Here is a 57131-nt window from a genome sequence, read left to right as displayed (position 1 = left end):
ACGATTGATGTGCCGGGCATTGGTGATGTCACATACTCCATCGCCTACAGCGGTGGTTTTTATGCGTTAGTGGATGCCACTGAATTGGGCTTTAAACTGACGCGTGATGAAGAGCGTGCGCTATCCGAGTGTGCCTATAAAATCGTCGAAGCGATTAAAGCGCAGCGAGGCTTTTCCCACTACACGCTGGGTGACGTAGGGCCACTGCCGTTTTTGCACTTTATGGGACCTGAAGAGAAGGTAACGGAAGGTTATATACGTTCACGCTCAACCACCTATGTTCATCCTGGCGTTATTTGCCGTAGTACAACGGGTACTGGTACCTCGGCACGCCTGGCATTGATGAACTATGAAGGGCGTTTGAGTATAGGCGACAAACTAGAGACGGTTTCACTGCGTGAAACGGGGTTTATCGGCACCTTCATTGGCACGCATCAGGAAGGCGCTTACCAAGTGGTGGAAAATACCATTACCGGCCGCAGTTACGTGTTGTCGCGCTCGGATATTGTGATCAACTGTGATGACCCGATGGTGGCGTGCGGTGAGTTGCATCATATCTTGAGTGACCGTCATCAGCCTGCGGCATTGTCTTTAGAGACTTAGTCTGTGAAAACTTAGTCTTTAGAGTCGTAGTCTGTGAAAACTTAGTCTTTGGAAACGTGGTCTTTAGAAACATGGCCATCAGAGACATAGCCTTTGCTTTCCAAGCGTTCCCATACCGGGGCTTTTTCGGCCTCGGTCATGGCACCCCAGACAGCGATTTCATCTAGCGTACGGCCGCAGCCATTGCACAATGAAGTGGATGGCTCGATCTGGCAGATCTGCACGCACGGCGAGAGTGGGCGAACGGTAGAAGATGTGCTCATTAAGATAGGCTCTGAAGAACTGGCTGGCGCATTATGACGCCGACACTTTACCGCGCAATGACTTAATTTTTCCCTTACGGGTTTTGTGATCAACACGACGGCGCTGCGAGCCTTTGGTGGGCTTGGTGGGGCGGCGTACTTTTTGCTGCTTGGTGGCACTCTGAATCAGCTCTTTTAAACGTGCCAGCGCATCCTCTTTGTTGAGTTCAAGCTTTCGATGGCTCTGGGCTTTAATAATTACCACGCCCTCTTTGCTAATGCGCTGATCCGATAACGCCATTAAGCGCTCTTTATACAGAGGCGGCAGCGTAGAGCTCAGAATATCAAAGCGTAAATGTACTGCTGAAGCGACTTTATTGACGTTCTGGCCGCCAGCACCCTGGGCGCGAATTTGGCTGATATCAATCTCCCAATCAGCCAGGGTAACGTTATTAGAAATGGTGAGCATTAATGGCCCCTGTGTTACTTGTGAACCCATAAGGCTAGCACAATTGGCACAGAGACGGGGATGGTTAGCCTACTTAGCGCGCTCCGTTAGCCCGCTAAATTGTTAATCGGTTGACCATCCATGTAAGCCAGCAGGTTGCTAAAGGCATCGCCAAAATAGAGCTCATAGCTATCTTTTTCTACATAGCCAAGGTGAGGCGTGGCGACTAAATTAGGCAATGCCAGCAACGAGTTTTCAATGACCGGTTCCGCATCGAAGACATCCACCGCTGCCTGACCAGGGCGCCCAGCTATAAGCGCCTGCTCAAGCGCACCGGGCACCACTAACTGTGAACGACTAGTATTTACCAGCAGAGATGTAGGTTTCATCTGGGCGAGTGATTCATCAGTGACGATACCGCGGGTTTCGTCGTTTAAGCGAAGGTGCAGGCTTAGCACATCTGAGCGCTGAAACAACGCAGCTTGGCTTTCGGCTACTTCTAACCCGGCTTCAGCGGCGCGTTGGCGGGTGCCTTCCCGACCCCACACCAACACGTTCATTTCAAACGCCTGACCATAGCGTGCCACTAGGCTGCCGATTTTTCCGTAGCCAAAAATGCCTAGTGTGCGTCCTTTAAGGCCGGTACCTAACGTGCACTGCCAGCGGCCCGCTTTCAGGTTCTCAACTTCTGCCGGTATATGACGCATTGCCGCCAGGACTAAACCCCAGGTTAATTCTGCCGCTGCATAAGGCGATCCAGTGCCCGCCATGACAGTGACGCCATGGCGGCGACAAGCCGCCATATTCACATGCGCTGCACCGCCACCCGTTTGGCTAATGACTTTCAGGTTGGGCAAGCGCGCCAGTAGGGCTGCCGTGATAGGCGTGCGTTCACGAATCAGCACTAACGCCTCGGCGTCCTGGAACCGTTCACTCAGCCCGTCTAGGTCGGTTAATGTGTCGTGATACACCGTCACATCGTGGCCTTCTAGCTGCTTGAAGGCATCTAAACGGCGCACGCAGTCCTGGTGTCATCGGGGATAACAATCTTCATGGAGTCGGTTCCTTGCTAGGCAGAGAGGCGCCTGAATCAGTAGTACGATTCAAGCGATATTGCCATGCAAACAGTCCCGCGATAAGAGCAATGCCTACTACATCGGTTATCACCATGCCGTTAATCAGCATCAGCGCTGCCGCAAGTAACAGTCCACGCTCCAGCCAACTGCACGGACGTAAGAAGAAGCCGATTGTCGATGCTGCGAGTGCCACTATGCCTACCACACCAGAGGCCACGGCAAGCGCAATTTCAAGCGGAGTACCATTGCCTAACAGTGGAGGGTGGTAGATAAACATAAAGGGGATCAAGAACCCGCCAAGCGAGATTTTCGTCGCCGTAAGGGCGGTTTTGAACCAGTGCGAGCCAGCAATGGCACCACCGATATAGGCTGCTAACGCAACGGGTGGTGTCACCCCTGAAAGAATCGCAAAGTAGAGAATAAACAGGTGCGCTGAAAGGCTAGGTAATCCGGCTTCAATAAACGCAGCGGCCACCACAGACGCCGCTAGCATATAGGCCGCTACTGTCGGCAGGCCCATGCCTAGAATAATCGCGACGATCATGGCCAGCAGGAGGGTAACCAGTACATCACCGCCACTGACGACAAGAATCACCGATGAGACTTTCAGGCCTAAACCGGTGAGGCTAATGACCGAGGCAATAATCGCAACGCTACCGATGATAACGGCGATCATTGCTGCGGTCATGGCACCTGCTTCTAAGGCAGCAGGAATCGACTTCAAACGATCCATAAAGCTACCTGGGCTACGCCAGGAGAAGAGGTAGATCAGCAGCGCGGTGAAATAAGCGGCCACGGCAGCAGTGGTTGGTGTGTAACGCAGCACCAGCATGGTGATAAGTACGATAATTGGTAGCAGCAGCGTTTCAATATTGAACAGGCCCTCGCGTAACGTCGGGCGCTGATCTTTAGGTATCGGGTTGAGCCCCAGACGCTTCGCTTCAAAGTGAACGCTCATCCAGATAGCGAGATAGAAAAGCAGCGCAGGAATAAGGGCAGCACCAATGATTTCCAGATAGCTCACGGAAATAACGTCGGCCATCACAAACGCGGCTGCGCCCATAATAGGCGGCAAAATTTGTCCACCGGTCGAAGCTGAGGCTTCCGTGGCTGCCGCAAAGCGAGGGCTATAACCGCTTTTTTTCATCAATGGAATGGTGAACACGCCCGTCGTGGCCACATTGGCGGCGGTACTGCCGCTGATGCTGCCAAAAAGCGCGCTACATAGTGTGGCGGCTTTAGCAGGACCACCCGCCATACCGCCCGTCACAGAATTAGATAAGCGCATAAACGTATCGCCACCGCCCGTGGTTACCAGTAGCGCGCCAAACATAATGAACACCACAATCACCGTCGAGGAGGTACGCATCAAGCTGCCGTAGATACCTGTCGGACTCATATAGAATGTGGCCACCAGGTCTGCCCAGCCAAATCCCCCATGACCCCAAACACCAGGCAGGTGATTACCAAAATAGGCGTAGGAGAGGGCGATAAGTACCAAAATAGGGAACGCTAGACCAATGGCGCGGCGGCAGGCTTCAAGGAGAAGCAGAATTGCCAATAAGCCAAATACCAGGTCATAGGTGGTTGGCATTAGATAACCAAGCCCATAAATGATGCGGTCAAACTGCATGATGTAGTAGCCACTCACCGCAACTGCTAGCACCACTGGAATGACATCAAACCAGGGTAAGCGCTGGTTGTCTTTTGCCCGGCAGGAGTAGCCCAAGAAAATCAAGGGAAGAGCAAACAGCAGGTGAATGGCGTTTTGGGTATTTACTGCCCCTGTGATAGCGGCGTAAAGATGGAACACCGCCATCGCTACCGCGATTAGCCGCATCACTAAAAACCAGAAACCCGTAAGCTGACGCTTACCCGAGTCTTCTGAATATTTTTCAACAATTTTATTGCTTTCTGGGGTGTCCATCGGATGGCTCCCACGCCATTTTGCTGTGTAGCAACAATTACAGGCGCGTCTAAAAAGAGGTGTTAGAGAGGCATGCAGTGAAACACCCGCAGACGTTTAAGCGTCTGCGGGTGCAAGCAGGTATTAGCGTGCTTCGGGAGGAATAACGTCTTCAGGAATTTCAAGACCCAACTCTTGGTAATAGCGCAACGCACCCGCGTGGATCGGGAAGGTGGCATTATCAATGACGTCTTGTGGGGTCATGCCTTTAGCAGGCGCAAAAGAAGCCGAGACCTGATCATGATTTTCCCAATAGGCTTGGGTGATGTCATAAACAATATCGTCATCTAGCGTGCTATTGGCTGACACGCCCATATAGATACCTAATGACGTTGCTTCATCCATACCGCGGTAAGTGTCCGCGGGGATGATGGATGGTGATAAGAAGGGAAGTTCTGCGGTGACAGTATCAAGCTGCTCTTCTGAAAGTGACAGAAGCTGCAGAGGGCGAGATGAGTGAACTTCAGTGAACGCAGGAATAGGCGGTATGCCATTATAGCTGAAGCCGACTAAACGACCGTCAATCACGCCTTCTGCCGCATCATCGATGCGCATGCGCTGAAAGTCGGGCTCAACCCCTAGAATATCAAACACTAGTTCGGTGATGTACTCACCGCCGCCGCCAATGCTGCTGGGATTAAAGCGCTCACCAGCTAGTTCTTCAAAGTTACTGATCTCAGCATCTTGACGTACTGCCCAGTGCATTGTGGAAGGCGCAATCCAGTACACTAAGCGTACGTTTTCGTTAGGCGTGTCTTCAAAGCGGCCTATACCGTTGTACTGCTCATATCCCACTAGAGCTTCAGTGAAGGCAAGATCCAGTTCGTCTCGCCCTAAACGAATAGCATTTTCACGGGTGCCACCAGTCTCGCGTACGGTAATTTCGTAAGGTGTGTTAGCGCTAATAACCCGCGCACCTTCTGAAATACCAAAGAACCAACCAGTACCTGTCGGTACGGCGCCAATATTCAAAGCATCTTCCTGGGCATGCACAACGGCGCTGGTAAGCGTACCGAATGCCAGAATGGAAGCAGGGATAAGCAGACGTGATTTTTGAACAAGGGATTTCATTATTATTACCTCAAGCATTGGGATGCTTTAATTGCCATGATTTTCATGGACGGTTTGTTTTTGTGTTTAACCGGTGTGTCACATAACCACCTCCATACTATTGATACCCTTTGTTACCGAGTTTGGGTATTGGTGATTGATGAGCCTGCTTTCGTGAATCGAGAAGGCAGGCATGAGATGAGCGCTAAATTAATAAAGGTTTTAAGGCCTTTTCGCTTTTTTCTACCGCTGGCTGATGCTTGGAATTATTTGAAGATTCAATAAGATGATCTACAAAAAGCCTGGCTGCCATTGAGATTCGGTCAATATTGTTTACGTAAATACACAGTGGGCGTTTTGCCCAGTCATCTCGAATAGGCAGCACTCTTACTTGCAACCCACCCACGTATTGACGGATAGCGCCTCTAGGAACCACCCCGATTCCTAATCCTGCCTGCACCATCAAACACAGCGCATCGTAGCTAGTAACCTGAATACGCAGTCTTAATGGCCTATTGGCTAAGCTGGCGGCCTTTAAGAGCTGAAGATTGATAGCGCTTGAAGAGTGCAGCCCGACATAGGCGTGTTCTAGGCTATCGCGAAAATCGATGGCGTCACGATTAGCGAGAGGATGGTTTAACGGCGTGACTAGCACCAGCTCATCGGTGTGATAAGGCAGCTCAGCTAAGTCATACCCATGAGGGAGCTTGGCGCATATACCAATATCTGCACCGTTCGCCATAATTTCCCTGGTAATCACTGGGCTAACTTTTTCTTCAAGCTGCACACCGATATCAGGGTGTTTTTCAAAGAATGCTTGCGTTTCACCGGGCAAGTATTGAGTGATGGCGGACATATTGGCAAAAATGCGAATAATGCCGCGCTCACCGCTAGTGTAATCGCGCATCTGTAGATCCAAGTCTTCCAGGTTATGCAGCACCCCTCGGGACAAGTGCAGCAACGCGTTACCTGCGGGTGTTAGCTCTACGCCTCGGTTATTGCGGTGTAACAGTGGCGTACTGAAATGCGCTTCAAGCTCACTTAAGCGCTTGCTAACCGCAGAAGTTGCAATGAACTCAGCATCAGCCGCACCGGTGATGGTGCCCATTTCTGCTACCCGCACAAATAGCCTTAAAGACGTGGGGTCGAGTTTCATTTTGGACTCCATTTGTATGACATGACTACTATTAGCGAAAAGCTTTATGAGAAAGTTGTATGCAACTATGCTCGATTTTTGATAAATGTAGGCTTATATTGGTCTTTGATGCAATAAATTGCACACAATTAGGTCTGCGACTTTAGTCGTGAATATAAATTTAAGCGCGCAAAATAACGGATTTAAAAGAAGTCGCTGAAACGTTTTGGAGTGTTGTTATGACCGCAGCCGACCGTGTTTACCACATCATCAAACAACGCATCCTAAATGGTGGCTATGCGGCGGGTAGCTATGTTCGTGAAGCGGCTATTAGTGAGGAGCTTGATTACAGCCGGACGCCCATTCGCGAAGCATTGCGTCGTTTGGTATCGGATGGCTGGGTTGAAGCCATTCCTCACCATGGTGCTCGTGTAGTGGGTTGGACACAGCATGATGTGGAAGAGGTGTTTGAGTTGAGAGTCTTGTTAGAACCTCAAGTGGTTAGGCGAGCCGCGAAACGTATTAGCCAGGCACAACTCTCCGCTTTGAGCCTTTTCGCCGAGCAAATGGAAATACTTTGTCAGCAGGATGATGAAAGTGCAGTGGATGAAATCGCTGTACTTAACAATCAGTTTCACGCCGAATTGGTGGCGGCGGCGGATAGCCCACGCCTCCAGCGCTTGTTAGAAACGATTGTGCAAATACCCGTTTCACGGCGTAGTTTCCACCACTATACCTATGAGGAATTGTTGACGAGTATGCAGCACCATCGAGAAATTATTCGTGCTTTGCAACATGGCGATGGTGAGTGGGCGGCTGCCATTATGCGTGCGCATATATTAGCGGCACGAACCGCACAAATGCGCCAAAAACAGCCCCTCACTAAAGCTGAAGTAGAGCATCAGTGTAGTAAGGAATTCTTAAATATTTAGTAATGTTAATAATTAAAAATAACTTTTAAAAACAATGCGGTTAGCCGCCTTTCTCTTTAATGATAATAAAAAACATTAGGATTTCATCTATGACTTCTCAAGCCTCCCCTGTAACACCCCTTAACTTAGCTCAAAAGTTGATCAGTGATCATCTGGTCAGCGGTGACATGCTTCCTGGCAGTGAAATTGCCCTGCGCATCGACCAAGCGTTGTTGCAGGACGTGCTTGGCACTTTAGTGATGCTTGAGCTTGAAGCCATGGGCATTGACAGGGTGCATACTCAGCCGAGCGTTCAATATATCGATCACGGTCTTGTCCAAGCCGATAACCTCAATGCCGAGACCTATCTATTTCTAAAGAGTGCCTGTGAACGTTTTGGTGTTTGGTACTCAGGCCCTGGTAATGGCATTAGCCACCCCGTGCATATGGAAAATTTTGGTGTGCCTGGTCAGTCGCTGGTAGGTTGCGACAGCCATACTACCTCGGCGGGTGCATTGGGAATGCTGGCCATCGGCGCAGGCGGTATTGAAGTCGCTATGGCAATGGCCGGAGAGCCTCTTTATATCACCATGCCGCGGATTTGGGGTGTTCGCCTAGAAGGGAGTTTGCCGGACTGGGTGTCGGCTAAAGATGTGGTTTTGGAGCTACTTCGTCGTCATGGCGTATCGGGTGGCAAAAATAGCATTCTTGAATTCTATGGCCCGGGGCTTGATGAGCTTTCGGCAATGGATCGACTAGTGATCGCTAATATGGGTACCGAAATGGGTGCCACGACAAGTGTTTTCCCTAGTGATGAAAGTACGCGACGCTTTATGTCAGCCCGGGGACGCGAAGGCGATTGGCAGCCGTTAGCAGCAGATCCTGGTTGCCATTACGATGTGGAAGAAGTGATTGATTTATCAATGTTGGTGCCGCTTATCGCCCTGCCTTCTAGCCCCGATAAGGTCGTGCCTGTGAGTGAAGTCGTCGGGCAGCCGTTGCACCAAGCCTATATTGGTTCGTCGGGTAATCCTGGTTATCGTGACTTTGCCATCGTGTCGAGCATGGTAAAAGGGCACTCAGTGGCAAATGGTATATCGCTGGACATTAACCCCTCGTCGCGCCAAGTGCTCTCCACCTTGATTCAAGAAGGCTATTTAGGTGAGTTAGTGGCTAGCGGTGCACGCTTACACCAAGCGGGCTGCAACGGCTGTATTGGAATGGGGCAGGCGCCTGCCGTAGGGCGAAATAGTTTACGTACTGTTCCACGTAACTTTCCTGGCCGGTCTGGCACGCGAGAAGACAGCGTATTTCTATGCAGTCCTGAAACGGCCGCAGCTTCGGCTTTGGCTGGAGTTATTAGTGACCCACGTAGCATGCAAATGGACTACCCGCGTATTAACGAACCTGAGGCCATGGTGGTTAATCGGGATGTCTTTGCAGCACCGCTACCGATTGATCAAGCGCGGTTAAAGCCCCTGCAGAAAACGGATAATACGCCTGCGTTACCGACACTAAAGCCGCTGCCTAATCGTTTGGAGATACCTGTATTATTAATCACGGGAGATAATATTTCCACCGATGACATTATGCCTGCGGGTCAGCGTGTGATGCCCTACTGGAGCAGCATATACGCTTCCGCTCCTTTCACCTTTGAAGCCGTTGATGCTGAATATGCACGTCGTGCTGATGCCTCGCGTAATTTAGGAGGGCATATTATTGTAGGTGGTCATAACTACGGCCAAGGTTCTAGCCGTGAAAACGCCGCCCTGGTGCCCCGTTACCTGGGGTTGCAGGTGGTGATAGCAAAAAGCTTTGCGCGAATCCATTGGCAAAACTTAATCTGCTTTGGCGCTTTACCACTAACGTTTATAGAGGACAGCGATGCGGATAAGTTTGCTCAAGGCGATACTATTATTATAGAAAACCTTCATGCCCAAGTGGCAACTAGCCCTACATTGGAAGCGGAAGTAGCAGGCAAAGGAACACTTCGTTTACATCATGGAGTGAGTGAGCGTCAGCGTGAATTGTTGCGGGTAGGTGGCGTGATCAATCACCTTAAAGCGCGTCAGGTATAAACCCGACTATTATGAATAAGCGGCAACATCTGGAGGCTTGCCGCTCTTTCAGCGACTTAAGAGCGAGCCAAAAATGAGTAACTATCTGTTAGATGATTCCCCCCTAAGCCCCGGTGTTATTTACCGTTTGTTATCCGGCGTTGTTTGCCCAAGGCCCATTGCCTGGGTGTCTACCCAGGATAAGCAGGGAAATACTAATTTAGCACCGTTTTCCTTCTTCAATGTCGCTAGTGTCAACCCGCCGGTGCTGGCGTTTTCACCACTGCTTAATGGCAGCGGTGAGCTTAAAGATACGGTGCGTAATTTAAATGACGTTGCAGAATGCGTTGTGCATGTGGGGAGTGAAGCGTTAATTGAAGCGCTCAATACCACTAGTGCCAGCCTGCCGCCAGGAGAGGATGAGTTTACCCTGGCCGGGCTTGAAAAGGCTGCTATGCCGGGTGTGAGCGTTCCGCGGATTGCTAATGCGCCTGTAGCGTTTGGCTGCAAACTGTTCGATATGATTCGGTTCGGTGACCAACCCTTAGCTGGTACGTTAGTACTGGCGCAAGTGGTTTCTATTCATATTGATGACGCGCTATGGGACGGTCGCCATGTGGATATGGACCTTCTCAAACCTGTAGGTCGCCTAGCGGGCAGCGATTACATCCGCATTAGCGATCGTTTTGCGATAGAGCGTCCTGATTAGCAGCTGCTTAATGTTTATAAGGTTTTGAATCATAAGCATATTTTCTACATACCTTCAATGTTTCAATTCAGTTACACAATAGACAATAATAATTACTTAGCGGTTAACGATAATTAATCTTTAGTCGTATATTCTTCTGCCGATAGTAATGGGTAACAGATCGGTAATGTAGGAGGCATGCGATGGTTCCCATTGTCTGTTTTTCAACTTGCCATTTATAAGGTAAAGAAGTGATCTAGCTAGCAAGGAGCAGATCAATGCGACGACTGGGAACGCTATTGTTAATAAAAAATGTTTTAAAAAACAAATGATTAAAACGAGGCTGTTGAGAATAACGTTATTCGCTGGGCTACTGGTTTCACCACTGGCTCAGGCAGAGCTGACGTTTGGGATTGTCGCCCCTTCCAGCGGTGGCGCTGCGCCTTTAGGGCTGGGTATGCAAAAAGGTATCGAGACCTATTTTGCCGAGGTTAATGCAGCAGGCGGGGTGAATGGCCAAACGCTAGCCTTGATTGCACGCGATGACCAATACCAACCACTTAAAGCTGCCAGCAATACCCGCCAGCTGATTCAAGAAGATGACGTGTTGGCGGCGATAGGCAACGTCGGTACGCCGACGGCCACCGTTACCATTCCCATCTATAACGAGTATGAAACGCTGCTTTATGGCGCGTTCACAGGCGCTGGCGTATTGCGCAAAACACCGCCCGACCGCTATGTGATCAATTACCGGGCCAGCTATGTGCAGGAAACCGCCGCGATGGTGGATGGGCTGCTGGAAGCGGGTATTTTACCCGAGGAAATTGCCTTTTTTACCCAAAACGATAGCTTCGGCGACGCTGGCTACAATGGTGCGACACAGGCGTTAACCTCTCATGGCGTTGAAAATACCGCAGCGCTGGCACATGGACGTTTTACCCGTGGTACGCGCAATATTCACCAAGGGTTGGCAACCATTCTGCAAGCGCCAGTCACACCACGTGCCATCATTATTGTGGGCACCTACGGGCCCGCGGCAGACTTTATCCGTGAAGCCCACAACGATCTACCCGATACAGTGTTTTTGAATGTCTCCTTTGTGGGCAGCCAAGCGCTAATGGATGAGCTTGGCGAGTTATCAGAAGGCGTCATCATTACTCAAGTCGTGCCGCCCCTGGATGCTGACCTACCTGCTGTTGAAGCTTACCGCCAGGCGCTTGAAACCCACGCCCGCGATAGCGAGCCTGATTTTATCTCCCTCGAAGGTTATCTCGCCGCGAAGGTGTTTGTAGAAGGTGTTAAAGCGGCTGGCGCCGATCCGGATCGTGATGCCATTGTGGATGGCTTGCTGGGCCTAGGCGCCATCGATATTGGCCTGGAGGAGCCGCTCAGCCTTGGGCGCAATGATCATCAGGCTAGCGATGCGGTATGGCCAACCATTATCACAAACGGCCGTTTCGAGTCGGTGGAGTGGGCGAGCCTGTTACCGTAACGGTTACGTTATCAAGGCTTAAGTTACCTGTAAGACCCCTGACACAAGTGAAAACAGATAATGAAAAAAACGTTAAGTATTAGAGCCATGTTGATCAGCCTGTTCTTAGCAGCGGTGCTGGGCGCCGTGGTGTTGGCGGCAACAGGTTGGACGACCAACCAACGGCTCATCGACTCGCAGCGCTATATCACCGGTGAGGTATTACCGCTTCAGGATGCCAGCCGGGGCATGGTGCTCACCATGGGCGCGTTTGGTCAACGCCATGCGGATCTGCTTGCTGCTGAGAACGCAGCAGGCCTTGATGAGATCACCACACAAACCGCGTTGGATGAACGCTTTCATAACGCCCGCCAAGGGCTGAGTGGGGTGGAACACGGTGAAAGCCTGAATGAATTGGATAGTCATTATCAGGCGTTACTGGCAGGCGATACGGCGCTTGAGGCGATTCGCCGTGAAGAACTGAGTTTGCAAACACAGATGGCGGAACGTATTAGTGCTATGCAAACGCTTGTCTCTCAAGTGATGCTTAGCGCTGAAGATATTGCTGGTCGTACCGCATTAGCCCAGGTGCGCAGTGACCGTGACCAGCTTGAGTTGGTGGAAGCTTGGCGTGAAGATGGTATGACTACGCTGCCTACCCAGCTACTTGACGATATGTTTACCGCGCAAGTGGATGTAGGACGCTTAAGCGGTAACGCGCGCATGGCATTAGCGCAGCTATCGGATCTTGGCCGCCAAATGATGCAATTGGAGAGCTCCGATGCGCTGGTCAATTTGCGTCACAATGAAATTGCCCAGCAGGTCGGGCTTGCCCGTCAGTCGTTGGCGGCAATCGCTAGTGCTCCGAGTACCGAAGTAGAGCAGCGCGCGCTAATCAATAACCTTGATGAGGTCATTGTCGAGCTGCAAGGGCTGATGGTGTCCGATGACAACGCTGTCTATACGCTTCGTTTGCAGCAGCTTGCACACCATGAACAAGTGCAAGCGGCGCTTAACAATGTTGCCCAAGCCATGGCGCAGATGCGTTCGGCTTTAAGCGACGTTGAAGCGTATACCGTGGCACAGGCAGACAGTGCCGCGACCCAGGCGGAAACGTTAGCCAATGCTGGCCGTTCATTACTGATTATGGTCACACTGATTGTGATTGCGCTGCTTGCTATCTTTGGCTGGCGCACGATGGTGCGTGTACTGGGCCCGCTCGTGGCAATGCGTCGCCAGATGGAAAGCATCAGTGGCGCTGCTGGCGAGAACGCTGATCTTTCCAAGCGTCTTGAGCTTAAACGCAACGATGAAGTGGGCCAGACGGCTCAAGCGTTTAATAGCATGATGGATACTTTTGAAGGCATGGTGGCGCAAATTCGTGAAAGCGCCGAAGCCATCGCGACCAGCAGCCGTCAAATTGCGGCAGGCAATGAAAACCTCTCACAGCGAACCGACCAGCAGGCAGCGTCGCTGGCTGAAACGGCCTCAAGTCTTGAGCAGATTACCGCTACGGTGAAGCAAACGGCTGAGTATGCTGACCAGGCAAACGACGCCAGTGGCAACGTTGATCAACGCGCACGAGCCGCTGGGGATGTGTCTACGCGTACCACGGCGGCAATGGGCGATATTCGTGAGGCGAGCGAAAAAATCACCTCTATTATTAAAGCCATCGACGATATTGCCTTTCAAACCAACTTGTTGGCGTTAAATGCCTCCGTGGAAGCCGCCCGGGCTGGCGAGCAGGGGCGCGGGTTTGCTGTGGTGGCTCAGGAAGTGCGTAAGTTAGCGGGACGCAGCGCTGAAGAGGCGGCCCAAATTCGTCATTTAGTAGATGATAGTGTCGCTAAGGTTAGCGAGGGCGAGCAACTCGTCAACGCATCCAGTAAGCACCTTCAGGAGATCATTGATAGCCTGGGTGAGGTGACGCGCTATGTTACCGAGATCGCTGGGGCGACCCACGAACAGTCGGCAGGCATTGACCAGATCAACCAAGCGATTTCGCAATTGGATCAGGTGACGCACCAAAATGCCCGCTTGGTACAAGAAGCCACGACAGCCAGTCATACACTGGATGATCGTGCCGGTGATATGCATTCACTGGTAGGGCGCTTTCGGGTAAGCGATACGGCAGGACAGCGTCATCTGTCACTCCCACAGAAGGAAGAAATTACAACGTAGTAAGCAATTACTACCTGCTGGTGGAAAGCGCTTGCTAGTCTCATCTCACACGCCTCGCGTGTGCTCACACACTCGATCAATAACCATAAGATAAATAGGTAAAAGGAGTACTGAGATGAGCAGCAAGCGTATTTTAATGATCACCGGCGATTTCACTGAAGACTATGAAACCATGGTGCCGTTTCAAGCACTTATGGCCGTCGGCCACCAGGTAGATGCTGTCTGCCCTGGTAAAGCCTCGGGCGATACTGTGGCAACCGCGATTCATGACTTTGAAGGTGATCAAACCTATTCTGAAAAGCCTGGGCACCGCTTCGCACTGAATGCTGATTTCGCCAGCACTAACCCTGCCGATTACGATGCCCTGGTTGTACCGGGTGGCCGCGCACCGGAATATCTTCGTCTCAACAAGGAAGTCCTGACGATGGTTCAGCACTTTTTTGAGACCAACAAGCCCGTGGCGGCCATCTGCCATGGTGCGCAGCTATTGGCTGCTGCAAAAGTGCTTGAGGGCCGGCAGTGCTCCGCTTACCCGGCCTGCCAGCCGGAGGTAGAACTTGCTGGTGGTCACTTCGCCAATTTGGAAGTGACGGATGCGGTGACCGATGGCAACCTGGTCACCGCTCCCGCGTGGCCTGCCCACCCGGCATGGCTGGCGCAATTTATGGCACTGTTAAATAAGTAAAGCTAGCCGCACTATCATAATTACCTTTGCGCCCAGCCCCGGCTGGGCGCGCTATGTTTTTCCCCGCTATGCTTGTAGTTTGAACACACGTTTGAACAGATTACGCTGAGAGGCAACACCCATGTGTAAACTCTTTATTCAAGCTAACCCCGAGCTGTGGCGCAGTGCGACGCACTCGCTGCGTATAGATGGCATGGTCACCAGTGTGCGGATGGAAAACTATTTCTGGCACATTCTCGAAGAGATCGCCCAGCGAGATGGAATGAATACCGCCCAAATGATTACTCGGCTGTATCATGAATCGATCGATGCTGGGCACGATTTGGGTAACTTCACCTCGTTTTTACGCGTTTGCGCCCTGCGTTACCAAGCGCTTCAATTGAGCGGCGATATTCCAATCCAGCACCAGGTACCCATCGCCACCCTGGACGCGGAGCAAATTTTAGCGCGTGAAACTTGCAACAGGCAGGACTCCTTACATTAAAAACGGCGGCTGATAAGGGGGCTGGAAAAGAAGTAGAGCCGTTATTCGAGCCGTGCTTCCAGCGCACTTAAAAATTCTTCAATACGTGCTGCATTGGTGCCCACATCGCTTGCGCCCAGGCGTGATGCCGAGCGCATATCGACCTGCACACCATTGTCCAGCTCGGTTAAGCGAATAACCACGTCATCCTCAAAGCCAAACCAGCGCGTGGTTGCAGTGGCCTCTATGTGATTGTTGGTAATTCGGGCGATGCGCCAGCCAGACTCTTCCGCCGCTGCTTGGGCAGCTGCCAGTACGGTTTGCGGAGATTCATCTACAATTATCGGCTTGATGTGAGGGTAGGCTGCTCGCTGTTGCAGGGCGGTTGTCTCACCAGGGTAATCGACCGCGTTAGGGGCAGCACGCCGCGCGTTGGCTAAGGCTTCAAAAGCAGGTGGGTTCTGGGTGTCGGTAGTGATGTCGTGAATGGCCGGTACCTCTTGAGCACGTTGCCAGTGCTGCCAAGGTACGAAAAGCAGCGCCGCCGCAGCGATAATGACCAGCGAGGCCATCAAGGCTGATGTGAAGCGACGAGCGAGCATGCTCAGCAGCAGCGTAATGATGCTGACTGCCACCGCACCACCTGCGGCATAGACGCCGTTACGTAGTAAGTTAAACGCCTCGCCCAGGCTGATAAGTTCGCCCCGATAAGCCGGGCCTGCGCCCGCCATCATCAGTACCGCCGCTACAAGCAGCAGAATGGCTAAACCTGCCAGTATGCCTGGCCAGCGGCCACCGCGCGGGTGTGACGCTTTCAGTTGCGTTGCCATGTTCCCTCCTTGTCACATCGTATTCAGCTATTCTTAGCACAAATACAACGCCAATTGGCAATCTGAACGTTTAATACCTGACGATAGGATATACATGACCGATCACGTAACCGCTTTACGTCAGTTGCTTCTCAGCGCACCGCAAGAAGCCCTGCCAATGACCTACCAGCAGGTGGCCACCGAGCTGGGGCTGACGCCGCCGCGCACCATTGGGCAAGTTACCCAAGCGCTTGAGCAGTTAATGCGTGAAGACGCCGCGCAACAAACACCTTTTATCGCCGCCTTAGTCGTCAGCCGCCGGGGCGATGGGGTACCCGCTACGGGCTTTTTTGAGTTAGCTGTCGCTTTAGGCCGTTTTCCCAAAGACCCGACCCTCCATGAGTCGGCTTACCGGGCTGAGTTTCAGAGCGCCCTCAACGAGCGCGAAGATTGCCAACGTTAAGTTTCGCCGCGCTGGCTGGGCGTTGTACGCAGCGGGTCAAGCAACGGGCCAAGCCCGTTGTGATCGATTTCATGCATTAGATGAAGCAGCTGGCCAATCTCGCCAGAAGGAAATCCTTCCCGGGCAAACCAGTTTAAATAGGGGCCGGGGAGGTCGGCGATCAGGCGGCCCTCATACTTGCCAAAGGGCATGGTACGGGTGACTAGCTTTTCCAGATCCTCTGGTTTCATGCATTAACTCCTGTGGCTTTGATTGCGTGCTAAACACAATTATCAGGTTGTTCTGCCGTTTCGCCAATCAATTGCGCAAGCGCTCGGGCGGGTTCGCTCAAATGACCACTGGTAGGATGAATCAGCCCTATATCACGATGAAAGGTACGCTCGCCTAAATCAATCGCACGCACGCCGGCTGGCCAACGTGAGTGGGCGATGGCCTCGGGCACCAGGGCCACGCCTACCCCCTTGGCGACCAGCTTAATGATCGCTTCCAGTTCGTCGACTTCGCACACCTCACGCACATTGCAGTGGTTATCACGTAGAAAGCGCTCTACCTGTCTGCCCCCAAAGGAGGCACGGTCGTAGCGGATAAACGGCTGGTTTGAGAGCAGTTCCCGCCACTGGTCGCCGTTGATATGCGGTGGCACGATTAACCGAAAAGGCTCGTGAGCTAGGGGTGTCCAGCGCAAATCACTGTGTAGCGAAAAGGGCGGGCGAATAATCACTGCCATATCCAGTTCGCCAGCGTCGACCTGATTTACCAGTTCCATGGAAAGCCCCGGTACCACGCGGGTACAGCAATCGTGATAAGCGTGATGAAAGCGCGCGAGCGCATCAGGCAGTAGCGAGCGCTGGATGGAGGCGATGGCGCCGATATTGATCCGTTGTGTGGCTGGCTGGCCTGACATGGACACGCCCAGCGTGCTATACAGCGTCAGCAGGGCGTGGGCTTGCTTCAACGTCTCTTGCCCTCGCTGGGTCAATATGGCGGCACGCCCTTTGCGTTCAAACAGGGCAATGCCTAGCTCTCCCTCAAGGCGTTTCATCTGCGCACTGACCGCTGCTTGAGTCAGGCCAATTTTGTTACCCGCTGCAGCAAAAGTGCCTTCCTGGGCAACCGCGATCAGCGTCTTTAGCTCACGGATCATTGATAAATCCTTTTTGTGAATCAGCCAAATAGTTATTGATTTTATTTTCCCATGCGTCGCCCTAGGATGAATACAGCGTGGCAGCACAAAGTGTCACTCAATCCCCATAAACCGACTTAAGCTGGAGATGACGATGAGCCTTTCACCCTTTCATTTGGCGATTCCTGTTTACGATGTTGCGCTGGCACGGGCATTCTATAATGACGTTTTTGGCCTGGAAGAGGGGCGTTCCAGTGAGCAGTGGGTTGACTTTAATTTCTTCGGCCATCAGTTGGTCATTCACGAGCAACCCAAAACGCCGGGGCAAGAGAGCGCTCACACCAACCCGGTGGATGGGCACAATGTACCGGTGCCGCACTTCGGGGTGATTCTAGAATGGGACGAATGGGAAGCGTTGGCCGAGCGCCTGAAAGCGCGGGATACACAATTTGTGATTGAGCCTTACGTACGTTTCAAAGGCGAAGTGGGTGAACAGGCCACGATGTTCCTGCTCGACCCTTGCGGAAACGCCCTGGAGTTCAAGGCGTTCAAAGATATGAGCCAGATCTTTGCAAAATAGACTTTGCCAAGTAATCAGTAATGACTGTAAAACGCTATGGAGCCCCGATGTCAGGCCTGTAACGCCTGTTCCTGTCGACGGTGTTGAAGCGGAGGCTCGCCAAAATAGCGCTTATAGTCGCGGCTAAACTGAGGCACGCTGCGGTAGCCAACCGCCGCAGCGGCCTGATTGACGTTGTGGTTGTCCTGCAAAAGTAACTGCTGGGCTTTGATTAAGCGCAGCCGCTTTAAGTACTGAGCCGGTGACGCACGGGTAATTTGCTTAAAGTGCTGGTGAAATGTCGACGGACTCATATTGGCCTGGGCTGCCAGCTGTTCAATGCTAAAGTCTTCAGCAAAATTGGCATGAAGCCTCGAAAGCACCTGCACGATGCGCGAATAGTTGCCATGCCCCAATACCAACGCCCTTAGCGCTTGGCCTTGCTCCCCCTTTAATGCCTCGAATACCACGTCACGAATACGCGCCGTGCCCATCGTTTTGCATTCAACAGGCGCATGCAGTGTGCGCGCCAAACGCTGTACGGCGTCTTGCATACCATCGTTCATGGCGACTGATGCCATTGGCAGTGGCGTTTGGTTCTGTTGTACCGCCTCGCCCATGGCGGTCACCATCTCACTCAACAGTGCCGGATCCAGGCGTACCGATATACCCAGCAACGGGGCTTCCGGTGAACCGTAAGTTTCGCACTCAAACGGCATGGGCAGCGTTTGAACTAAATAGTGGCCGGGGTCGTAGTGGATTTCACGATCGCCCAGATACCCCATTTTTTGCCCCTGGGCAATAATGGTCAGGCTTGGTTCATAGAGAAGCGGCGTACGCACTTGGTGGCGGCTTAAACAGAGTAACGATACGCCGGGCAGAGTCGTTTGACTGATACCGTCGCTTTTAATTAGTGGTGCAATAACAGCAGCCAGCGCATTGCCAGCCTGAGCGGTGGAGGCCATGGGGTTCTCTCTGGTTTCTGGTGGCTTTTGCATAATCATAGCGATTTTAAGCTATTTTTTGTTATTTTATTACGTGCTATCGGAGTAATTGGCAAAAATGGCGTAGCTTCGTTCATCGCTATCCTTACGGATTAGGCCAATACTGTCGGCATACCTCGCACGCGAGGAAATGTCTGCTGTTTTTGAAAGTTGGTTTTGAAAAAAAACAGTTTTTAAGTCTGGTTGTGAAGTCAAGATGGAGCCCCACCGATGAGCCAAGCCAAATCCTTTGCAGCATTTGCTGCGAACAAACCGTTAGCACCGTTCAACTTTGACCGTCGCCAACCGCGCCCGGACGATGTGGCGATTGAAATTCTCTACTGTGGCGTGTGCCACAGCGACCTGCACTTTGCCCGCAATGACTGGGGAATGAGCCAGTACCCTGTCGTCCCCGGCCATGAAATTGTCGGACGCGTGACCTCGGTCGGCGATAAAGTTTCACGTTTTAAAGCCGGTGATTTAGTCGGCGTTGGCTGCATGGTGGATTCATGCCGTACCTGTGCCGCCTGTAAAGATGGCGTAGAGCAGTACTGCCTGGAAGGCTTCACCATGACCTACGGTAGCGAAGACCGCCAAGACGGCACCATAACCCAGGGTGGCTACTCCGACGCCATCGTAGTGAGTGAGCACTTTGTACTGCAGATGCCTGATGGTATCGATCTAGCCTCAGCAGCGCCGATTCTTTGTGCCGGTGTGACGACCTATTCACCGCTCAAGCACCATGGCGTCGGTAAAGGCCATAAAGTTGGTGTGATTGGTATGGGTGGCTTAGGCCATATGGGCGTTAAACTGGCTAAGGCGTTGGGTGCGGAAGTCACCGTATTCACCCGCTCAGATGCCAAGGTTGAAGAAGCTAAGCGCAACGGTGCTGACCACGTGGTGGTTTCCAGCGACCAGGCGCAGATGGATGCCGTGGCTGAAAGCTTCGACTTTATGCTAGACACCGTACCCGTACAGCATGACCTTAACCCTTACCTGAAGTCGCTGAAGTACGACGGTACGCACATTATTGTCGGTTTGCTTGAACCTATTGAGCCAGCCATTGAAGCCTTTAACTTGGTCTTCAAACGTCGTGTAGTTGCCGGTTCGCTGATTGGCGGCATTGCAGAGACCGAAGAGCTGCTCAAGCTGTGTGCTGACCAAGGCATTACCTGTGATATCGAGATGTTGGATATCAACAACATCAACGAAGGCTTTGAGCGCATGGAAAAAGGCGATGTACGCTATCGCTTTGTGATTGATATGGCGACGTTGAAAAACAGCGCTGCCTAATCTATTGGCATTCACTTGCCCATAGCGCTAGCTTGAAACAACGAAATGGCCCGCGTCCTACAAAGGACGCGGGCCATTTTGCTACGGGCGAGTGCTATGTATCAGATTTTTTACGTATCAGCTTTTTACGTCACGTTTGCTGCCTCGCGCAGCAACGCCGGGTAAAAGCAACAAGCCTGCTAGCAGCCAAGCGGGCCAACTGCCTGTGCGGGTAAACGGTGTCAAACCTTCCATGGCGTAGAACTCACCGGTTATCAGTGTGGTTTCGAACTGCGGGGCGCGCTCCACGATATGGCCTTCGGGGTCGATAATCGCCGTAATACCGTTGCTGGTAGCGCGGACCACATAGCGGCCATTCTCTAGCGCTCGCAGACGGGCCATCTGCAAATGCTGGTGGGGGCCGATTGAGGCACCAAACCAGGTGTCGTTGGAGACCGTCATGATGACACCGCTGTCTTGCGCGCGGCGGGCAACTAACTGCGGGTAGATAATTTCATAGCAGATCGCATTGCCTATATTTATCCCCGCGGCCTGCATGGGTGTTTGCTCGTGCTCGCCTTTGGTAAAGGTCGACATTGGAAGGTCAAAGAAATCGATCGCCCCGCGGAGTACGCTTTCCAGCGGCAAGTACTCACCAAAAGGCACTAAGTGCTCTTTCTGGTAGCTGCCCTCTACATTGCCTACGCCAATGACGCTATTGAAATAGCGCTCTTGGTCGTCGCGCTGAACGATGCCGGTGAGCAGGGCGACATCGGGCGGTAGGTTAGATTGCACTCGTTCCAGCACTGGGCGGGCCTGGGTTTCCATCATCGGCAGAGCGGTTTCAGGCCAGATAATCAGGTCAACGTCGTCGGCAACTTCGCGAGTTAGTTCGCTGTAGGTGTTAGCGGCCTCCCGTTGCCCTTCAGGGGTCCACTTCAACAGCTGCGGCAGATTACCTTGTAACAGGGCGACACGAGTGGGCTCATCTACTGGCGTGGTCCACTGCTGAGGCAATGCCAACGGGACTAGCCAAATCGCTGCCAGTGGTGCGAGTGCCCACCACCGACGGCGCAGCAGTAGTTCAGCACCAAGCGCACCGCTAAGTGCTACTAATAGAGAAAGCAGATAGACGCCACCAACGGGTGCCCAGGCGGCTAGTGGCGAATCGACATAGCCAGAGCCCAGTAGCAGCCAGGGAAAGCCGGTAAACAGGTAGGTTCGTAGCACCTCGCCCAATACCCAGGCGCCCGCAAAGCTGATAAACGCGAGCCGAGCGGATGTGAAGCGGCGATAGAGCCAGAAGGTGCCGGCAAAAAACAGCGCCAAAATCGTCACGAACAGCACAGTTAGGAAAACGGCCAGTGGTACACCGGTATAGCCATAATCGTGAATAGAGACATACACCCACGAAGTGCCGCTGGCGAAGAGCGCCACGCCATATAGCCACCCCTTTAGAGCCGCCTGGGCGGGGGTTAACGTGTGCAGGCCCGTGTAAAGTAAACCAATCGCTACCGGGCCAAGCCACCACAGTTCAAACGGTGAGGCCGTTAGGGTGGTGAATCCACCAGCAACCAGGGCGGCAAGCAGCTGTAACAAAAACGCGGGGGGTAAACCCATAGCGATAACCTATCTACGGTAAAGTGCGAGAAAGCGGATAGAGAGCAGAGTGACGATCAGCGACTAGGCTGGCTTGTTCTCCTGGTCATCGTCTTCTTCGTCATCACGACGCGTGTCACGGTAGGCTTCGAGTAGACGAATGCGCCGGGTGTCAGCATTGAGGATCACAAATCGCCAGCCACCAAGAATGGTATGTTCTCCGCGCCGAGGCAGATGGCCGAACTGCTGCATTACCAGGCCGCCAACCGTATCGAACTCATCGTCGGAGAACTCAGTGTCAAAGCGTTCGTTGAAGTCTTCGATGGGGGTTAGCGCGCGAATGGCAAAACGGCCATTTTCGATCTCGCGGATATCATCCTCTTCGTCGGTATCGTGTTCATCTTCGATGTCGCCGACAATCTGCTCAAGGATATCCTCAATGGTGATAATGCCCGCAGTGCCGCCGTATTCGTCAACGACGATGGCCATGTGATTATGGGTATCACGAAACTCTTTGAGCAGGCTGTTAAGGCGTTTTGACTCAGGAATAAACATCGCCGGTCGCAAGATATCATCAAGCTTGAAAGCGTCACGCTGGGCCTGCGTTTGGGAGAGTAGCGGTAACAGATCCTTTACCAGCAGAATACCTTTCACATCATCCAGGTTTTCACCAATCACCGGGTAGCGGGAGTGGCCGGTTTCCTGAATGAGGGGTAGGTAGCCGTCGCTGGTTTGATCCAGCGCGATGGCGGACACCTGGGAACGCGGTATCAGCACTTCGCGTACTTGCTGGTCGCTGATTTCAAGCGCGCCTTCGATGATCATGATGGCGTCTTGATCCAGCTTTAGTTTTCCTGCGGTATGGCGTAAAAACGTCATCAGCTCATCGCGTGAGCTGGGTTCGTCATTGTCTCCGGAAAGGGCGCCAAAGATTTTCTCGAGCCAGGATTTTTGATTGGGGTTGCTCGATCGGTCTTCGCTCATGCGTCAATTCTCTCGTTTGCGGGCAGACAGTTGCTATCTTATTTACGGCGTTGTCAGGTAGCTGTTTTATCACCGATGCGGGGGATAGTACCAGATTCGTTGTTACCTGAATTAACGCACCCACTATCAAATAATAAAAACCCAAAGCGTTTAGCCATTAATGCCATCGGAGGTAGTGTCAGCATATGGGTCGGGAATGTGCAGCTCAGCCAATAGTTCGCGCTCGAACTGCTCCATTTCTTCTGCTTCCTGATCATCAATATGATCGTAGCCCATTAAATGCAAGATGCCATGCACGACCATATGAGCATAGTGATGCTCAAGCGGTTTACGCTGCTCGCGAGCTTCCTGAGCCACCACGGCGTGACAAATCACGAGATCACCCAGTAGCGGTAATTCAACCCCGGGCGGGCTCTCAAAGGGAAACGACAGCACGTTAGTGGTTTTGTCTTTGCCCCGGTAGTCGCGGTTAAGCGTCTGGCTCTCGCTCTCATCCACAAAGCGGATAGTCACTTCCCGACGCTGGTCATCCGGGTGGTGCGCAAAAACACAGCCCACCCAGTGGGTGAGCTGTGTCAGAGAGGGTAGCAGGGGTTCGTTGATCGCTGCCTGACGATCAATTATTAGCTCATCAATCGTAGGCTCGTTCATCGCGAACTATCCCAGGAGCCTTCTCGCGATTGCATGCGGGCATCACGTTCTTGCTGGCGCACTTCACGGCGAGCACGCTCTTCCACTTCTTGCTGAGACTCGAACATGTCGTAGGCTTCGATAATGCGCTGAACCAACGGGTGGCGAACCACATCCTTGGCGGCAAAGTGGGTAACGCCAATGCCTGGGGTGTCTTTCAATACGTCGAGCACCTGAATCAGCCCTGACCGCTGCCCCTTGGGTAAATCGACCTGGGTCACATCGCCGGTAATGACGGCGGTAGAACCAAAACCAATCCGGGTCAGGAACATTTTCATCTGTTCTGGCGTAGTGTTTTGGCTCTCATCCAGAATGATATAGGAATTATTAAGCGTGCGGCCACGCATGTAGGCCAGCGGGGCGATCTCAATTACCTGACGTTCAATCAGTTTGGCCACCTGTTCAAAACCGATCATCTCGTACAGAGCGTCATAAAGAGGACGCAAGTAGGGGTCGATTTTCTGGGCTAGGTCACCAGGTAGAAAGCCAAGTTTCTCACCCGCTTCGACGGCAGGGCGCACAAGCAGAATGCGGCGTACTTCCTGTTGATTGAGCGCTTCAACCGCCGCAGCGACCGCTAGATAAGTTTTGCCTGTGCCCGCAGGGCCAACACCAAAATTGATATCGTGTTCGCGGATGCTGGACACATAGCGCTGCTGATTAAGGCCACGCGGTTTGATCATGGTGCGCGGCGTGCGCATGATCACTTCGTCGCTGCTACCGCTACCATCTTCTTCATCTTCTATCGCTTCTAGCCCTGATTCCTGTAGGAAGAGGTGGACGGTATCGGCTTCAAGTTCGCTGGATGCCGTTTCGCGGTAGAGATGTTCCAGTACGTTTGCCGCTGCTTTAATGCGATTGGCGGGGCCCGCCAGTTGGAACACATTGCCTCGGTTGCGCAGCGTCACGTCCAGGCGGCTTTCAATCAGCTTCAAATGCTCGTCCTGCTGGCCGCAAAGGCTAGCAAGGCGCTGCGGATCATTGGGTTCAAGGCTTAAGGTGATGATGCGATTGGCCTGAGGTGTTGGCTGGCTCAAGAGTGGGGAACCCCTCGTTAGTGTGTGTATCGTTCAGCTTACTGCCCCGCCTGAAGCGGGGCAATGACCTGTGTTAATGGCGGTGCTAAGTGAACGTTTAATAGCGCTCGGGTGAGGCCAGTTCGCCGCGCAGCGAATTGGGGAAGGCCTCGGTGATCTCCACATCGACAAAGTAGCCGATTAGCTCGGTAGGGTTGGCGGCACGGAAGTTCACCACGCGGTTGTTCTCGGTACGCCCTGAAAGTTGGCCAGGGTCACGGGGCGAAAAGCCGTTAACCAGTACACGCTGCGTACTACCCACCATACGGCGGCTGATCTGGGCCGTTTGTTGGATGATCCGCTCCTGCAGAATTGCCAGGCGCTGCTTTTTGACACTTTCCGGTGTTTCATCCGGCAGGCCGGAAGCAGGTGTGCCGGGGCGTGCGGAGTAAACGAAGCTAAACGAGTGGTCGAAGCCAATCTGGTGAATCAGGTTCATCGTCGCTTCAAAATCTTCTTCCGTTTCGCCGGGGAAACCGATGATGAAGTCTGAAGAGAAGCTGATATCCGGACGGTTGGCGCGGATACGCTCCATCTTTTCGATGTATTCCGCCGCCGTATGTCCGCGCTTCATGGCGGTAAGAATACGGTCTGAACCCGACTGTACCGGCAGGTGTAGGTGGCTCACCAGCTCTGGGATATCGGCGAAGGCGTCTACGAGGCTGTCGGTAAACTCAACCGGGTGCGAGGTGGTGAAGCGGACGCGATCGATCCCGTCTACTGCCGCCACACAGGCAATCAGCTCGGCCAGGTCGATCTCGTCGCCAAGCTGATTCTCACCGCGATAGGCGTTCACGTTCTGGCCCAGCAGATTGATCTCACGCACGCCCTGATCGGAAAGGTGGATGACTTCATCCATAACCGCTTCGAAGGGTCGTGAAACTTCTTCGCCACGGGTGTAAGGCACCACGCAGAAGGTGCAGTACTTGGAGCAGCCTTCCATGATCGACACGAATGCGGTGGCGCCATCGGAGGAGGGCTTGGGCAGATGGTCAAACTTTTCAATTTCAGGAAAAGTGACATCCACAGCGGCAATCTGATTATTGCTGCGGGCATCCAGCATCGAAGGAACGCGGTGGAGGGTTTGTGGCCCAAATACCATGTCCACATGCGGTGCGCGCTTGCGAATGGCTTCGCCTTCTTGGCTGGCCACGCAGCCACCTACGCCAATCACTAGATCGGGGTTGGCATCTTTAAGTTTTTTCCAGCGGCCCAGCTGATGAAAAACTTTCTCCTGCGCTTTCTCGCGAATCGAGCAGGTGTTTAACAGAATGACATCGGCTTCACGCTCATTATCAGTGAGTTCGAGCTGGTGAGATTCGCCGAGTAGATCCGCCATGCGGGAGGAGTCGTACTCGTTCATTTGGCAGCCGTGCGTTTTGATGAAGAGCTTCTTCGCCATCGGTACCTGTCATCTATGAGTCGTCAAGGGACGAGGATGAATGGAGTGTCGGATAGTGGGCCATGCCACTTTTAGATATCCCCATTATACGGGCACAAGAAACCTGGGGCTAGCATTCGGCCATAATCGATACTTGACCATCACATTTCAATGGGTATACTACGCACCGTGTTTGAGCAGTTCCTCGATAGCTCAGTTGGTAGAGCAAATGACTGTTAATCATTGGGTCGCAGGTTCGAGTCCTGCTCGAGGAGCCAATCTTCGCTACCGCTTTAAAGCGAAGGGCTTTGCTTAAAACACGACAACTTATGATGTTCCTCGATAGCTCAGTTGGTAGAGCAAATGACTGTTAATCATTGGGTCGCAGGTTCGAGTCCTGCTCGAGGAGCCAAGTTGTAATATTGTTAGTACCTCTTTAGCTGCCTTTTTACGGCGTATCGTTCTGGGTAGTGCATGATTCCTCGATAGCTCAGTTGGTAGAGCAAATGACTGTTAATCATTGGGTCGCAGGTTCGAGTCCTGCTCGAGGAGCCAATTAATTCCCTCTGCTTATTTGCTTTTCATTAGCGTCTAGTTTTCTCTGCGTTGACTGAAAGCGTTCATTTCTAGTGTTTCCTTTTCTCTTTTGCTATACCCACTGCCAGCTAATGCATAGGCGGTTTTGTTGTGTCTGGCGTGTGAGCTGGTTCGCCATTAGAACTATCGGTGCTTACCGTCAACCGATTTAGTGACGTAAACTACATTGATAATCCATTAGTTTAGGAAGTTTATGGTGGGCAACGTGACTGCGCCCCAGGCGCTGCAAGTATTTAAGTGTTTAAGCGATGAAACGCGTTTGATGCTGGTGCTGCTAATTGCTCAAGAGCAGGAACTGTGCGTGTGTGAAATGACCCATGCGCTGCAGGAATCGCAGCCCAAAGTGTCACGCCACTTGGCTCAGTTACGTCAATGTGGGTTGCTTAGCGATCAGCGCGAGGGGCAGTGGGTCTATTACCGCCTTGCCTCTCAATTACCTGCCTGGGCCCACGATATTGTTCAGGCGGGCACCCAAGGCAGCGCTGTGCAATTAGCGGCACTCACGCAGCGCTTAACGCGAATGGGTGATCGGCCTGCCCGCCGAGCGGCGCTGTGTTAACGCGATGCTGAGGCAGGCTAGGTGATTAAACAGGCAGGCGATTAAAAGATAGCGTAATAAAAACGCCGACCCTTATAAAGGGGTCGGCGTTTTTTCTCAGCGTGCTTTAACCGTGCGTGTTAACGCTTAGCTGCTAATCGCCGAGAATCCTGCAGATGGACGTAATCGAGAAGTATCTCTGCTGATTCCAGCACGTAGGCGCGATCGACGGCCAGTGCTTCATCCTCTTCGCTTTCGCTCTCTTGTGAGGCAGTAGCGTCATCACTCTCTTCGCCGCCTATTCCTGCCGTGGCGTCTGTCCGAGCGTCCATCCACTCATCCAGCTCTTCCAGGCCCAGCGCACGGCGGCGTTGGTTTTCCAATGAGAGCTGTTCGGCTTCCTGGGCTTCCATTTCACGCTCGCGCTGTTCGCGGTTTAAGCTCACGCTGGTGTGCTGTTCGCGTAGCTGACGAGCAAGCGTGGACTGGCGTTCAAGATAGCGGAAATTGGCATTATCCTGCGCACGTGCATCATGTTGGGCAATGAGTTGCTCCAGCATGTTTTCAGGTTCGCCATAACGGCGATACTGAACGTTCTGAACGGTATCCCACGCTAATGCGTTATCCAAGCTGCTTTCACCAATACGCTCGGGGTCAATCAGGCTGGGGAAGTCGATATCCGGCTCTACGCCGCGGTTCTGGGTGCTATCGCCAGAAATACGGTAGAACTTGGCTCGAGTTAGCTTGATCTGGCCATGGCTCAGATCATTAAGCGTTTGCACGGTGCCTTTGCCGAACGTAGGCGTACCGAGCACTAGGCCTCGACCGTAATCCTGAATAGCGCCAGCGAAAATTTCCGATGCAGAGGCAGAGAGGCGGTTCACTAATACGCCTAACGGGCCGTCATAGAGCGTGCCTGCTTCGCTGTCGCCGTAGAGCTGGATGCGGCCCTGGGCGTCGCGTACCTGTACGGTGGGGCCGCGGTCGATAAACAAGCCGATCAATGAATTGGCTTCCTGCAGGGCACCACCGCCATTGTTGCGCAGATCAAGCACGATACCTTCTACGCCCTCTTCTTTAAGGCGTTCGACTTCTTTGGCAACATCGCGTGTGGTACTGCGGTACTCCTCTTCACCGGCTTGCCAAGCGTCGAAATCAACGTAGAACGTGGGCACGTTAATGACCCCAAGGCGGTGCGGCTCGCCGTTGCGCTCGACTTCAATGATTTCGCTACTGGCAGCTTGATCTTCAAGGCTGACGGTATCGCGGGTAATTTCAACGATCTGCGAGCGAGTCATATCGACTGCTTGGGCAGGTACCACATCTAAGCGAACGATGGAGCCTTTAGGACCACGAATTAAGTCAACCACGTTATCCAGACGCATACCGACGACATTAACCATCTCGCCTTCTTCCTGGCCAACAGCGATGATGCGGTCTGCTGGTTCCAAAACGCCTGCGCGCTCTGCTGGGCCACCGGGTACTAGGCTTGCAACCTTGACGTACTCGCCGTCCGATTGAAGCAGGGCGCCGATCCCTTCAAGCGAGAGGCTCATCTGAATATCAAACGACTCACCCTGGCGGGGGGAGAGGTAGCCGGTGTGCGGGTCGATGCTGCCAGTGACCGCTGCCATGAGTACGCCAAACACGTCTTCAGGCTCGGTTTGCTCCAGGCGGGTCAGTTGGCCTTCATAGCGCTGACGCAGATTGGTTTCAATCTGTTCGCTGTCCTGGTCGGTTAAGGCCAGGGTTAAAGCGTCATTTTTGAGCCGTTTGCGCCATAGCTCGTCGAGTTCGCTTTGCCGGGAGGCCCAGGGGGCATCTTCACGATCAATCTCTAAGCGTTCATTGCTTTCAAAGTTAAAATCAAGGCCTTCGTCGAGCTGAGTAAGTAGCGACTCAACGAGAGTGCGTTGACGTTCACTAAACGCGTTATACAGATTAAAAGCGTCGTCTAGATCGCCATTAAAAATGGCGTCTGCCATGCTGGTTTCTAGATGGCGATAGGCTTCGATATCACTGCGCAGTAGGTAAGCGCGCTGACCGTCAAGAATGTCCAAATAGCGTTGGAATGTGTCTTGCGACCATGCTTCGTCAAAATTTACGTCAGCATAGTGTCCGTAGCGGAGCGAGTCCGCAATTTCCACCGCCGCCTGGCGTTGTTCGTCGGTCGGCTCGAGTTGCGCCAAGGCGGCTGGGCTGGAAACGACCAGCATGACAGCCAGGGCGACCGAACGCGAAAGCGTTGCAAACAAGCTCATCAGTCAAGCTCTCCCGGATTTGTGTACACTCATTCTTCCCTAGACACGCAATGTGACCCATGAGTTGCGTAGGTCGAGGGAGTATTGTAGCAGGTCGCCTGCGCTATGAGACTCAATCATTACTGTTAAGAGGATTTCCATGTCCGAGACTTTCAACGCTGATCGTTTAACACGTCTCTGTGACTTTCTGCGTCAATCACCGACACCCTGGCATGCTGCAGGCAATATGGCCTCGCGATTGGAGCAAGCCGGTTTTCAGCGGCTGGAAGAAAAGGCGAATTGGCAGCTGACGCCGGGCAAGCGCTACTACGTTACCCGTAACGACTCAGCCATTATTGCGTTTCAATTACCTGAGTCTAGATTAACCGAATTGCGCATGATTGGTGCGCATACTGATAGCCCCGGCCTGCATTTAAAGCCCAACGCCACGCAGCGTTCTGCGGGTTGGCTGCAGTTAGGCGTGCAGGTATACGGCGGTGTGCTGATGGCGCCTTGGTTTGACCGTGACCTAGGGTTGGCAGGGCGCGTACATGTGCGCCACGCTGATGGGCGCTTGGAAAGCGTACTCCTCAATGTCGACCGTGCTATTGCCACCATACCGAGTTTAGCGATCCACCTTGATCGAGACGTGAACAGCGGCCGCCCGATAAATCCGCAGACACAAATGGCGCCGGTATTGATGCAAAGTGAGGCAGCCACGTTAGCCGAATTGGTGGCGCAGTGGCTAGAGCAGCAGCACGGTCTGAGTGCCGTAGAAGTGGTTGACTTTGAACTGGGTTTTTACGATGTACAGCCGCCATCGTTGGTGGGCGTCAAGCAGGAGCTAGTGGCTAGCGCTCGGTTGGATAATCTGCTTTCCTGCTTTATGGGGTTGGAAGCGCTATTAGGCAGCGATGGTCGTCAGGGCGCCCTGTTAGTAGCCAATGATCACGAGGAAGTGGGCAGTGCCAGCGCCAGCGGCGCTCAAGGTCCTTTTCTGGCGGATGTGCTAAAGCGCATTAATGGTCAGCTGGGAGGCAAGGGAGGTGAGAAGGGCAGTGATGAGTCACTGATTCAGCTGATTCAGTCGTCGCTGATGATCTCTTGCGATAACGCCCATGCGCTGCATCCCAATTTTCGCGACAAGCACGATGAGCGCCACGGCCCGGCGATTAATGGCGGCCCGGTGATCAAGGTTAATGCGAGCCAGCGCTACGCCACTAATAGCGTTACCGGCGCGCTGTTTCGTGATGTGTGTCGTGAAGCGGATGTCCCGGTGCAGTCGTTTGTGACCCGGGCAGATATGGGTTGCGGCAGCACGATTGGGCCGATTACCGCGACCGAGTTAGGCGTACCCACTATTGATGTTGGTATCCCGCAGTGGGCGATGCACTCCATTCGAGAAACTGCAGGTACTAAAGATGTGGAGTACCTTACTCGCGCGCTGACGCAATTTTTAAACCGCACCACGTTGAGTTGATCGTGTTGCGCCCATAGCCACAGCCGAGTTAAAGCAAAAAAAAGCCCGCTGACAGAATCAGCGGGCTTTTCAATAAGCTTTGGTGGCTACGCCCTGATTTGAACAGGGGACCCCATCATTATGAGTGATGTGCTCTAACCAGCTGAGCTACGTAGCCTTTCAACGGGGGCGAATGATACTGATAACACTGATTTTAGTCAATGTTTTATTGCTGAGAATGTTGGCGCGGCCGTTTATACGTTAAAACGAAAGTGCACTACGTCGCCATCTTTAACAATGTACTCTTTGCCTTCCAGGCGCCACTTGCCGGCATCTTTAGCGCCTTGCTCGCCACCCAGTGAAACAAAATCGTCATAAGCGACGACTTCGGCACGAATAAAGCCTTTCTGGAAATCGGTGTGAATGACGCCTGCTGCTTCTGGGGCTGTTGCGCCTTCTTTCACTGTCCAGGCGCGAACTTCTTTAACACCAGCTGTGAAGTAGGTTTGCAGACCTAGCAGGGAGTAACCCGCACGAATCACGCGATCAAGGCCCGGCTCGTCCATGCCCATCTCGCTCAAGAACATGGAGCGCTCTTCATCGTCCAGCTCAGCGATTTCGGCTTCCAGCTGATTGCACACCGGCACTACCAACGCGCCTTCTTCGGCGGCAATCTCGTTAACAATATCCAGGTAAGGATTGTTCTCGAAACCGTCTTCGTTGACGTTGGCGATGTACATGGTCGGCTTCAGGGTTAAAAAGCCGAAGCTTTTCACCTGACGCTGCTCTTCTTCGCTCAAACCAAAACTGCGCAGCGGCAAGCCTTCCGCAACGTGGGGCTGAATACGGTCAAGAATCGCCTTGGTGGCAATGGCGTCTTTATCACCCCCTTTCACCGAACGAACCAAGCGTTGGCTAGCTTTTTCGACAGTATCCAGGTCGGCCAGCGCCAATTCTAAATTGATCGTTTCGATATCGGCACGAGGATCGACTTGATTTGCCACGTGGATAACATTGTCGTTATCGAAGCAGCGCACCACATGGGCAATCGCCTGGGTTTCACGGATGTTGGCCAGGAATTTGTTGCCCAGCCCTTCGCCTTTGGAAGCCCCGGCGACTAGGCCAGCAATGTCGACGAACTCCATGGTGGTCGGCAGTACCTTTTGCGGCTTGACGATCTCGGCGAGCTTATCAAGACGCGGGTCCGGCATCGGAACGATACCGACGTTTGGCTCAATGGTGCAGAAAGGGAAGTTTTCTGCATCAATGCCTGACTTCGTCAGTGCATTAAATAGCGTGGACTTGCCGACGTTAGGCAGACCGACGATGCCGCAATTGAAACCCATAAAATATTCCTGAAAATAAGGTGGTAGGGCGTAAATATAATCGCCATTCTACGAGATGCACTAGCCGTCAGCTACCGGCGTCACTAGCCAGTTTTCGACAGCGTTTATTCTGACTTAAGGCTGTGTAACTGGTTCATCGCTTTGGCCCAGTCTCCCGCTAGCGCTAATGGCAACGTGGTGATGCACTCATCAATGGCACGAGTGATCGCTTCTTGTTCGGCCTTGCCGGGCCGCCCTAGTACATAATTAGTGACTTGGCGTGCCTCCCCAGGGTGGCCAATGCCGATACGTACCCGGTGAAACTGCTTTTGATCGCCTAGCGCGCTAATGATATCGCGTAGGCCATTATGGCCGCCGTGCCCGCCGCCAGTTTTGTAGCGTGCCTGCCCAGGCGGAAGGTCAAGTTCGTCGTGGGCGACCAGCAAATTGTCGGGCGTCAGTTTGAAAAATTGGCTTAAGGCCGCTACTGCGGCACCACTGCGATTCATAAAGGTGGCGGGGTTGAGTAGGTGCAGCTCATGGTCGCCTAGGCGGACTTTGGCGTAGTGGCCAAAAAACTTCTTTTCCGGGCGCAACTCTGCATGGGCGCTGCGCGCAATTGCATCGACCAACCAGAAGCCAGCGTTATGGCGAGTGGCGTCATACTCCGCGCCGGGGTTTCCTAATCCAATAATGGCCGTTACCTGGCTCATATTCCCACCTCATACCCATTTCTAGGAGAAATTTTTGACATCGCGCCAGCGTCAGCCCTAAAAAAAATCAAGCGCCGAGGCGCTTGATTCTAACATCATGTCAGCATCATGAGGGCCATGCAGGCATGGCCCTCATAGGATGCTTAACGGGTATTTACTCGGCGCTGGAATCTTCTTCGCCTTCGCTTTCACCGTCTTCATCTTCTTCAACACGGACTTTCACTTTGGTGATGCTGAGTACTGCATTGTCGTGCTCTTCACCGTGGGACAGGTCAACAGAGGTGACGCCAGCCGGCAGGGTAAGGTCAGACAGGTGCAGCGTAGTGCCGAGTTCAAGTGCGCTAATGTCGACTTCAAGATAGTCAGGCAGGTCTTTCGGCAAGCAGCTGATCGCCACTTCGTTGGCCAGTACGTGCAGTTCACCGCCTTGGTCTTTAATGCCTACACACGTTTCTTCGCCGGTCACGTGCAGCGGCACGTTCATGGTGATTTCGTGGGTAGCGTCAACGCGCAGGAAGTCGGCGTGAGTTAGCAACGGCTTGAACGGGTGACGCTGCAGGTCACGAACAACCACTTGCTCTTCTTTGCCTTCGATCATCAGTTTGATGACCGAGGAGAAGAAGGACTCGTCTTCAATCGCTTTGTAGAACGCGGTTTTTTCTACGGAGATAGACTGCGCGCCTTTTTCGCCACCGTATACAACGGCAGGTACTTGCTGGTTCGCACGACGCAGGCGGCGGCTCGCACCTTTCCCCAGGTCGTTACGAACGCTGGCTTTCAGGATAAAATCAGACATGGAATTGCCTCTTGGTTTAAGTAAGGAAGACGCCATCGACCGCGACCAGACGATGGCGTTTCCGTGGCCCCAAAAGGGGGCTATATCGTCAGGCGTTTAGTGGAACATCGCGCTGACAGATTCTTCGTTGCTGACCCGACGAATCGCTTCCGCGATAAGGCCGGCAACGCTCAACTGGCGAATTTTTCCGCTTCGACGAGCAACGTCAGAGAGCGGGATGGTGTCGGTCACCACCACTTCATCCAGTACGGAGTTGGTAATATTATCAACCGCTGGGCCGGATAAAATCGGGTGCGTTGCATAAGCCACGACGCGCTTGGCGCCGTGATCTTTGAGCGCTTCACCGGCTTTACATAGCGTGCCTGCGGTATCGATCATATCGTCGACCACGACACAGGTACGGCCTTCAATCTCACCGATAATGTGCATCACCTGGGCTTGATTAGCCTGGGGGCGACGCTTATCAATAATGGCGAGATCGGCGTTCAGCTGTTTGGCGATGGCGCGTGCACGAACCACACCACCCACATCGGGGGAGACTACAACGAGGTCGCTATAATTCTGACGCTCGATGTCATCCAGCAAAATGGGTGAGCCGTAGACGTTGTCGACCGGGACATCAAAGAAACCCTGGATCTGATCAGCATGTAGATCCATGGTCATCACACGGTCAACGCCTGCCTTGACCATCATGTCGGCAACCACTTTGGCGGAAATAGGCACACGTGCGGAACGCACACGGCGATCCTGGCGTGCATAGCCAAAGTAGGGCAAAACAGCGGTGATACGAGTTGCCGAGGCGCGACGCAGTGCGTCGACCATCAGGATCAACTCCATCAGATTGTCGTTTGTCGGTGCACAGGTGGATTGCAGGATGAAGACATCCTTACCGCGCACGTTCTCATTGATCTCGACTGCAATTTCGCCGTCGCTGAATTGACCCACCGTCGCGTTACCCATACGGCTGTCTAAGCTCTCGGCTATTTTTTGAGCGAGTGCGGGATTAGCATTCCCGGCGAAAACCATCAATTTTGACACGCGCAGCCACCTTTGCAGTGTTGGGAATCAGGGGTAAAAACGCAGGCCATTGTTGGGTTGGCTGGGGTACCAGGATTCGAACCTGGGAATGCCGCTACCAAAAAGCGGTGCCTTACCACTTGGCGATACCCCAGCAATAACCTAACGCGCTGACCGGGCGCTTTTAACTGCCCAGAGCGGGGCTGTAATAGCCCAGAGCGGGACTATAAACTGCCCAGAGCGGGGTTATAAATAGCCCAGAGCATCATGTAGGGGAGAGGTGTTGAGCCCGCGTGCTACCCATGTCGGCCAACGTTGACCCGCTAATTGCGCGATTGCCTGTGCTGCTTGCTGCGTCTCAAAAGCAGCAAACAAACAAGCGCCCGTGCCGGTCAACCGACTAGGTGCGTGCTGTTCGAGCCAATCAAGGGCTTCCGCAATTGGCGGATAGCGTTCCTTTACGACGGCTTCACAGTCGTTGCGCCACTCCGGCGCTCCCCCCTGCAGTGCGCGCGCCATAGTAATGGGGCGGCTGTCACGTGTCAATTGCGGGTCTTGAAAGACGTCAAGTGTGGACACACTTATGCCGGGATGAATAATGGCGAACCAAGGGGTATCCAGCGTCACTGCGGTAAGCTGCTCGCCTACCCCTTCAGCCCAGGCACTATGGCCGTGCACAAAGACAGGCACGTCGGCCCCCAGCTGCAGGCCTAAGCGTGCCAATTCGTCTAACGATAGATGAAGCTGCCAGAGGTGATTGAGCCCCACTAGCGTGGTAGCCGCGTTGGAACTGCCGCCACCCAAGCCGCCGCCCATAGGCAGCTGTTTTTCAATAGAAAGGGTCGCCCCTAGTCGAGTGCCGCTGTGACGCTGCAATAAACGGGCGGCACGCACAATCAGATTGTCATCGTGGTTTACGCCGCTGACCTCATGGGTTAGATGGATCTCTCCATTATCGCGGGCAGCCAGCGTAAGGTGATCATTAAGATCAATAAATTGAAATAGCGTTTGCAGTGTGTGGTAACCGTCTTTACGACGGCCCACGATATGCAGCATGCGGTTAAGCTTGGCCGGGGCGGGTAAAGTAAGTTGCGCGTTCATTTAAACGGTTTACTCGTCGCTGGCTTGCCACTGATTAACGACCAGCGTGATGCGTACATCGTCGTAGTTCATGATTAACCGGCGTGGCAGCCACATGCCTTCAAACTGTTCCCAGTCGCGGTAGTCAATTTCCCAACCGTCTTGTGTCAAGTGGCTGGGGAAGCCGAGTTCATCGGTTTCCATCTGATAGTTGTCATTTTCGCCGGGTAGGCCGCGTACCCAGTCAGGCATTGCGCTAACGGGCAGTGACCAGCCAAGCTGTTCTTCCATTAAGGCTTCCGGCGTTTCTGCTTCAAAGCGTCCGTCACTATTGGAGAGTGAGAAGCGACCTTCACGACCCTCAAGCACATTGCGCCCGCCACCAAACGGCCCGCTGATCAGCATACGGAAATAGTAAGGGGTCTGATTCCAGTCCAGGTTGGCGCTGACGTTCTCTTGGGGGGTGCGCAGTCCGGCTTTGCCGACAAGTGTCCAAGTCTCGAATGCTGCTACATCACCCTGTTGACGCTCCCACTGACCCGCTTGTCTGCCGCTTTCATCCACTGGGCTCTGTGAGGCACACCCTGCTAAGAACAAGAGGGCAAGGCCCAATACCCACAAGCGCGTATAGGCAGGGAAAGAAGGTGAGCGTAGCGGAAAGGACATCAGTGTCGGCATAAACGGGCTCCATGTTGGGTAATGACGGCGCAAGCGTAACATGATGGGGCGCCGTCGGGTGACGTAGCGTTAGGGTGCCACCGGCGGTGTTAGTTCAGGATAGCGCTCAAGCAAGTTGTCGATCTGAGGATGCAGGTTGGTGCGCTGCATAATCTGTTGGATCAGGCGGCGTGCCTCTTCTTCACGCCCCAGCGCCTGCAATACCTCGGCTAAATGGGCAGCGACCTCTTGGTCGGGTAGTTGGGTATAGGCGCTTTCAAGCCAGAGAAGCGCTTCTTCGGGCTGGCCCAAGCGGAAGTACACCCAGCCCATGCTATCGAGCACGGCGGGGTTGTCAGGGTCGGCTTCGTAAGCGCGCTCAATGAGGTCAAACGCCTCTTGCAGGCGCCCAGGCAGGTTAAGGTCTGCCAGCGTATAACCTAGCGCATTGAGCGCTTCGGCATTGTTTGGGTCGGTGCGCAGCACTTGGCGTAAATCCCGCTCCATACCCTCAATGTCACCTGCTTCCCAGCGGCGCATGGCACGCACATAAAGCAGAGCGGCATCGTCAGGTGTGCGGGTGATTTCACGATCCAGTAAGGCGTTGGCGTCGGTAGGCTGGTTCATTTCGTCCAGTAACTGAACTTCGAGCATCACCAGCTCGGTAAAGTAGCTGTCAAAACGCATCCGTTCGATGCGCAGAAAGGCACGGGCATCAAGCAGACGATCTTCTTCAATCAGCATTTGCGCCGCAGCCGCGCGAGCGGGCACAAATTCATCCCCCTCGCTGACTTGGCGGTAATAAAGTAGCGCGTTGTCGGTATCGCCTTGGGTCTGGGTAATCGCCCCGAGCAGGTAATAGGCTAGATTCGGCACCTCTGGCTGGCCAATCAGCGGCTGCAGCAGGCGTTGGGCGGGTTCGGGGTGTCCCTCTTCCAGGTACAGCTGTGCCAGCGATAAACGTAGATCCTGGTTGCCGCCATGGCTCTCCAGCAGTGCGTTAGTTTGTGTCTCGGCCGCACTGATGTTGTTGAGGCGAATCTCGGCCTGGGCCAGTAGCAAAATAAATCGCACATCGTCAGGCGCGAGTTCCAAGCCCTGTTGTGCCGCCCGCTGAGCAGTCGAGTAGTCTTCCGTCTCTAGCGCAAGGCGTGCTCTTACCAACCATAACGCCGCTGATTCAGGGTCCAGCAGCGCGACTTGATCAAGCCGCCGCTGGGCAACAGCGGTGTCGCCAAGGGCGGCTTCAATCAGTGCTGTGCCCAGCAGTACATCGCTGTGATGTTCTAACTGGTCAGCGTTGGGCTGGGCTAGGTGCGCACGCAACTGCTGAGCAATTAAGGTAAGCGGCGCTTCTTCCGCCACCGCAATTTCTGCAAAGGCAGCCAAATCTCCGTGGCCGCCAGCTTCGACAACATCAATACGTTGCTCAAGGCTGTCGAGCCAATCACCGCGCTGTAATGAAAAAGCCGCCAATAAGCGATTAGGTGCTTCTGCCTGTGGGGCCAGCTCACGCCAACGTAGCGCAGAAGCCTCGATTAAAGAGGCCTCGTTGCCAAAGCGGGCGGCGAACGTCGCACGCTCGGCAAGTGCTGGCTCGCGATAGCGCTGCGCCGCTTCAAGATAGCCCTGGCTTGCCGAACGGTAATCGCCTCGCTGGCCAGCCAGTTCAGCCCCCAGCAGCGTGCTAAGCCCTGCGGCATCTAGCCCTCGCGTTATAGGCGGGGCCTCGCGCATTGGGTCATCGGCCCATGTGCCCAGCGGGCCATTCTGCTGGCTGGACGTCGATTGGCAGCCGCCCAGGAGTAACGCTGCGGCGGCCACTGGTAGCAGCGACGAACGCCGTACAGCAGCGCTTGGAAAAGCAAAGCGCAAAAATGAAAAGCTCAGAACAGTAGAGCCGAGAAGTGTAGAGCGAGGTCGCATGCGTCTCTCGATTAAGTGGCCGAATGCTCAGCATAGCGGCTTGCCTGCCTGCGGCAAAGTGGTGTGGGCCAGATGATAGCCTGCTGTGATAGAATGTTCCTCCTTGAAAAAGTGGTCAGCAATCTTTATGCCTATTTTATAGGCAGCGCTTGAACCACGCCAAAGACTTGTTTGAGCAAGCCCTAATTGACGGTGCGGCCGCTTTAAGACCGGCGGTCGGCGAAAGTCCGACACACTAGCGAAGACGCATAACGCATGACGCTTCTTGCCCTGGGAATAAATCATCGTACCGCCAGCGTGGCCGTGCGTGAGCAGGTGGCTTTTTCGCCCGCGCAGCTTGACATTGCGTTGGCTGAATTGCGAAATCTGCCACAAATTAGTGAAGCGGCGGTGCTATCGACCTGCAACCGCACGGAGCTTTACTGTGTCACGGATGCGGCTGGCGAGCAGGCGGTACTCAATTGGCTCGGACGCTTTCATAACTTACGCGTCGATGAGCTGACCCGCTGTGCCTACCACTATCTAGACAACGATGCGGCGCGCCATTTAATGCGCGTAGCGGTTGGTCTGGATTCTATGGTGCTGGGCGAACCGCAGATTCTTGGCCAGTTGAAAGATGCCTATCAACAGGCGCGTGAGTCTAAAGGGTTGGGCGGTGAGCTTGAGCGCCTGTTCCAGCACACCTTTGCGGTGGCCAAACAGGTACGTACCGAAACAGGTATTGGCAAAAACCCTGTCTCAGTGGCCTACGCGGCGGTCAGTATGGCCAGCCGCATTTTTGATGATTTTAGCCGTTCACGCGCGTTACTCATTGGCGCTGGTGAAACCATCGAACTGGTCGCTCGGCATTTACACGAAGCCGGTGTTCGCCAGCTTACTGTCGCCAACCGCACCCGCGAACGTGCCGAGCTCGTGGCAGGCCCCTTGGGGGGGACGGCGATTACCCTTCAAGAAATTCCCGAAGCCCTTGAGCATGCCGATATCGTCATCTCTTCCACCGCGGCTCCGCTGCCTATTCTCGGTAAAGGGATGGTCGAGCGGGCGCTCAAAAAGCGTCGCCATCGGCCGGTATTTATGGTCGATATCGCCGTGCCGCGTGATATCGAACCCGAAGTGGGCGAGTTGGCCGATGTATTCCTCTATACCGTCGACGATCTGGAAGAGGTGATTCAAGAGAATCGCCGTCATCGCCAGGTGGCTGCAGATCAAGCGGAATCGCTGATTGAGCACGGGGTGGGCAGTTGGCAGCATGCACGACGTATTCGCAACGGTGGTGAACTAATCCGTGATTATCGCCAGCATGGCGAAGCGCTGCGCGATCTTTCACGCGATCAAGCGTTAGAGCGGCTGGCGCGCGGTGAAGACCCTGCTAAAGTCATTGAGCGCTTGGCGCATCAGTTGACCAACCGCCTGCTGCACCAGCCGACTCAAGCCATACGTGATGCCGCCTCAGAGGAGCATCATGAGCTGTTGAGTGCCGCGCCGCGCCTACTGTTGCCTGCTAAACCAGCCTTTGAAACCACGCCTGCGCCCCCGGTTAAACGCCAGAAGGATGATACGCCCGCATGAAAGAGACTTTGCGCCAACGCTTAGACAGCTTTACAGAACGTTTTGAAGAGCTGGCGATGCTGCTGTCTGATCCGGAAGTGATCAATAACCAGCAGCGCTTTCGCGACTACTCACGAGAATACTCCGAGTTAGAGGAGCTGGTGGCCGCGTGGCAGCGCTATCGTGACATCGAAACCAATATGCATGAAGCCGAGCAGCTTAGCCGCGATAGCGACGCTGACATGCGCGAATTGGCGGAGATGGAGCTGAGCGAAGGGCGTGAGCGGTTAGAAGAATTAGATATCGAGCTTAAGCGTCTGCTGGTGCCGAAAGACCCTGACGATGGGCGTGGGGTATTTTTAGAAGTACGCGCAGGAACCGGCGGCGACGAGGCTGCTATCTTTGCCGGTGATCTGTTCCGCATGTATTCGCGCTATGCGGAAAAGCGCGGTTGGCGGGTCGAAATCGTCAGCGCCAGCCACGGTGAGCAGGGCGGTTACAAAGAGATCATCTCCAGGGTGAAGGGCGATGGTGTTTACGCCCAGCTAAAATTTGAATCCGGCGCCCACCGGGTTCAGCGCGTACCGGCGACCGAATCTCAGGGCCGTATACACACGTCTGCCTGCACCGTCGCGGTCATGCCTGAGGTCGACGATGTCGGTGATATCGATATCAACTCGGCCGATTTGCGTGTGGATACATACCGTTCCAGCGGTGCTGGCGGTCAGCACGTTAACACCACCGATTCCGCCATCCGCATTACTCACCTGCCTACCGGCGTGGTAGTGGAGTGCCAGGAAGAGCGCAGCCAGCATAAAAACCGTGCCAAAGCGATGTCGCTGCTGGCAGCCAAGCTCAAACGCAATGCGGTAGATTCCCAGCGTCAGGAGCAAGCCGATGCCCGCCGCTCGCTGGTGGGCTCGGGGGATCGCAGCGAACGCATCCGCACCTACAACTTCCCGCAAGGTCGCATCACTGATCACCGCATTAACTTGACCCTGTATAAACTGAATGAAGTGGTCAGTGGCGAGCAGTTGGACGATGTGATTAATCCGCTGATTCACGAGTATCAAGCGGAACAGCTTTCAGCCCTTCAGGACGTCTAATGTCGCTTGACGCGCTGTTGAAACAGGCGGCACAAAGGTTACAGACGGCGGGGTCTACCTCGCCGCGTGTCGATGCTGAAGCACTGATGTGCCATGTGCTTGAGCGGGATCGTACCTGGCTTTACACCTGGGGCGATAAAATGTGTTCCTCCCAGGAGCATTCGCGCTTCGATGCACTCATTGACGCACGTGCCCAGGGCACGCCAGTGGCCTACTTAACCGGCGAGCGTGAATTTTGGGGACTGCGCTTAACGACCTCTCCCAATACGTTAATTCCCCGTCCCGATACTGAAACGTTAGTTGAGCTTGCACTTAGTCGAGCAACTTTGCCCGCTGGCCGTCTGCTTGACCTTGGAACCGGCACTGGCGCCATTGCGCTGGCGTTTGCCAGTGAGCAGCCCGACTGGCAAGTGCTAGGCGTCGATGTGCGCGATGAGGCGGTCGAGCTGGCAGCAAGCAACGCGAAAGCCTTGGGTATTACCAACGCCCATTTTCTGCAGAGTGATTGGTTTGGCGCGCTGGAAAGCTATGCTGAGGCCGGTACGCTTTTCGATATTATCGTTAGTAACCCGCCTTATATTGCGGCCGACGATCCTCATCTTGCAGAAGGCGATGTGCGTTTTGAGCCTCGCTCGGCGCTGGTGGCAAACGCTGATGGCATGGCGGATTTGTTGCACTTGGCGCAGTCCGCTCGGCACTATTTGACAGCGTCCGGCTGGCTGCTTCTTGAACACGGTTATACACAGGCGGAAAAGGTACGCATGGCACTGAGCAGTGCTGGCTATCAGAACGTTGAAAGTGTTCGAGACCTGGGAGGGCATGATCGGGTTACCCTAGGGCGCCTAATAACAGCCACTTAAACTCAGCGGGTTAAAACGACAGCGCTAATGTCAACAACCGCTGCAAATCCTCAAGCGCTGATGTTGAGAGGCTATTTTAATAACTAACTGATTGATTAGAATTTGTATATAAATGGTCTGCCCACTCAGCGCCATTTAGTACAACCCTTAGCAAGGGGCTCGCATGAAGGGCTCTGGCATGAAGGACACTGGCATGAAGGACTCTGGCATGAAACCTAAAAATAGAACGCTGGACCGTATCGATCTTAAAATCCTGCGCTGCTTGCAGGACAATGCGCGTATTTCGTATGTTGATTTGGCCTCGGAAGTAGGGTTATCCACAACCCCTTGTCTTGAGCGCGTTAAACGCTTGGAGAAGGCTGGTATTATCCGTGGCTATCAGGCGATTCTCGATCCGCGTGCCTTGAAGGCCAATTTATTAGTCTTTGTCGAAATCAGTTTAGAAACACAATCGCCCGCCGTATTTGATGAATTCCGCCGCGCGGTCGAGAAACTACCCCAGATTCAAGAGTGTCATCTTGTGTCAGGGCAGTTTGACTACATTTTAAAGTGCCGTATCCCCGAAATGTCGGCCTATCGCCAACTGTTGGGCGATGTGGTGTTAACGCTTCCTGGGGTGAAAGAGTCAAAAAGCTATGTGGTGATGGAAGAGGTGAAAGAGAGCTTCAATTTGCACATCCCCGCCTTCGAGGAATTTGAGGATAAATAAGCCGATGATGGATGATCAGGCACTGCTGCGCTATAGCCGTCAAATCATGCTGCCCGAAGTGGATATCGAGGGCCAAGAGCGCCTGCTATCTGCTCACGCCGTGATTATTGGGGCAGGCGGCTTGGGCTCGCCAGCGGCGCTTTATTTAGCGGCTGCTGGGGTAGGGCGGATCACCATCGCGGATGCCGATCACGTCGAACTTTCTAATCTTCAGCGCCAAATAGCCCATCAGCAGGCAAGCGTAGGAGTAAATAAAGCACAATCCGCCCAGGCCAGCATGCAAGCGCTTAATCCGTACTGTGACATCGTGGCGATAGACCAGCATGTAGAAGGCGCAGCGCTTGAGCGCGTAGTGGCTTCAGCGGATGTGGTGCTGGACTGTACCGACCGTTTTTCAAGCCGTTATGCAGTCAATGCGGCGTCACAAAAGGCCGGAGTTCCATTGATTTCCGGCGCAGCCATTCGTTTTTCAGGCCAGCTGGCCGTCTTTGACCCTCGCAATGCCGAGTGCCCTTGCTACGCTTGCTTATATCCACCCGATGACAGTGGTGACGAAGCTCTTAGTTGCGCAGAGAGTGGGGTCATGGCGCCACTGGTAGGCTTGATCGGCAGCTTTCAAGCGGTTGAAGCCTTCAAGCTACTAAGCGGCGCAGGCACTGCTCACCAGGGGCTGTCCACTTTTGACGGTTTAAGCGGACAATGGCGGCATTTTCAAGTTCGCCGTGATCCCGCTTGTAGCGTATGTGCCCAGTACCGTTAAGTCTATTGTTTATTATACAAACGTCTAAAATTACCCCGGAACGTTTCAGTTGTCTTGAGCTTCGCCGATACCTAATTGAATGACTTATAAATGAAAAAGGGATCACCGGATGAAGCACCTCTCTATTAAATGGAGTCTGACTGCCGCGTTAGCCTTGCTGGTGCTGATGATTGGGTTGATCAGCGGGCTTGGGTTCTATGCGAATCACAACAGCTCTCAAGCACTTGAGGAACTGACAGCCACCAACGTAAGACTCACCAACTTAGCCAACCGCACACAAGTGCACTCATTAAGAGCGCAAACCTTCTTAGACCGCTCGGCGAGTTTTAGCACGCAAGGCAACCCCGAAAAAGGGCAGGAAAGCCTTGCCATGGCGGTAGAGGCAGTCGCTGAAGCAGAGGCACGTTTTAATGAGTTTCGTGCTGTGCCAATCAACCCTGAAGGCACTTTGGCACCACATCGTGATGCCATTATCAGCGCTTATGAAGCCTTTGTGACAGAGGGTATTTCCCCATTGCTTGAGGCCGCTCCTTTTCAAATTCAGCGCCGCCAAGAAGAGCTGGGAGCTTTAAGCGCTGAGTTTGATGCAGCCATGAGTGGATTTATTGCCTATACCGAAGGACGCGGCGCTAGTGTCCTTCAACAGGTGAACCACTTAGCCACTGTGATTGGTGTCATTGCCATTACCCTGCTAGTAATTTCACTCCTGGCGGCGGTGGTGATTAGGTGGGCAATGATGCGTAGCGTTGTAAGGCCACTACGCGACGCCAGTGCGTATTTTGCTCGGATTGCCGATGGCGATCTAACAGGGCACATAGAGGATCGTGGCCGTAATGAAATTGGCCAGTTGTTCAGTGGCCTGGCGGCTATGCAGGAGAAGTTAAAACAGCTGGTAATAGCATTACGAGGCAGCAGCGAGCGAGTCTTCAGTGGTGCGGGTGATATTTCAGCGGGAAGTCACGATCTCTCTTCGCGAACCGAACAGCAGGCTTCAGCATTACAACAAACCGCTTCCAGCATGGAGGAGATGTCGACGACGGTGAGTAAAAATGCTGAAACGGCCCAAGAGGCTGATCAGCTTTCAGTCGCAGCGTCGCAATCTGCGGAGTCAGGTGGTGAAGAAGTAGAACGCACAGTGCAACTAATGCGTGAGATTGCCGCTAGCGCGAGCCAAGTCAACGATATTATCGGCGTGATTGATTCAATTGCCTTCCAAACTAACATCTTGGCACTTAATGCCTCAGTTGAGGCGGCTCGTGCCGGGGAGCAAGGCCGTGGCTTTGCCGTGGTGGCCAGCGAGGTGCGTTCGTTAGCAACTCGCAGTGCAGACTCGGCAAAAGAGATCCGTAGCTTGATTGAGCAAACCACCACGAAAATTAACGGTGGCGCCGAACAGGCGGAGCGCAGTGGGCAGACCATTCATCAAACAGTGGATGCAATTCGCCAAGTCACCACATTGATGGGTGAAATTTCGACCGCGACGCGAGAGCAGAATAGTGGCATTGAACAGATCAACGCAGCACTTACTGAAATGGACTCGGGGACCCAGCAAAATGCTGCTCTCGTTCAACAAACCAGCTCCGCCGCAAGCTCTTTAGAGGGACAGGCCCGCGAACTAGCCGATTTGATGGCTACTTTCCGCATTGATGAGAGTGCCAGTAGCAATGGTGTGCTAATCCACCCTCATGTTACGCAAGAGCAAGACACTAACCGTCACATTGAAGCAGCGCCACGCCAGCAAGCAACGCAAAGCAAAAAGGCTACCGCTGACGAGTGGGATGAATTCTAGGTCTTGGTTTAAGTAAAAGCCGCCGATGTTAACGTTCTCTATCGGCGGCTTTTTTGTTTAGAAGCTTGTTAAGTTTTATGCGCGGGCTGAAACGCGCAAACGTACATAATCGGCTGTCCAGTTTCCTTGCTCATCCCGCAGGCTGTGGCCTAAAAGCGATAAGGTATTTTCCAGCACGGCCTCCCGCACATCTTCATCAAGCCCATGTAAAAACGGGCTGGCAAACGTTTCAAGCCAACCAATCATGCCCGTAGGCAAAGGAGTGGGGCGAGGAATCAGCTCAATGCTTTCTACTTTGAAGCCCACTGTTTCCAGTATCCGGCCGTATTCTTGCGTTGTAGGAAAGTACCAAGGGTGGCGCCCGCGCGCGCTAATGCCCCGAAACTGCAGGGCTGCAACCAGCGCGGTGCAAATGGCGGCTACGTTGCCATGGCCACCAAACTCGGCCACAAACCGGCCCCCTGGCTTCAACGCCCGCTTAACCCCTGCCAAAACAGCCTGGGGATCAAGCATCCAGTGCAGCGCCGCGTTGCTAAACACTGCGTCAAATTCATGATCAAAGGGCAACTGATGGCCATCGACCACGCGCGCGGTAATGCCACGCTGTCGTGCGGCCTCCACCATCTCTTCTGAAGCATCAATCCCTAGTACATCAGCCCCTAATTGCACTAGGCGCTCTGTCAACGCGCCATCGCCACAGCCAAGATCCAAAATGCGTTCACCAGGTTGAGGCGCTAACAGTTTGACGACTTCGCTGCCTAGCTTAGGTACAAAATTAGCATTCTGGGCGTAGCCATTGGCATTCCACTCTTGCCCGGGTGCGTTTGGAGAAATATTCGTCATGTCGGCTTCCTGGCGTCGTTATTATTCCATCAAGGGGCAGTCATATAATGATAGCCAGCATAGTATAGCTCGCTGTTGCTTAACTTATTAGATAGATAACGAAAATCTAAAACAATTACATCACGACATTTCTGTTTATTTAAAAATATGATCTATTTGAGTAATGTTACGTAGCGTTCTATCAATAAAAGCGACGAAATTGTTACTACAACAAAGTGCAAAAAAAGCGAGAAACCCGTATTAATGAACTCATCAATGGCGAGTTACAACATTGCTTCTCCCGTCGGAATTATTGCCGATACTCACGGGTTGTTGCGTGGTGAAGCACTTGTCCTGCTGCAGGGATGCGAGCTAATCCTGCACTTGGGAGACGTGGGCAACAAAGAGGAGGACAAAGCGATCTTGGAACACCTGGAAACTCTGGCGCCGGTTCACTGCGTGCAGGGAAATATCGACACGGCAGCATGGGCGGGGAGCTTGCCCGTGCATCAGGACATTATGGTAAATGACCATCATCTGCACCTTGTTCATCGTTTAGCGGATTTTGACCCATCGACTCCTTGCGATGCCGTTCTGCACGGCCATTCTCACAAACCTCGCAACGAAACCCAGGCAGGAATATTGCTCTTTAATCCAGGTGCGGCGGGAAAGCGTCGGTTTAAGCTTCCCATTACGTTAGGCAAATTATGGATTGATCAACGCGGTATACGCGGGGCGATAATACATTTGTTGTAATGTGTTCTGTCGCGTTGCTCTCCAGCGATTGCCATTGGCACCAAGAAGAGGCCGGTAAAAGGCAAGACCAAGGCTCTCCTGCTAAGCTTTTTCTTGGTGGGTTGCCAAATGGGCCATGTCATGGAGCGGAAAGGGAGCGTTAGGTGAATGCCAAGGAACAGTCTGCAACAAAGGGGACACGACTTATTACGCCTGTCGCGTCGTTACAGGTCATGACGCTCAATGTGCATAAGGGATTCAATGTATTTAATCGACGTCATATCCTGCCGGAGCTTCGAGAGGCGGTAACGACCCTATCAGCAGACTTGGTCTTTCTCCAGGAAGTGATAGGCGAGCACCGAAAACATGCAATTCGCTTTCACGACTGGCCCAGCGTGCCTCAATACGAATACCTCGCTGACACGTTATGGCCAGATTTTGCCTATGGTCGTAACGCTGTTTACCCTAATGGCGATCATGGCAACGCGCTGTTATCCCACTACCCGATACTGCAGTACGACAATAAGGATGTCTCCATTCAGGACACCGAAAAACGTGGCCTGCTGCATTGCCAACTGGATGTGCCCGGCCACAGTGGGGTAAATGCCGTTTGCGTTCATCTCGGGCTACGGCAGGGTCATCGCCTAGCGCAAATGAAGCTACTGTGTGAACTGCTCGACACCCTACCAAATGACGAGCCGGTTATTGTGGCGGGAGACTTCAATGACTGGCGGCGTCAGGCAGATCCTGTGCTAGCGAAATGTGGGCTGTTTGAAGCATTCGTACAACATTATGGGCATCCGGCTAAGTCGTTTCCGGCGCGCTGGCCGCTGCTGCGCCTTGATCGCATCTATGTGCGTAACGTTTCGGTGCGTAATCCCCGCGCGTTGTCTCGAAAGCCCTGGACTCACCTGTCGGATCACGTACCCCTCATTGCCGAGATATGCTTGTGAATTTCCAATGGACGGAAAGTAACGAAGCTGAATTGCTAATCAATGGAAGTCAGTATTTTAATAGCGTATTTGACTGCATTCGTTCGGCTCGCGAAGAAGTATTGATTGAAACCTTCATCATCTTCAACGATGAAGTGGGGCAGGAGCTTAAGGAGGCCTTGCTTAACGCTGCTGCTAGGCAGGTACGCATAGACGTCACGGTAGATGGCTATGGGACAGCGGATCTGGACAACGACTACATAACAGAGCTGACAGACGCTGGTATCCACCTGCATGTTTATGACCCCAATCCGCGCTTGTTCGGTATGCGTACTAACCTGTTTCGCCGTCTTCACCGTAAGATCGTCGTGGTAGATGGCGAGGTGGCTTTTATCGGCGGTATCAACTTCGGCGCCGATCATCTGCCCGATAAATATGCCATGGGCAAGCAAGATTATGGCTTGCGAGTACAGGGCCCGATTGTAAAGGACATTCGTGATGCTGCTGGAGCGCTTCTGGTAGAGCATCAGGCGGTACAGGAACTACCGCAGATCCGGGCGTTGCCTCCCCCCACTGGCAGCGCCGCTATAAGGCTGGCTATTCGTGATAACAGCCTTCATCGTAATGATATCGAAGAGCATTATCTCCAAGCATTTCGTTCGGCGCAGTCACATCTAGTCATTGCCAATGCCTACTTCTTTCCCAGTTATCGTCTCTTTCATGAATTGCGAAACGCGGCGCGACGGGGCGTTAACGTCACGCTGATTTTGCAGGGCCGCCCTGATATGCCCTGGGCTAGAATGTTCTCCAGCTCGCTTTACAGCTATATGTTGCAGCAGGGCATTAGCATTTTTGAGTATACCGAGCATCCTTTACATGGAAAGATCGCGATCGTTGATCATGAATGGTCAACGGTGGGATCAAGCAATCTCGATCCACTCAGCCTGTCACTGAACCTGGAAGCCAATCTGTTCGTTCGCGACGCTAGGCTCAACCAACAGATCCATCAACACCTATCTGAGCTTATCGAGAGCAGTTGTAAGAGGATAACAACCGAAGCCGCGGAAAAAGGTCGTTGGTGGCGGGCGCCGCTTATGTTCGCGAGTTTTCATTTCCTGCGTCATTTCCCTAGGCGAATGGGGTGGTTACCCGCTCATGTGGCTCGAATGGAAACGTTGGCGCCTAGGTCGCGGAAGCACAAGCGTGCACAGGAGTGAGCCGGATGCAGTCAAACAGCAAAAAAGCGAGCGCTAAACTGCGCAGTGCCTGGGGTCGTTGGCTGAAGCACGGCGTCACTTTGCTGCTCTTTATGGTGGTCGCGATCTTGTTATTTTCACTGGTCCAGAATATGGACTGGCAGGCCGTTATCGAAACGCTGCGCGGCTATAGTCCCGCCCTGGTCATGATGGGGCTTGGCATTACTGCCGCAAGCTTTGCCGTCTTCAGCAGTTACGATCTGCTGGGCAAGTTTTATACCGGCCATGAGTTGCCGATCAAGCAGGTGCTGCCGTTAGCCTTCGTATGCTACGCCTTTAACCTCAATCTGGGCGCCTGGGTTGGCGGCATTGCCTTGCGCTATCGGCTATACACAAAGTTTGGCCTGAATGTGGCGACCGTGACGCGTGTGCTGAGTGTGAGCTTAACCACCAATTGGCTGGGCTATATGCTGCTTGCCGGAACGCTATTTACGCTTAGGCTGATTGAGTTGCCTGAACATTGGCAAGTTGGCACGCTAGGGTTGCAGTTTATTGGGGCGGGGTTATTGCTTGTTTGCCTTTTCTATCTGTTAGCGTGTCGTTATTCACGGCGACGCACCTGGCAATGGCGGGGTCATGAAATCGTTCTCCCTTCGCTACGACTAGCTCTGCTTCAGATGTTGCTTGGCGCGGTTAATTGGTCCTTGATGGCCGCGCTTGTCTACCTACTGCTACCCCAGGGCGTTTTCTACCCTACTATCCTCGGTATTCTTCTTGTCAGCAGTATTGCGGGTGTGGTGACTCATATTCCCGCGGGCCTGGGTGTGCTTGAAGCTGTGTTCATCGCTTTGTTGCAACATCAAGTGTCCACGAGCGACATTCTCGCTGCTTTGATCGGCTATCGCGCGCTCTATTTTTTGTTCCCCCTGGGGCTGGCGTGCATGGTGTATCTACTGCTGGAGCGCTGGAGCAAAAAACAACAAAGAGAATCGGAGCCACGGCACTAAAAAGAGGGCACTTAAAAGATAGCCATGGTGCAACCACCGGCAGAAGAGCGATTGGCATTCGATGCTGGCAGAAGCTGGTGAGGTTTCGGCATAGCCGATAGGATAAGGGAGTTATGCTAGGTGGTTCTAGCGCTTACTAGCGACAGCCAATATGCCAAGACGAGGTACCATGAACGACGTTATTGAGTTACTTAAATCCCACCGTTCGATCCGTAAATTCAGTGACCGCCAGATCCCACGGGAGCTGCTCATTGAGCTTATCCAGGCCGGGCAGGGGGCTGCTACGTCCAGCCATGTCCAGGCGTATACCGTTATCCATGTTAAAAATCAGGCTAATCGCGAACAGATTGCGGAGCTGGCGGGTGGGCAAGGATACATTGCGACCTGTGCCGACTTTCTAGTGTTTTGCGCCGATATGAAACGGCCTACTGAGGCATCTGAGCAGACGGGGGCGAACGTAGTGCGCGGCATGACGGAACAACTGTTAGTAGCGACGGTAGATACGGCGCTGATGGCGCAAAACGTTGCAGTGGCGGCTGAGTCTGAAGGGCTGGGTATCTGCTATATCGGCGGCATACGTAATAATCCCCAAGCAATTAGTGATCTATTACGCCTACCTGAGCATGTTTATCCCGTGTTTGGTATGTGTCTTGGCTACCCGGATCATGATCCTGAAGTAAAACCGCGGTTACCAGTGGAAGCGGTTCTAAAAGAAGACTACTACACTGAAGACGGTGAGCAGGTGAAACGTTTTGATGCCACAATGCAGGCTTACTACCAAGCGCGTAGCAGTAGTAATAAAAATACCGATTGGTCGCACAATCTCAAGCCACTTTTCGATACCAAGCTGCGCCCGCATATGCGTGACTTCTTGATCAAGCGTGGCTTTGAAATGAAGTAGCCTTGAAATGAAATAGCTTGGAAAAGAAATGGCTTTGAAATGAACAGTATTGCAATGAATAAATAAGCGCAGCACTTTTTATTAGGATTTTGGAAAAGAGAAAGCTCAACGGTTTATTTGATGATCTCTTTTCCTCGTTTTCAGGAGCTCCACCGCATGCGCGTATTTGCTAACCCCGTCGGTTCCGGCTCTCTTTGGTTCGACAATCTTACAACGGCTGGCGGTGTTCCCGTCGCCTATGATCCCCAGGCCCGGGCTTTTGTGCCTATGCCGCCGTTCTGTATTAATCGAGACATCATCGGTTGTAATTGGATAGCCCCCGAACAAGGCGCTTTTTGCCGCTCTTGTGCGATGACTGCGCTGGCGCCCGATCCCAGCCTTCCTAACGCGATTCCGAACTGGGCCCAAACCGAAGCGGCGAAGCGCTGGGTGCTGGATAACCTGGGCCGCTGGCACTGGTTCCGCCCCGAAGACCCAGGCGCGCCGCCGGTTTTTCATCTTCTAGCGGAAGGCAAAAAGCCCGTGCCCATGGGCCACATTGAAGGTGTCGTTACCATCAGCGTTGCCGAGGTCGATCCTGTACTGGTGACAACGCGGCGTGAAGCGTTAGAAGAGCCTTATCGCACCATGATTGGCCACATGCGCCATGAAATATCGCATATGCTTTGGTGGCGGCTTAGCCTGCGTGAAGATTTTCTTGACGCTTTCCGGGAAATGTTTGGTGACGAGCGTCAGGATTATGCCGCCGCGCTCCAGCGCCACTATCAAAACGGACCGCCCGCCGATTGGAAAGAGCGTTATTTAACCACTTACGCATCTGCCCATCCCCATGAGGATTGGGCCGAGACGGCTGCCCACTTGCTGCATTTAACCGATATCGCCGATAGCTTTGCAGCATCCGATCTCTCTTCACCAGAGCTGCCCAGTCATCAGTGGGAGCCGTATGCGGAGCCAGATGCCGATCGCTTGATTTACGTGGCAGCGGCGCTCACTGTGGGTGTTAATCATGTTAACCGCTCTATGGGCTTGCCGGACCTCTATCCCTTTGTGCTTTCTGAAAACGCTCGTCGCAAGCTGGCATTTGTGCATGATTGGCTGCGTCGTGGCGCCCAGGGACTTTAATGCAAATTTAAATTAAGCCATTGACGCGGCGTGGCGTGTAGAAGTCACAACATTGCCTATACTGCATAAAGTATGACGAGAACCATAGCCGATAAAAACAAAGGCCGGTACACCACTCATGACACCGGCCATTAAGCATGGAGATTGACTGATGAATCTAGACCGCGCTTACCGCCTATTAGCAGCTTTCTACACAGTGATGCTTATCATCGGTGTCATCGCCTTATTAGCAGGTGGCGGGACACTGCTCTCTCCCGTGTATTTGCTGGTGGGCGCAATAGCAGTGATTGGGCTGTGGGGGTATACCCTGAAGCGGCGGTTTATGAACCCGCGTATGTGGAGGCCGTTGGCGGGAATACTAGCGGTGGGTATTGTGATTCAGTTAGTCGTAATGCTCACCACACCGTTATCGAGCGTTTTATTAACCTGGATGCTTACCAGCAGTATTTTTTCCGTCATGTTGGTAATTATGCTTTTCCACTACGGGGATCGCGATCAACCTCTATGGGCGACTGAAGAAGAACACACGGCTGCCCAGCAGCTTGATGCCTTACTAACGAGTAATTCTTCCCTAACCGCTGTTACCAGTGATGGTGCTCGAGAAAATAGCGTTAAAGTGACAAAATCTAACAGAGGCTATCAAGCAAGCGTGACGCGGCGTTCGCAAGAAGGTCAAGAGCGCTTTGTAGAGCGCTTTCGATATCCCGAAACGCTAGTATTTTTCTTGGAGAAATTTACCAGCGTTACGGTTAATGATTTTAAGCGTTCGAACACTTTGGATGATCGTGGGAGCTCAACCGCCGAAGCCTAGGCTCTATGTTTATAACAGGCATTTTTATTTACATGGTAAGAGAAATGCTGGCTTCTTGGGCCAGCATTTCTTCTAACTGAGGGGCGAGAGTTTGTTGTATGTGCAGATATAAGGGTAGCAACGTTTTCTTTAAACCACTTTCTGCTTTTTGCTTATCTATGTAGTAGGCGCTTCTTCTGCCATGAAAGTTAATGGTTTCTCCTACCTTGGTGAAGTGAAACCCTGTTAGCGCGAGTAGCCGAGGCAGGCTAGGTTCCATCATGGCAAACACCTGTATTTTACCTAGCTGTTTTCCTAATGAATAACCTGTGATGAATAGCCCGCTTGCCAGCAATGAGAATAGCTGCCTTTCCTCTACGGAAAAAAGGTACTAGTGCTTGTGTTTGCTAAAATGTCTTTTTCTTTTTCTTTTGCTTTGGTTCTGAAGAGAGGATTAACGGCAAGACGAGAAATTTCATAGTAACTGTTTATAGCCAGCTTTTCGGGATGGAACTCTGGATGAGTTAGGCTCTGGCTGCCATATGTCTGTAAAGGAAGCTGGTTTAGCGGCTGAGGGCTAGAAGGCTTTGGAATGACGACTCGCACACATCCGGCCACTAGGCCGGTTCTGCGATGTTCAATCAAGCAATGAATAGAATTTTGGTCATGAATATCATATTCGAGCTTGTTGTAAGGGTCAGTCGGTTCTTCATATTGCAGCTCTTCGCAGTAAACGTCATGCCTTAAACGATAAACTTTATGTTTTTCCTGCTCAGTGATACACAGTTTAAATTTAAATTCTTGAATAAACCTTTCCAGTAATGCTGAAGGTGCTTCCCTATTTGTTGCTATACGAGGTGAAGACATCACGCGCTATCCTTTTCAGTCCAAGAATGAAATTGAAACTGCTTCTATTATAAGTAACTGATTCCAAAAAATGCTTCGGTAAGCTTGGTGGGCTTGCCTAAATGGTACCCCTGCCCATACGTTATTCCATAGCCCTTTAATATGGGCAACAATGCTTCTTGGTCAACGAACTCGGCAATGGTTTGCTTACCAAAGCCTTTGGCTATATCCGCAATAGCGCGAACGATAACGCGACTGTCAGGGCTAATTAACAAACTGCGAATAAAAGAGCCGTCTATCTTAATGTAATCAACGGGTAACTGCCCAAGGTAGTGAAAACTACTAAAACCAACACCAAAGTCATCCAGAGCGGTGCGGCACCCTAGGCTGCGCACGGCTTGTAATACACCGCGTGCAGCAGAGAAATCGGTAACCGCTGCGGTCTCTGTCACTTCCAGTATCAAATGGTGAGGGTCAGCGCCGCTGGCGGTTATTTCCTCGGCTAAATATTGCTTTAGCCCCTCATCATGTAAGGACTGGCCGGAAAGGTTAACTGCAAACGTAATGCCTCGATCCTGCAGTTGGCTGAGTGCTTTTAAACTGTGCCGCACTACCCAGCGATCAATCAACACGATTTGGCCGCTCTGTTCGGCGATAGGAATAAAGTTTGCGGGAGAAACCAGGCTGCCATCTGCGTTGCGCATTCGTAGCAGCACTTCGTAATGTTTTATATCTTGATCTTCTAATCTAATGATAGGTTGAACCATAAGCTCAAAGCTGTCTTCTTCCAGCGAACTGCGTATCCGCTCAACCCAGTAGACGCGATCCTGCAGCTCGTCTTTGGCATTCTCAGCTTTAGAAAGGAGGTGCCAGTGCTGGAAGCCACTCTCCTTCGCTTTGTACATAGCCACATCGGCGCTCGCCATCAGATCGGCAGGCGTATTGCCGTGGGTGGGGAACAGCGCAATACCAATACTCGCCGTCACGCGATGCCGCCGCTCTCCGACCACAAAGCCGATATCGTCGAGCAGCTGAACGATATACTGCGCGACTGTCACTGCTTGGTCGGCACTGGTATCTTCGAGTAACAGTGAAAATTCATCGCCCCCTAAGCGGGCGATGACGCCACGCCGACCTAGCTTATGGAAGAGTGTATCGGCCACTTCACGCAACAATTTGTCGCCCACGTGGTGGCCACTCAGCTCGTTAATCTCCTTGAACTGATCTAAGTCCAGCAGCAGTACCGCCCCTTTAGCAGTGGCAGAGCGTTCAATGGCGATTTGCAGTGCATGTTGGAAGTAGCGCCGGTTGTATAGCTCGGTCAGCGGATCTCGTTCGGCAAGCCAAGTTAGCCGCGCTTCGGCGGCCTTGCGTTCGGTGATATCAAGGCCAACGGAAATGCGCGATACCGGTTCCTCGTTACCTGTATGCAAAGGCGCATGATACCAAGCGATAGTGTGGAGATGATGATCGGGGGTGCGCAGCGTTTTCTCCTCTTGTTGAGGAAGGGTAATTGCATTCGCTGTGGTAAAGACGCCAGTCTCGAAGACATCTACAAAATAACGTCCTAGCAGGGAGGCCTCCCTTATTCCTAGCATCAATTGAGTATACTCATTGACTAGGCTTATGCGTCCTGTGCTGTCTTGGGCAACGATAAATACTTGGGCGGTATCCAGTAAGCTATTGACGAAATCACGCTCTTGGGCCAGTTCATCAATACGCTCAGCTAATTGGCTACCGCGCTCTTGTACTTCGCTTTCCAACCTTTCGAGTTGATGAGAAAGCTCAAGCGTGGTGACTTCGAGTATATCTATCTCGTCTGCAATGCGATGGCGGTGATTGGGAAGGGCGGAGCGAATATCGCTAAATTGCCCACTCGCCAGTATGGGTAGCAAGCCTGCGACTCTACGCAGCCGTGCCATGGGGCCAAGCAGTATGACGAGCAGTAGTAATTCAGCGGCAATCCAGCCAAGCACACCAACGAACAATAGGGTGCGTGTATCGTTATGGATGGCATTAATTTGCTCGGTAATATCCGATATCAGCAAGAAGTAACCACTGTTGCTTTGCTCGCTGCTCTCCTCCATGCGGACAGCACTAAGCTCCAAATACCTGCCAGTATGCTCAAAGCGTAACGGTGCTTCTATCAAATGGTCCACTGTCGCGGCTTCTGCTGCTCGCTGCAACGGTGCCAAGCTTTGTTCTTCACTGGTGAGCGCTAATAGATACCCATTCCATGCCTTCAGTTGTCGTGGGACGGTTACATTACTGTCTTCAGCCGCGCCTGTGACCAGTAAAGCGACTTCGCTGCCAGAGACTTCCTTCGCCTGTCGAGTGACATCCGCTAATGAGCGGGATAGCACGACCATACCGACACTTTCTCCCTCTACCAATACCGGCACTGCAGCAAATTGTTGGCAGCTAACGGCACAGCGAAGCGTGGTTAGTGGCCGTTCTGTATTCATGACTCGTTGCGCCCAACTGAGTATGGGTAGCTGTGCTTCTGCATTGCCGGAGCCCCATTTCCCCAAGACTTGACCACGTGAATTAACGATTAGAATCTCATCGATTCCCGCCTCAAGCTGGAGTGCAGGCCACTGGGAATCCAGCGCTTGCTCCACATCAATGGTATTTCCTGCTTGTAAAGGTGAGCCTAAACTTGCTGAAGCAGCGGTCAATCCGGCTAATTGACGTAAATTCTCGGAGGAACGCGTTAACGCTAAATGAATTTCACGCTGTTGACGTTCATGGTGTTGGCTTCGGCTTTCCTGAAACTGGCGGGTGAGATTTTCGTGACCCAACCAAGTAAATAGGCTAACTAATGCTAAAAGCAGTAGGCTACTCAATGCGATAACACGCCAAGTCAGGCTAAGGCGCTGTGGGATTTGAAAAAGGGCGGGTATCTTCATCGCAGTAGTATCCTAGCCAGGATCGAGTAATAGATCAGAAACGCAGCGATAACTGGAACAGCCACATGTTCCAGCGTCGGCTGGTTGCTGATGAATCCGGGTTGTCCTGAGCAGGCAGCCAGCCAGTACCATCCACATGATGGTATTCGCCTGCCAGCATTACCTGAGGATGCGGTGTCCACTGCAAGCCAAAGGTTAAATCATCTGCAAACTGAGCGTGAGCAGGCCCCAGGCCACTAGCTTCAAAGGCTTTTCCAGAAGCATCATCACGGTTACTGACTAAGCTGTCGTAACGGATTAGCCACTGCCAATCGTTATAAAAGCGCCGTGTATACTGCACATACCAACTTTCACCGGTCGTATCGAAATTTAAAGCCGGTTGATTGAAATTTTTTAACCCTGAGCGGCGCAGTGCATACTCGGCCGTTACGCTCCAGAGTTCTTGATTATACTGCAACGAAAAAACCCAGGGCCTGAAATAAAAATCTCCATCACTCACGTTGGGGGAATAGGTATCTATTTGGGATCTGACATTGGCATGGCTGAGAGCCGCAACGATACGTCCTGCGTCATGCTCATAGCGTACTTGTGCAATAGCAGATTGCTGCGGATCGAAAGAGCCCCGTATACGATGCAACTGAAGCGTCTGATTTAAGTCTTTGTCTGCCTGGGGTTTTCCTAAACCAAGCTGACCTCTTATAACGCCGTTATCCAATCGTTCTTCCAGATATAACGTTAGTCCATCTCCTGTTAGAGCCAATGAACGTGTCCGGTCAAAATAAAGTGATTGAGGTAACAGTATGCTAGGGCGTGTAAACGCCACATCGCGTGTTTGA

At 52.9% G+C, this 57131-nt stretch carries 53 protein-coding genes, 5 tRNA genes and 1 pseudogene (1 of these 59 running past the window's edge); 29 read left to right on the top strand and 30 right to left on the bottom strand.

Annotated elements, in window-relative coordinates; all coding sequences use genetic code 11:
* Positions 1-603: the 3' portion of a proline racemase family protein gene (locus tag CXF87_RS04520; RefSeq protein ID WP_198556003.1), read on the top strand. 462 nt of this gene lie to the left of the window's left edge; 603 of the gene's 1065 nt are visible here — the last part of the coding sequence; its start codon lies off the left edge, out of view; it ends in the stop codon at positions 601-603.
* A gap of 41 nt (positions 604-644) precedes the next feature.
* On the opposite strand, the gene CXF87_RS04515 is transcribed toward CXF87_RS04520, so the two are convergent.
* The 6 genes and pseudogenes from CXF87_RS04515 to CXF87_RS04490 form a co-directional block, all read right to left on the bottom strand.
* Positions 645-866 (bottom strand): DUF1289 domain-containing protein, encoded by a 222-nt coding sequence (locus CXF87_RS04515; RefSeq protein ID WP_101145657.1) that lies wholly within the window; start codon positions 864-866, stop codon positions 645-647.
* A 31-nt stretch (positions 867-897) separates the two neighbouring features.
* Positions 898-1314 (bottom strand): alternative ribosome rescue aminoacyl-tRNA hydrolase ArfB, encoded by a 417-nt coding sequence (gene arfB, locus CXF87_RS04510; RefSeq protein WP_101145656.1) that lies wholly within the window; start codon positions 1312-1314, stop codon positions 898-900.
* A gap of 86 nt (positions 1315-1400) precedes the next feature.
* A pseudogene (locus CXF87_RS04505) lies at positions 1401-2347 on the bottom strand (D-2-hydroxyacid dehydrogenase family protein).
* Positions 2344-4296 carry a TRAP transporter permease gene (locus CXF87_RS04500; protein ID WP_101145654.1) on the bottom strand — a complete coding sequence of 651 codons (1953 nt, stop codon included), beginning with the start codon at positions 4294-4296 and terminating at the stop codon, positions 2344-2346. Before CXF87_RS04500 ends, CXF87_RS04505 begins: the two are co-directional and overlap by 4 nt.
* A 123-nt stretch (positions 4297-4419) precedes the next feature.
* Positions 4420-5406 (bottom strand): TAXI family TRAP transporter solute-binding subunit, encoded by a 987-nt coding sequence (locus CXF87_RS04495; RefSeq protein ID WP_101145653.1) that lies wholly within the window; start codon positions 5404-5406, stop codon positions 4420-4422.
* A 184-nt stretch (positions 5407-5590) separates the two neighbouring features.
* Positions 5591-6541: a LysR family transcriptional regulator gene (locus CXF87_RS04490; protein WP_101145652.1), complete on the bottom strand. Its 951-nt coding sequence runs from the start codon at positions 6539-6541 to the stop codon at positions 5591-5593.
* Positions 6542-6759: 218 nt separating this feature from the next.
* On the opposite strand from CXF87_RS04490, the gene CXF87_RS04485 reads away from it, so the two are divergent.
* From CXF87_RS04485 to CXF87_RS04455, 7 genes are all read left to right on the top strand, one after another.
* Positions 6760-7452 (top strand): GntR family transcriptional regulator, encoded by a 693-nt coding sequence (locus tag CXF87_RS04485; protein WP_101145651.1) that lies wholly within the window; start codon positions 6760-6762, stop codon positions 7450-7452.
* 89 nt (positions 7453-7541) lie between these two features.
* Entirely contained in the window at positions 7542-9509 is a 1968-nt protein-coding gene (locus tag CXF87_RS04480) for an aconitate hydratase (RefSeq protein ID WP_101145650.1), read from the top strand.
* Positions 9510-9582: 73 nt separating this feature from the next.
* Positions 9583-10197, top strand: coding sequence for a flavin reductase family protein (locus CXF87_RS04475; RefSeq protein ID WP_008957365.1), 615 nt, complete (start codon positions 9583-9585; stop codon positions 10195-10197).
* 325 nt (positions 10198-10522) lie between these two features.
* Positions 10523-11668, top strand: a complete 1146-nt coding sequence (locus CXF87_RS04470; protein WP_232774646.1) for an ABC transporter substrate-binding protein — start codon at positions 10523-10525, stop codon at positions 11666-11668.
* A gap of 60 nt (positions 11669-11728) precedes the next feature.
* Positions 11729-13828, top strand: coding sequence for a methyl-accepting chemotaxis protein (locus CXF87_RS04465; protein WP_101145648.1), 2100 nt, complete (start codon positions 11729-11731; stop codon positions 13826-13828).
* A 115-nt stretch (positions 13829-13943) separates the two neighbouring features.
* Positions 13944-14513, top strand: a complete 570-nt coding sequence (locus tag CXF87_RS04460) for a DJ-1/PfpI family protein (protein ID WP_008957362.1) — start codon at positions 13944-13946, stop codon at positions 14511-14513.
* 121 nt (positions 14514-14634) lie between these two features.
* A complete protein-coding gene (locus tag CXF87_RS04455) occupies positions 14635-14997 on the top strand; it encodes a ribbon-helix-helix domain-containing protein (protein WP_101145647.1) in 363 nt (120 codons plus the stop codon).
* Between the two features lie 41 nt (positions 14998-15038).
* Here the strand turns inward: CXF87_RS04455 and CXF87_RS04450 are convergent, their stop codons facing one another.
* The gene (locus tag CXF87_RS04450) at positions 15039-15806 is read right to left on the bottom strand and encodes a DUF1499 domain-containing protein (RefSeq protein WP_101145646.1); all 768 of its coding nucleotides are present in this window, start codon (positions 15804-15806) and stop codon (positions 15039-15041) included.
* A gap of 94 nt (positions 15807-15900) precedes the next feature.
* Here CXF87_RS04450 and CXF87_RS04445 point away from each other — a divergent pair, with 94 nt between their 5' ends.
* Positions 15901-16248, top strand: a complete 348-nt coding sequence (locus CXF87_RS04445; protein WP_101145645.1) for a hypothetical protein — start codon at positions 15901-15903, stop codon at positions 16246-16248.
* On the opposite strand, the gene CXF87_RS04440 is transcribed toward CXF87_RS04445, so the two are convergent.
* Together CXF87_RS04440 and CXF87_RS04435 are read right to left on the bottom strand one after the other, a co-directional pair.
* Positions 16245-16478 carry a DUF3820 family protein gene (locus CXF87_RS04440; protein WP_101145644.1) on the bottom strand — a complete coding sequence of 78 codons (234 nt, stop codon included), beginning with the start codon at positions 16476-16478 and terminating at the stop codon, positions 16245-16247. The genes CXF87_RS04445 and CXF87_RS04440 overlap by 4 nt on opposite strands.
* A gap of 29 nt (positions 16479-16507) precedes the next feature.
* The gene (locus tag CXF87_RS04435; RefSeq protein ID WP_101145643.1) at positions 16508-17392 is read right to left on the bottom strand and encodes a LysR family transcriptional regulator; all 885 of its coding nucleotides are present in this window, start codon (positions 17390-17392) and stop codon (positions 16508-16510) included.
* A gap of 133 nt (positions 17393-17525) precedes the next feature.
* Between CXF87_RS04435 and CXF87_RS04430 the strand changes: the two genes are divergently transcribed.
* Positions 17526-17951, top strand: a complete 426-nt coding sequence (locus CXF87_RS04430; protein ID WP_008957355.1) for a VOC family protein — start codon at positions 17526-17528, stop codon at positions 17949-17951.
* Positions 17952-18001: 50 nt separating this feature from the next.
* Here the strand turns inward: CXF87_RS04430 and CXF87_RS04425 are convergent, their stop codons facing one another.
* Positions 18002-18895, bottom strand: a complete 894-nt coding sequence (locus CXF87_RS04425; protein ID WP_101145642.1) for an AraC family transcriptional regulator — start codon at positions 18893-18895, stop codon at positions 18002-18004.
* Positions 18896-19144: 249 nt separating this feature from the next.
* On the opposite strand from CXF87_RS04425, the gene CXF87_RS04420 reads away from it, so the two are divergent.
* Positions 19145-20206: an NAD(P)-dependent alcohol dehydrogenase gene (locus tag CXF87_RS04420; RefSeq protein ID WP_101145641.1), complete on the top strand. Its 1062-nt coding sequence runs from the start codon at positions 19145-19147 to the stop codon at positions 20204-20206.
* Between the two features lie 117 nt (positions 20207-20323).
* Here CXF87_RS04420 and lnt read toward each other — a convergent pair whose 3' ends face one another.
* The 5 genes from lnt to miaB all read right to left on the bottom strand — a co-directional run bounded on the left by lnt (position 20324) and on the right by miaB (position 25936).
* Positions 20324-21805, bottom strand: coding sequence for an apolipoprotein N-acyltransferase (gene lnt / locus CXF87_RS04415; RefSeq protein ID WP_101145640.1), 1482 nt, complete (start codon positions 21803-21805; stop codon positions 20324-20326).
* Positions 21806-21868: 63 nt separating this feature from the next.
* Entirely contained in the window at positions 21869-22768 is a 900-nt protein-coding gene (locus tag CXF87_RS04410; protein ID WP_101145639.1) for an HlyC/CorC family transporter, read from the bottom strand.
* Between the two features lie 150 nt (positions 22769-22918).
* Complete coding sequence (ybeY, locus tag CXF87_RS04405) at positions 22919-23419, bottom strand: rRNA maturation RNase YbeY (protein WP_101145638.1); 501 nt, start codon at positions 23417-23419, stop codon at positions 22919-22921.
* A complete protein-coding gene (locus CXF87_RS04400) occupies positions 23416-24495 on the bottom strand; it encodes a PhoH family protein (RefSeq protein ID WP_101145637.1) in 1080 nt (359 codons plus the stop codon). The genes ybeY and CXF87_RS04400 overlap by 4 nt, the downstream gene beginning before the upstream one ends.
* 97 nt (positions 24496-24592) lie before the next feature.
* Positions 24593-25936, bottom strand: coding sequence for a tRNA (N6-isopentenyl adenosine(37)-C2)-methylthiotransferase MiaB (miaB, locus tag CXF87_RS04395; protein WP_008957348.1), 1344 nt, complete (start codon positions 25934-25936; stop codon positions 24593-24595).
* Positions 25937-26117: 181 nt separating this feature from the next.
* Here miaB and CXF87_RS04390 point away from each other — a divergent pair.
* The 4 genes from CXF87_RS04390 (at position 26118) to CXF87_RS04375 (ending at position 27071) form a co-directional block, all read left to right on the top strand.
* A tRNA-Asn gene (locus CXF87_RS04390) sits at positions 26118-26193 on the top strand.
* Between the two features lie 58 nt (positions 26194-26251).
* Positions 26252-26327, top strand: a tRNA-Asn gene (locus CXF87_RS04385).
* Between the two features lie 67 nt (positions 26328-26394).
* A tRNA-Asn gene (locus CXF87_RS04380) sits at positions 26395-26470 on the top strand.
* Positions 26471-26705: 235 nt separating this feature from the next.
* Positions 26706-27071, top strand: a complete 366-nt coding sequence (locus CXF87_RS04375) for a metalloregulator ArsR/SmtB family transcription factor (RefSeq protein ID WP_008957347.1) — start codon at positions 26706-26708, stop codon at positions 27069-27071.
* A 119-nt stretch (positions 27072-27190) separates the two neighbouring features.
* Here CXF87_RS04375 and CXF87_RS04370 read toward each other — a convergent pair whose 3' ends face one another.
* Complete coding sequence (locus CXF87_RS04370; protein WP_101145636.1) at positions 27191-29311, bottom strand: carboxy terminal-processing peptidase; 2121 nt, start codon at positions 29309-29311, stop codon at positions 27191-27193.
* A gap of 139 nt (positions 29312-29450) precedes the next feature.
* Here CXF87_RS04370 and CXF87_RS04365 point away from each other — a divergent pair, with 139 nt between their 5' ends.
* Positions 29451-30770, top strand: a complete 1320-nt coding sequence (locus CXF87_RS04365; RefSeq protein WP_101145635.1) for a M18 family aminopeptidase — start codon at positions 29451-29453, stop codon at positions 30768-30770.
* Between the two features lie 80 nt (positions 30771-30850).
* Here the strand turns inward: CXF87_RS04365 and CXF87_RS04360 are convergent.
* From CXF87_RS04360 to CXF87_RS04320, 9 genes are all read right to left on the bottom strand, one after another.
* A tRNA-Met gene (locus CXF87_RS04360) sits at positions 30851-30927 on the bottom strand.
* Between the two features lie 76 nt (positions 30928-31003).
* Complete coding sequence (gene ychF / locus CXF87_RS04355) at positions 31004-32095, bottom strand: redox-regulated ATPase YchF (protein WP_007113453.1); 1092 nt, start codon at positions 32093-32095, stop codon at positions 31004-31006.
* Positions 32096-32199: 104 nt separating this feature from the next.
* Positions 32200-32787: an aminoacyl-tRNA hydrolase gene (gene pth, locus CXF87_RS04350; protein WP_101145634.1), complete on the bottom strand. Its 588-nt coding sequence runs from the start codon at positions 32785-32787 to the stop codon at positions 32200-32202.
* A gap of 154 nt (positions 32788-32941) precedes the next feature.
* Positions 32942-33583: a 50S ribosomal protein L25/general stress protein Ctc gene (locus CXF87_RS04345; RefSeq protein ID WP_101145633.1), complete on the bottom strand. Its 642-nt coding sequence runs from the start codon at positions 33581-33583 to the stop codon at positions 32942-32944.
* A gap of 96 nt (positions 33584-33679) precedes the next feature.
* A complete protein-coding gene (locus CXF87_RS04340; protein ID WP_009287569.1) occupies positions 33680-34621 on the bottom strand; it encodes a ribose-phosphate pyrophosphokinase in 942 nt (313 codons plus the stop codon).
* Between the two features lie 58 nt (positions 34622-34679).
* Positions 34680-34754: transfer RNA gene (locus CXF87_RS04335), tRNA-Gln, on the bottom strand.
* Positions 34755-34846: 92 nt separating this feature from the next.
* Positions 34847-35701 carry a 4-(cytidine 5'-diphospho)-2-C-methyl-D-erythritol kinase gene (gene ispE, locus CXF87_RS04330; RefSeq protein WP_101145632.1) on the bottom strand — a complete coding sequence of 285 codons (855 nt, stop codon included), beginning with the start codon at positions 35699-35701 and terminating at the stop codon, positions 34847-34849.
* A 9-nt stretch (positions 35702-35710) separates the two neighbouring features.
* Positions 35711-36358 (bottom strand): lipoprotein insertase outer membrane protein LolB, encoded by a 648-nt coding sequence (gene lolB / locus CXF87_RS04325; RefSeq protein WP_101145631.1) that lies wholly within the window; start codon positions 36356-36358, stop codon positions 35711-35713.
* A 69-nt stretch (positions 36359-36427) separates the two neighbouring features.
* Positions 36428-38263 carry a tetratricopeptide repeat protein gene (locus CXF87_RS04320; RefSeq protein ID WP_101145630.1) on the bottom strand — a complete coding sequence of 612 codons (1836 nt, stop codon included), beginning with the start codon at positions 38261-38263 and terminating at the stop codon, positions 36428-36430.
* 255 nt (positions 38264-38518) lie between these two features.
* Here CXF87_RS04320 and hemA point away from each other — a divergent pair, with 255 nt between their 5' ends.
* The 6 genes from hemA (at position 38519) to CXF87_RS04290 (ending at position 45035) form a co-directional block, all read left to right on the top strand.
* On the top strand, positions 38519-39832 hold the full coding sequence (gene hemA, locus CXF87_RS04315; RefSeq protein ID WP_101145629.1) for a glutamyl-tRNA reductase: 1314 nt from the start codon (positions 38519-38521) through the stop codon (positions 39830-39832).
* On the top strand, positions 39829-40917 hold the full coding sequence (gene prfA / locus CXF87_RS04310) for a peptide chain release factor 1 (RefSeq protein ID WP_008957335.1): 1089 nt from the start codon (positions 39829-39831) through the stop codon (positions 40915-40917). The genes hemA and prfA overlap by 4 nt, the downstream gene beginning before the upstream one ends.
* Positions 40917-41777, top strand: a complete 861-nt coding sequence (gene prmC, locus CXF87_RS04305; protein ID WP_008957334.1) for a peptide chain release factor N(5)-glutamine methyltransferase — start codon at positions 40917-40919, stop codon at positions 41775-41777. Before prfA ends, prmC begins: the two co-directional genes overlap by 1 nt.
* A 208-nt stretch (positions 41778-41985) precedes the next feature.
* Positions 41986-42486: an Lrp/AsnC ligand binding domain-containing protein gene (locus CXF87_RS04300; RefSeq protein ID WP_035586613.1), complete on the top strand. Its 501-nt coding sequence runs from the start codon at positions 41986-41988 to the stop codon at positions 42484-42486.
* A 4-nt stretch (positions 42487-42490) separates the two neighbouring features.
* The gene (locus tag CXF87_RS04295) at positions 42491-43246 is read left to right on the top strand and encodes a HesA/MoeB/ThiF family protein (protein ID WP_008957332.1); all 756 of its coding nucleotides are present in this window, start codon (positions 42491-42493) and stop codon (positions 43244-43246) included.
* A gap of 109 nt (positions 43247-43355) precedes the next feature.
* On the top strand, positions 43356-45035 hold the full coding sequence (locus CXF87_RS04290) for a methyl-accepting chemotaxis protein (RefSeq protein ID WP_101145628.1): 1680 nt from the start codon (positions 43356-43358) through the stop codon (positions 45033-45035).
* Positions 45036-45110: 75 nt separating this feature from the next.
* Here the strand turns inward: CXF87_RS04290 and CXF87_RS04285 are convergent, their stop codons facing one another.
* Positions 45111-45878 (bottom strand): class I SAM-dependent methyltransferase, encoded by a 768-nt coding sequence (locus tag CXF87_RS04285; protein ID WP_008958871.1) that lies wholly within the window; start codon positions 45876-45878, stop codon positions 45111-45113.
* Between the two features lie 243 nt (positions 45879-46121).
* On the opposite strand from CXF87_RS04285, the gene CXF87_RS04280 reads away from it, so the two are divergent.
* The 7 genes from CXF87_RS04280 to CXF87_RS04250 all read left to right on the top strand — a co-directional run bounded on the left by CXF87_RS04280 (position 46122) and on the right by CXF87_RS04250 (position 52561).
* On the top strand, positions 46122-46613 hold the full coding sequence (locus CXF87_RS04280; protein ID WP_232774644.1) for a metallophosphoesterase family protein: 492 nt from the start codon (positions 46122-46124) through the stop codon (positions 46611-46613).
* 143 nt (positions 46614-46756) lie between these two features.
* The gene (locus CXF87_RS04275; protein WP_101145627.1) at positions 46757-47545 is read left to right on the top strand and encodes an endonuclease/exonuclease/phosphatase family protein; all 789 of its coding nucleotides are present in this window, start codon (positions 46757-46759) and stop codon (positions 47543-47545) included.
* Positions 47536-48741, top strand: coding sequence for a cardiolipin synthase ClsB (gene clsB / locus CXF87_RS04270; protein ID WP_101145626.1), 1206 nt, complete (start codon positions 47536-47538; stop codon positions 48739-48741). Before CXF87_RS04275 ends, clsB begins: the two co-directional genes overlap by 10 nt.
* Before the next feature lie 5 nt (positions 48742-48746).
* Positions 48747-49727 carry a lysylphosphatidylglycerol synthase domain-containing protein gene (locus tag CXF87_RS04265; RefSeq protein ID WP_008958875.1) on the top strand — a complete coding sequence of 327 codons (981 nt, stop codon included), beginning with the start codon at positions 48747-48749 and terminating at the stop codon, positions 49725-49727.
* Positions 49728-49896: 169 nt separating this feature from the next.
* Positions 49897-50628 (top strand): oxygen-insensitive NADPH nitroreductase, encoded by a 732-nt coding sequence (nfsA, locus tag CXF87_RS04260; RefSeq protein WP_008956179.1) that lies wholly within the window; start codon positions 49897-49899, stop codon positions 50626-50628.
* A 156-nt stretch (positions 50629-50784) separates the two neighbouring features.
* Positions 50785-51750 (top strand): zinc-binding metallopeptidase family protein, encoded by a 966-nt coding sequence (locus CXF87_RS04255; protein WP_008956178.1) that lies wholly within the window; start codon positions 50785-50787, stop codon positions 51748-51750.
* Between the two features lie 151 nt (positions 51751-51901).
* Positions 51902-52561, top strand: a complete 660-nt coding sequence (locus tag CXF87_RS04250; protein ID WP_101145625.1) for a hypothetical protein — start codon at positions 51902-51904, stop codon at positions 52559-52561.
* Positions 52562-52589: 28 nt separating this feature from the next.
* Here CXF87_RS04250 and CXF87_RS21885 read toward each other — a convergent pair whose 3' ends face one another.
* The 4 genes from CXF87_RS21885 to CXF87_RS04235 all read right to left on the bottom strand — a co-directional run.
* Positions 52590-52823 carry a hypothetical protein gene (locus tag CXF87_RS21885; RefSeq protein ID WP_232774640.1) on the bottom strand — a complete coding sequence of 78 codons (234 nt, stop codon included), beginning with the start codon at positions 52821-52823 and terminating at the stop codon, positions 52590-52592.
* 92 nt (positions 52824-52915) lie between these two features.
* Positions 52916-53407, bottom strand: a complete 492-nt coding sequence (locus tag CXF87_RS21880; RefSeq protein ID WP_232774638.1) for a PEP-CTERM/exosortase system-associated acyltransferase — start codon at positions 53405-53407, stop codon at positions 52916-52918.
* A 47-nt stretch (positions 53408-53454) separates the two neighbouring features.
* Positions 53455-56295, bottom strand: coding sequence for a bifunctional diguanylate cyclase/phosphodiesterase (locus CXF87_RS04240; protein WP_008956175.1), 2841 nt, complete (start codon positions 56293-56295; stop codon positions 53455-53457).
* 34 nt (positions 56296-56329) lie between these two features.
* On the bottom strand, positions 56330-57131 hold an 802-nt coding region (locus CXF87_RS04235; RefSeq protein WP_101145624.1), incomplete at its 5' end, for a hypothetical protein.

It is taken from the genome of Halomonas sp. MES3-P3E (assembly GCF_002836035.1).
Classification (GTDB): Bacteria; Pseudomonadota; Gammaproteobacteria; order Pseudomonadales; family Halomonadaceae; genus Vreelandella; species Vreelandella arctica.
Note: the sequence above shows the minus strand (reverse complement) of the source record. Positions and strands in the feature narration are given on the sequence as shown.

Coding starts and splice junctions, on each gene's coding strand:
- CXF87_RS04515 (WP_101145657.1), bottom strand. CDS start 866: ATGAGCACATCTTCTACCGTTCGCCCACTCTCGCCGTGCGTGCAGATC.
- arfB (WP_101145656.1), bottom strand. CDS start 1,314: ATGCTCACCATTTCTAATAACGTTACCCTGGCTGATTGGGAGATTGAT.
- CXF87_RS04500 (WP_101145654.1), bottom strand. CDS start 4,296: ATGGACACCCCAGAAAGCAATAAAATTGTTGAAAAATATTCAGAAGAC.
- CXF87_RS04495 (WP_101145653.1), bottom strand. CDS start 5,406: ATGAAATCCCTTGTTCAAAAATCACGTCTGCTTATCCCTGCTTCCATT.
- CXF87_RS04490 (WP_101145652.1), bottom strand. CDS start 6,541: ATGAAACTCGACCCCACGTCTTTAAGGCTATTTGTGCGGGTAGCAGAA.
- CXF87_RS04485 (WP_101145651.1), top strand. CDS start 6,760: ATGACCGCAGCCGACCGTGTTTACCACATCATCAAACAACGCATCCTA.
- CXF87_RS04480 (WP_101145650.1), top strand. CDS start 7,542: ATGACTTCTCAAGCCTCCCCTGTAACACCCCTTAACTTAGCTCAAAAG.
- CXF87_RS04475 (WP_008957365.1), top strand. CDS start 9,583: ATGAGTAACTATCTGTTAGATGATTCCCCCCTAAGCCCCGGTGTTATT.
- CXF87_RS04465 (WP_101145648.1), top strand. CDS start 11,729: ATGAAAAAAACGTTAAGTATTAGAGCCATGTTGATCAGCCTGTTCTTA.
- CXF87_RS04460 (WP_008957362.1), top strand. CDS start 13,944: ATGAGCAGCAAGCGTATTTTAATGATCACCGGCGATTTCACTGAAGAC.
- CXF87_RS04455 (WP_101145647.1), top strand. CDS start 14,635: ATGTGTAAACTCTTTATTCAAGCTAACCCCGAGCTGTGGCGCAGTGCG.
- CXF87_RS04450 (WP_101145646.1), bottom strand. CDS start 15,806: ATGGCAACGCAACTGAAAGCGTCACACCCGCGCGGTGGCCGCTGGCCA.
- CXF87_RS04445 (WP_101145645.1), top strand. CDS start 15,901: ATGACCGATCACGTAACCGCTTTACGTCAGTTGCTTCTCAGCGCACCG.
- CXF87_RS04440 (WP_101145644.1), bottom strand. CDS start 16,478: ATGAAACCAGAGGATCTGGAAAAGCTAGTCACCCGTACCATGCCCTTT.
- CXF87_RS04435 (WP_101145643.1), bottom strand. CDS start 17,392: ATGATCCGTGAGCTAAAGACGCTGATCGCGGTTGCCCAGGAAGGCACT.
- CXF87_RS04430 (WP_008957355.1), top strand. CDS start 17,526: ATGAGCCTTTCACCCTTTCATTTGGCGATTCCTGTTTACGATGTTGCG.
- CXF87_RS04425 (WP_101145642.1), bottom strand. CDS start 18,895: ATGGCCTCCACCGCTCAGGCTGGCAATGCGCTGGCTGCTGTTATTGCA.
- CXF87_RS04420 (WP_101145641.1), top strand. CDS start 19,145: ATGAGCCAAGCCAAATCCTTTGCAGCATTTGCTGCGAACAAACCGTTA.
- lnt (WP_101145640.1), bottom strand. CDS start 21,805: ATGGGTTTACCCCCCGCGTTTTTGTTACAGCTGCTTGCCGCCCTGGTT.
- CXF87_RS04410 (WP_101145639.1), bottom strand. CDS start 22,768: ATGAGCGAAGACCGATCGAGCAACCCCAATCAAAAATCCTGGCTCGAG.
- ybeY (WP_101145638.1), bottom strand. CDS start 23,419: ATGAACGAGCCTACGATTGATGAGCTAATAATTGATCGTCAGGCAGCG.
- miaB (WP_008957348.1), bottom strand. CDS start 25,936: ATGGCGAAGAAGCTCTTCATCAAAACGCACGGCTGCCAAATGAACGAG.
- CXF87_RS04375 (WP_008957347.1), top strand. CDS start 26,706: ATGGTGGGCAACGTGACTGCGCCCCAGGCGCTGCAAGTATTTAAGTGT.
- CXF87_RS04370 (WP_101145636.1), bottom strand. CDS start 29,311: ATGAGCTTGTTTGCAACGCTTTCGCGTTCGGTCGCCCTGGCTGTCATG.
- CXF87_RS04365 (WP_101145635.1), top strand. CDS start 29,451: ATGTCCGAGACTTTCAACGCTGATCGTTTAACACGTCTCTGTGACTTT.
- ychF (WP_007113453.1), bottom strand. CDS start 32,095: ATGGGTTTCAATTGCGGCATCGTCGGTCTGCCTAACGTCGGCAAGTCC.
- pth (WP_101145634.1), bottom strand. CDS start 32,787: ATGAGCCAGGTAACGGCCATTATTGGATTAGGAAACCCCGGCGCGGAG.
- CXF87_RS04345 (WP_101145633.1), bottom strand. CDS start 33,583: ATGTCTGATTTTATCCTGAAAGCCAGCGTTCGTAACGACCTGGGGAAA.
- ispE (WP_101145632.1), bottom strand. CDS start 35,701: ATGAACGCGCAACTTACTTTACCCGCCCCGGCCAAGCTTAACCGCATG.
- lolB (WP_101145631.1), bottom strand. CDS start 36,358: ATGCCGACACTGATGTCCTTTCCGCTACGCTCACCTTCTTTCCCTGCC.
- CXF87_RS04320 (WP_101145630.1), bottom strand. CDS start 38,263: ATGCGACCTCGCTCTACACTTCTCGGCTCTACTGTTCTGAGCTTTTCA.
- hemA (WP_101145629.1), top strand. CDS start 38,519: ATGACGCTTCTTGCCCTGGGAATAAATCATCGTACCGCCAGCGTGGCC.
- prfA (WP_008957335.1), top strand. CDS start 39,829: ATGAAAGAGACTTTGCGCCAACGCTTAGACAGCTTTACAGAACGTTTT.
- prmC (WP_008957334.1), top strand. CDS start 40,917: ATGTCGCTTGACGCGCTGTTGAAACAGGCGGCACAAAGGTTACAGACG.
- CXF87_RS04300 (WP_035586613.1), top strand. CDS start 41,986: ATGAAACCTAAAAATAGAACGCTGGACCGTATCGATCTTAAAATCCTG.
- CXF87_RS04295 (WP_008957332.1), top strand. CDS start 42,491: ATGATGGATGATCAGGCACTGCTGCGCTATAGCCGTCAAATCATGCTG.
- CXF87_RS04290 (WP_101145628.1), top strand. CDS start 43,356: ATGAAGCACCTCTCTATTAAATGGAGTCTGACTGCCGCGTTAGCCTTG.
- CXF87_RS04285 (WP_008958871.1), bottom strand. CDS start 45,878: ATGACGAATATTTCTCCAAACGCACCCGGGCAAGAGTGGAATGCCAAT.
- CXF87_RS04280 (WP_232774644.1), top strand. CDS start 46,122: ATGAACTCATCAATGGCGAGTTACAACATTGCTTCTCCCGTCGGAATT.
- clsB (WP_101145626.1), top strand. CDS start 47,536: ATGCTTGTGAATTTCCAATGGACGGAAAGTAACGAAGCTGAATTGCTA.
- CXF87_RS04265 (WP_008958875.1), top strand. CDS start 48,747: ATGCAGTCAAACAGCAAAAAAGCGAGCGCTAAACTGCGCAGTGCCTGG.
- nfsA (WP_008956179.1), top strand. CDS start 49,897: ATGAACGACGTTATTGAGTTACTTAAATCCCACCGTTCGATCCGTAAA.
- CXF87_RS04255 (WP_008956178.1), top strand. CDS start 50,785: ATGCGCGTATTTGCTAACCCCGTCGGTTCCGGCTCTCTTTGGTTCGAC.
- CXF87_RS04250 (WP_101145625.1), top strand. CDS start 51,902: ATGAATCTAGACCGCGCTTACCGCCTATTAGCAGCTTTCTACACAGTG.
- CXF87_RS21885 (WP_232774640.1), bottom strand. CDS start 52,823: ATGATGGAACCTAGCCTGCCTCGGCTACTCGCGCTAACAGGGTTTCAC.
- CXF87_RS21880 (WP_232774638.1), bottom strand. CDS start 53,407: ATGTCTTCACCTCGTATAGCAACAAATAGGGAAGCACCTTCAGCATTA.
- CXF87_RS04240 (WP_008956175.1), bottom strand. CDS start 56,295: ATGAAGATACCCGCCCTTTTTCAAATCCCACAGCGCCTTAGCCTGACT.